Genomic DNA, 57,671 nt, shown 5'->3' with positions numbered 1-57,671 from the left:
GACTACAGCGCTGGCGTGGTGGCCGTGCACGACGGCGTGCGGCCGCTGACCCCGACGAGTGTTATCGAAACCACCTACGCGGCGGCGGCCCGGCACGGGGCGGCGGTGGCGGCCGTGGCGCCCAAAGACTCAGTGCGCGGCCTGTCGGCCACCGGTTCTTACGCCCTGGACCGCTCGCGCCTGCGCCTGGTGCAAACGCCGCAGTGCTTCGAGCTGGAGCTGCTGCGCCGCGCCTACCAGCTGCCCGAGCTGCCCACTTTTACCGACGACGCAAGCGTGGTGGAGGACCTGCACCCGATTCAGCTGGTGCCGGGCGACTACCGCAACTTGAAAATAACCACGCCGGAAGACCTGCTGCTGGCCGAAGCGCTGCTGGGGTAACGACGCACTCCGCTGTGAGGTCGAAGCCAGCGACTTGATCAGCGCACCGACTACCGCAACCGCCGTGCCCTCACTCGGTAATGCCAGCTGCGGGCGCAGCGGCCGTGGTGGGGTGGCCAAAGCAGAACTGTTTCGACGGGCGCCGCGCATGGCGGCGGGCTGAACCGATGGCAGCTACTTTTACGGCTGCTCATACTCTCACCCCCTCATCTTCCAACCATGCCCGAATACACCAGCCTGCTCTACGAGGTGCGCCCCGACGGCGTAGCCACCATCACCCTGAACCGCCCCGAGGTCTTCAACGCGTTTAACGACGCGCAGAGCTACGAGCTGCAGGATGCGCTCAAGCAAGTCGCCCTTGATGAGCAGGTGCGGGCCGTGGTGCTGACCGGCGCCGGCCGCGCGTTTTGCTCGGGCCAGGACCTGAAAGCCTCGCAGCAGGCGGCCACCGACGACGGCAGCTTCTCCTTCTATGACACGCTGCACCAGCGCTACAACCCCATCATCCGGGCCATGCGCGCGTTGCCCAAGCCCATTGTCTGCCGCCTCAACGGCGTGGCCGCCGGTGCCGGCTGCTCCCTGGCCCTGGCCTGCGACGCCATCGTGGCCTCCACCGACGCCTCGCTGATTGAGGTGTTCATCAACATCGGCCTGGTGCCGGACTCGGGCTCCTCGTATTTCCTGCCGCGGCTCGTGGGCAGCCTCAAGGCCTTTGAGCTGTGCGCGCTCGGCTCGAAGGTGCCCGCCGACGAAGCCCTGCGCCTGGGCTTGGTGAATCAGGTGGTGGCGCCCGCGCAGCTCGACGAAGCGGCCTACGGCCTGGCCGCCCGCTACGCCGCCGCGCCCACCAAAGCCATCGGCCTGATCAAGCAGATGCTAAACAAATCGGGAGCGGCCTCGCTCGACGAAATGCTCGATTACGAAGCAGACTGCCAGCAGATTGCGGGCGAAAGCGCCGATTACCGGGAAGGCGTGCAGGCCTTCAGCGAAAAACGCAAACCCGTGTTTCAGGGCAAATAACCCCGGATCAGCGACGAAGCCAAGCGGCCGGTTTTCTACCCGAAGACCGGCCGCTTGCGTTGGCCGCCCCCCCTATCGGCAGGACCGTTTCGATTAGCGCCGCCAAATACGGCGCGGATGGTAATTTGCTCCCTTAAATTGTTTCATCTCGATTTATGCGAAAACCTGTACTGTTGACAATCCAATCCGTTGTGGCCGGTGGGCTTTGCCTGCTGGCCGGCGCCGCGCAGGCCCAAACTCCCGATTGGCAAACCGCCGTGGCCCTGGCCGGCGACGTGCAGGTGCAGGCCAGCACCGCCGACGCCAACGGCAACGTGTACCTGGCCGGCGGCTTTGCCGGCATCGTCACGCTCGGCGGCACCACGCTGAGCACCACCAACGGCCAGGAAATCTTCGTGGCCAAGTGGAACCCCAACACCGGCTTTGCCTGGGCGCTGCAGGCCACCACCAGCGGCAGCGGCCGCAACCAGGCCACGGCCATTGCGGTGGCACCGGGCTACGTGTACGTGGCCGGCAACTTCGTGGGGCCGACCCTGACGCTGGGCAGCCGCCCGACCCTGACCAACGCCCAGGGCGGCACCAGCGACATCTTCCTGGCCCGCGTCACCGACTTTGGCACCAGCGGCACGGTGAGCTGGGCCAAACGCGCGGGCGGCACAGCCAACGACTACGCCACCAGCCTCAGCAACTACGCTTCTACCTACCTGTACCTGGGCGGCTCGACCGGCGGTAGCGCCACGTTCGATTCGTACACCTTGCCGGGTTCGGGCGGCTTCGTGGCCCGCTACTACGCTTCGGCCCCCAGCCTGCCCGTCAGCCCGGCGCCGGTGGTGCGGGCCGGCGACAACGTGACGGCCCTGCAGGTCTTCGGCAACTTCGTGTACGCCGCCGGCACCTTCACCAATGCGGCCAACACCATGCCCGGCGGCCCGCTGACCAGTGACGGGGGCGAAGACGTCTTCGCCCTGAAGCTGGACTATTTCGACGTGAACACGCAGTACTGGGCCCAGCGGGCCGGCGGCACCGGCGACGACTACGCCCGCAGCCTGACCACCAACGGCAGCAGCGTGTACGTGGGCGGCAGCTACCGCAGCGCCAGCGCGGCCTTCGGCGGCACCACGCTCACCAATGCCGGGGCCGCCAACCTGTTCGTGAGCAAGCTCACCGACGCGGGCAGCTCGGCCAGTTGGGCCTGGGCCCTGCAAAACGGCGGTACCAGCACCAGCCCCGCCAACAGCATCAACGGCCTTGGCGTCTACGGCTCGAGCGTGTACGCCGCCGGGGAGTTTGCCGGCACGGCCAGCTTCGGCAGCCGCTCGCTCACCAGCGCCGGCGGCACCGACGTGGTGGTGGCCAAAATCACCGACGCGGGTGCCTCGGCCAGCTTCGTGGGGGGCCAGCAGGCCGGCGGCGCCGGCGCCGACTACGCCAGTGCCTTGGGCCGCCTCGATTCGCGCACGTGGTTTGCGGCCGGGCAGGTGGCTACGCCCGCCGCGTTTGGCACCGGCTTCAGCATCGGCACCAACGCCGGCTCGCGCCCGGGCTACGTGGCCCTGCTTTCCGACCCGGCCCCGCTGCTGACCCTGGCAGCGCCCAACGCCGGCCTCGCCGGCTCGACGGTCACCCTCTACGGCCAGGGCCTGACCGGCACCACGGCCATTACCTTCGCCGGCAGCGGCAACAACGTGGTCACGTCGGGCTTCACCGTCAACGCCGCCGGCACGCAGATCAGCGGCGTGGTGGTGCCCGCCGGCGCCCAATCGGGCCAGGTAAACGTGACCACGGCCAGCGGCAGCAGCAACGGCTTGGTCAACTACACCGTGCTGACCAGCCCCAATCCGGCCCCGGAGTGGCAAAACGCCCAGGTCGTTGCCAACGCCAGCCTGATTCGCTGGGCGGCCCCGCTGCCCAACGGGGCGGTGGTGGTGGCCGGCGAGTTTAGCGGCAGCATCACGCTGGGCAGCACCACCCTCACCAGCGCGGGCGGCCTCGATGTGTTCGTGGCCAAGTTCAACCCCGCCACCGGCACCTACACCTGGGCCGTGCGCGCCGGCGCCGCGGCCAACGAAGACGTGTTTGCCGGCGTGGCCGTGAGCGGCAGCAACATCTACCTGGCCGGGCAGTTCACAACCCAGTCGATTTCGTTCGGCAATACCACGCTGACGGCCACCTCGGCGGGCCCTTACAACGGCTACGTGGCCAAGCTCACCGACGCGGGCAGCTCGGCCAGCTGGGGCTGGGCGCAACTGCTCGACGACAACAGCGGCGTGTTTGTGGAAGCGCTGACGGCCACCGGCAACAACGTGTACGTGGGCGGTGACTTCACCGGCCCCTCCCTGACGGTGGGCAACCGCACTGTCAGCGGCAACGTCAGCCAAGACGACGGCTACGTGGCCCGCCTCACCGACAACGGCAGCTCGGCCACCTGCAACTGGATCAAAACCGTGGGCAGCCCCGACGGCAGCACCGTCAACGTGTACGGCCTGAGCGCTACCGGCTCGACGGTATACCTGAGCGCGGTGCTTTACGGCTCCGTCAGCTTCGGCACCACCACGGTGACGGCGGCCGGCTCCAGCGGCAGTGCTTCCAGCACCAACGACATTGCCGTGGCGCGCCTCATCGACGGCGGCACCTCGGCCGACTTTGCGGGCGCCCTGCGGGCTGGCGGCATCGGTTCGGAGTTTCCGGTGGGCCTGACGGCAGGTCCTAGCGGCACGGTATACGTATCGGGCCGCACCAACAGCAGCAGCTGGACGGGAGCGACCTTGACGGGTACCGGTTCGGGCTTCGTGATGAAAGTGGTCGACACCAACGGCGCGCTGAGCGTGGGCTGGGTGCAGCTGCTCAACACTTTCGTAAACCAACTGGCCGTCAACGGCACCGGCATCTACGCCGCCACGACGCTGGTGGGCACCGAAACCTACGGCGGCACAACGCTGCGCAGCGCCGGCGGCTCCGACGGCCTAGTGGTGCGCCTCACCGACAACGGCAGCAGCCCGAGCATCAGCTGGGCCCGCGCAGCCGGCGGCCTGGGCGGCGACAGTTTCCGGGCCTTGGCCCTGAGCGGCAACCAGGTTGTGGTCGGGGGCACCGCCACGCCGCTGGCCGCCTTCGGCAGCTTGGTGGTGAGCAGCCCCGCGGGCGTCACGACGGCCGCCTTGGGCGTGCTCAACGACCCGCTGCTGCTGGCCACCGCGGCCCCGGGCCACAGCCGCCCGCAGCTGGCCCTGTACCCCAACCCGGCCCGCACCCAGGTAACGATGCGGCTGCCGGCCGGCGCCGCGGCTCAGCCCACGCTGCTTGATGCGCTGGGCCGGGAAGTGCGCCGTTACCCGGCCAGCGGCAAAGCCGAGGCCGTGCTGGACCTGCGCGGACTGCCCGCCGGGGTGTACGTGCTGCGTTGCGGCCCGGTCAGCCAGCGCCTGATTGTGGAATAAGCTCATCGGACCGCTTCTCCGGAAGTTACCGGCTCAACTGTACCGACCATGCCCCCGTGCTCCTCGTCAGCACGGGGGCGTGTTTTTTTTTGTGCCCCAGCCACTACGTGACGCTTGTTGCTTCGGGCCGCAAATCGGCTGATATAGGACACAAAGCAACCATCTTAAAATAAAATTAAAATTGCAGTTTATCCGTCATTAAACTTTCACTATTCCTACGCATCTTAGAATCTGTTTTGCCGGCTTTGCCCGCGTTTGACTGGCTTTCAGTCTTCTGACCGACTACCTCATTCTGCCTATGGACCGTAGAGCTTTCCTCCGCAAACCGGCTTCGGCGCTTACGGCCCCGGCGGCCGCCTTGGCTGAGTCGGCGCAGCAGACCAACCCGCCCGCTGAAACCATCAGCCCGTACGCCAACAAAACGCTGCCCACGCTCCCGCGCACCAACGCTGGCCTGACGGCCTACACCGGCGCCTGGGGCGCGGCCCAGGCGGCACACCTGCTGCGCCGCTGCCTGTTTGGGCCCACCCGGGCGCAGATTGCGGCCGCCGCCGGCTCCACGCTGACCGCGGTGCTCAACGGCCTGCTGACGGCCCCCGCGGCGCCGGCGCCGCCGCTCAACGTGTCGGCCACGGATACCAGCGTGCCCATCGGGCAGACCTGGGTGACGCAGGCCTTCGACCAGAACTTCGAGGGCGTGCGGCGCTCCTCGCTGCGGGCGTGGTGGCTGGGCCAGCTGCTGGCCGACGGCACCCTGCAGGGCAAGATGTGGCTGTTCTGGCACAACCACTTCGTCATCGAGCTGGCCGACATCAACGACGCGCGCTACGGCTACCACTACGCCGAGCTGCTGCGCGGGCAGGCCCTGGGCAACGCGAAGCAGCTGTGCAAGGACGTGACCGTGGCCCCGGCCATGCTGCGCTACCTCAACGGCAACCAGAGCACGGCCACTGCGCCTAACGAAAACTACGGCCGCGAGCTGCTGGAGCTGTTTACGGTGGGCAAGGGCCCGCTCATCAGCCCCGGCAACTACACCAACTACACGGAGGCCGACGTGCAAGCTGCCGCCCGGGTGCTCACCGGCTGGCGCGACAACGCCACCACCATTGCCGGCTACTACACCGCCTCGCGCCACGACACCACGGTCAAGCAGTTCAGCGGCGCGTTTCAGAACCAGGCCATTCCGAACGGCGGCGACCAGGAATACAAGACGCTGGTGGACATGATTTTCGGACAGGCCGAAACCGCCCGCTTCCTCGTGCGCAAGCTCTACCGCTGGTTTGTCTACTACGTCATCGACGCGACGACCGAGCAGAACATCATCCAGCCGCTGGCCACCCAGCTGCAGCAAAACGGCTTCAACGTCGGGCCGGTGCTGCGCACGCTGCTGGCCTCCGAGCACTTTTTCGACGTGGTGAACGTGGGCTGCTACATCAAAAGCCCGCTCGATTTCAGCTTGGGGCTGCTGCGCCAGCTGGAAGTGGCCCAGCCGACTTCCGCCAACGTCGCGCAGCAGTACTCGGTCTGGGACTACTTCAACTCGCTGACCAACCTGCAGCAGCAGTACTTGGGCGACCCGCCCAACGTGGCCGGCTGGCCTGCCTACTGGCAGACGCCGCAGTTCAACGAGTTGTGGATCAACGCCGTGACGCTGCCGCGCCGTAACCAGGTATCCGACGCGCTGCTGACCACCACGGGCGTCACGCGCTCGGGCTTCCTGCTCATCATCGACCCCGTGGCCTGGGTACAGAGCCTGCCCGCCGCCACCGCCCAAGACCCGAACCTGCTCATCCAGGCCTTCGTCGACGTGCTGATGCCCTTCGCGCTGACCGCCACGCAACTGGCCTTCCTCAACGACGCGCTGCTGCCCGGCCTGCCCGACTTCGAGTGGACCGACGAGTGGAATCAGTACCTGGCCGCGCCCACCAACGTGGCCAAGAAAAACGCCGTGGCCACCAAGCTGCGCGCCCTGCTCAAAACCATGCTCAGCCAGGCCGAATACCAGCTTTCTTAACCAAAGGTGAAGTGGTGAAGGGTGAAGTTGTGAATGGACAGCCAACCGTCACGCAGCCTCGCTCTTCACAAGTTCACAAATTCAAAACTTCACCCTTGCTCATGAAACGCAGAGAATTTATCCAGACCGCGGCGGCCGGGGCGGTGCTGCCGGTGCTGCTCAACGGCTTTCCGGTGGCGGCCTACGGCCAGGACAACGCCCTGCTGGCCGCGCTGGTCAACGCTACCACGCAGACCGACCGCGTGCTGGTGCTCGTGCAGCTCAACGGCGGCAACGACGGGCTGAACATGGTCATTCCGCTCGACCAGTACAGCGGGCTGATGACGGCCCGGCCCGACATTGCCATTCCGCAGGCCCAGGTGCTCACCTTGACCGCCCAAACCGGCATTCACCCGGCCATGACGGGCATCAAAAGCCTCTACGATTCGGGCAAAATCGGGGTGGTGCAGAGCGTGGGCTACCCCACGCCCAACTTCTCGCACTTCCGCGCCACCGACATCTGGACCTCGGCCTCCGACTCCAACGTGACCTGGACCACCGGCTGGGCCGGCCGCTACCTCGACGGCGAGTACCCCGGCTTCCCGACCGGCTACCCCAGCACCCAGAACCCCGATCCGCTGGCCATCACCGTTGGCTCGGTGGTGAGCAACTGCGTGCAGGGCCCCACCGTGAACATGGGCATGGCCATTGCCAGCACCAGCTCGTTTTATCAGCTGCTCACCGGCACCGTCGACACCGCCCCGAACACGCCGGCGGGCCACGAGCTGACCTTTATCCGGCAGGTGGTGCAGCAAACGCAGGTGTACACCTCGGCCATTCAGCGGGCGGCCCGGGCGGCCAGCAACCTCTCGCCCATGTGGCCCACGGCCGGCCAAAACACCCTGGCCGACCAGCTTAAAATCGTGGCCCAGCTGATTGCCGGCGGACTGCAGACGCGCATCTACTGCGTCAACCTCGGCGGCTTCGACACGCACGCGCTGCAGGTGCCGGCCACCGGCAGCACCACCACCGGCACCCACGCCACGCTGCTGGGCAAGGTGTCGCAGGCGGTGGAGGCGTTTCAGGACGATTTGCGCCGCCTCGGCGTGCAGGACCGCGTGGTGGGCATGACGTTTTCGGAGTTTGGGCGGCGCATCAAGGCCAACTCCGGCAAGGGCACCGACCACGGCGCGGCGGCCCCGCTGCTGGTGTTCGGCACCAGCGTCAACCCGCGCATCCACGGCCAAAACGTGCAGGTGCCCCTCAATGCGGGCGTCAACGACAACGTGCCCATGCAGTACGACTTCCGCTCGGTGTACGCCTCCATTTTGCAGGACTGGTTTGCGGTGCCCGCCGCCACGCTCACCACGCTCTTCGGCCGGGCCTTCCCCTACGTGCCGGTGCTGCGCGCCGGCGTGGCCACCGGCACCGCCGCCGCCGCCGACCTGAACGTGCCCAACTTCAGCGTGTACCCCAACCCCGTGCGCGAGCGGGCCACCATAGCCTTCGACGCCGAGGGCGGCCACGTGCAGGTGCTGCTGTTCGACAGCACCGGCCGCGAGGTGCGCCGCCTGGTCGACCGCGTGCTGCCCCGCGGCCCGCAGCAACTCCCGCTCGACGCCACGACGCTAGCCGCGGGTACCTACTACTGCCACGCGCAGGAAGGCCCGCGCCTGAGCGCCAGGCTGGTGGTGGTGGAGTAAGGGCTCGGCCAGTCACGTTACCGCGGCAACCTCAACCGTTACCATCAAAACTTGAAAAACTCCCCGCTCGGGCGTAGCCCTGGCGGGGAGTTTTGCGTAATGCCCAAACACGCCCGCCGGCCCTCGCCCACGGGCGTTTGTTCCGACCCCCTAACTACCTCATTCGTTCCGTCATGGACAACCAGATCCAAAAACAGCTGGAAGACATTCTCCCGGAGGACATTGCGCGCACCTTCGAAAGCGCCTACCACGTGATTAAGGGCGACAACGAGCACGTTGAAGACCTGCTCCGCCACGGCGGCGCCCTGCTGCGCAAGGCCAGCCAGCGCCTGACGCCCACCCAGCTGGTGCTCGGCATTGCCGTGTTGGCGGCCGGCGCCGTGCTCGTGCTGACCAAGTATTCTGATCAGATTCAGGACGCCATCGAAGACTTTACCGACGGCGACGACCAAGAGCCCGCCAAGCAAGCCAAACCGGCTGGGCAGGCCGGCCAATAGCTTACCCTGCATAGCCCAGCATCCAACGCAGTCTGTTTCTACCTGAGGCAGGCTGCGTTTTGCTGAGCGTTATATTTTATAACTATTACAATTATTTATTGCATAATGTATATCCATACATTACTATTGCCACGCAACTCTCACGTTCCTTTTCCACCACCACAACCACTTACTCCTATGCGTAAGCAGATTTACTATGCCCTGGCCGCGCTCATCTTTGGCAGCGCGGCCGCGCCCGAGGCCAGCTACGCCGAATCCCTGGTTCCGGCCACCTCAACCGCCACCGTGCTCCACTCAGCCGACGCCAGCCACGGCAGCGACGTGAGCAAACGCAAGAAGCGGAAGAAGCGCCGGGCCGGGCGACGCCGGCGCTAACCTCGCATCTTTTGGGCGACTCGGCGGCAAGTGCACATGGGCTAATGACTTGGTTGATACACCACTAGCCTGTACCCTCAACTGCCCGATGAGCCCGCGGCAGCAACATCCTCAAACGGGTTCACATCTTCATGTGAGGCCGTTTTTTTTGGGCGGTGCGGAAGGTGGCGTAGAATTGCATCGTCAAACGATTCTAGGATTTCTCCACTTCTTCTTGCCCCACCGCTATGAAAACGCTTTGCTTTTCCCTGCTGCTTGCCGTGCTAGCCAGCGCCCCCTTCGACGCCGCTTTCGCCGGCACGCCCGTGGCCTCCGAAACCACTTCACTCACCACGGCCGACCACGACGCGTTCGGCGGCGGGTATAAGTTCAAGCGCAAAAAGCGGAAGAAGAACCGTGGCAGCATGCGTCGCAAGCGCCACGGCCTGTTCGGCTTGGGCCGCTAACTGTCCACACTAGGCCGCGGCGGGCTGCAGCACCGCCGGGTCGTTGTGGGCCGGCGAGTTGACCAGGGTGGTTACCGCGTACTCCTTCAGCAGGCCGTCGGGCAGCGGGCGCAGCAGCGCCTGGTGTTCGGCGGCCGTTGTGCTGTTATCGAGCCAGGCCAGCTCGGCGGCGCGGTCGGGCAGGATGACGGGCATGCGGTTGTGCAGCCGGGCCATCAGGGCATTGGGCTCGGTGGTGATGATGGTGTAAGTGGGCACCACTTCGCCGGTTTCGCGGTCGGTCCACTCGTCCCAGAGGCCGGCAAAGGCAAAAGGCCGCTCGTCCGCGCGCAGAATGCGGTGCGGAATTTTGCCGCGTTGCGTCTGCTGCCACTCGTAGAAGCTGTCGGCCAAGACTAGGCAGCGGCGGCGTTGCAGGAGTTGCCGGAAAGAAGGCTTTTCGGGCAGGGTTTCGGCCCGGGCGTTGATGGGCTTGGGCGCCTGCTTCACGTCTTTCACCCAGCCCGGAATCAGCCCCCACTGCACCGCCTGGATATCGTGCGGGGCGAGGTTGGTGATGATGGGCATGCGCTGGGACGGCGCCACGTTGTAGCTCGGCCCGAAAGAAGCGTCGGTAAGCGCGGCGTCGAACTGCTGCTCAAGCGCCGGCCCGGGAGTGATGATGGTGTAACGACCGCACATGGCGTAGGAGTGGTTTGGAAGTGGGAGGAAGACGAGCCGGGCCCCAACCCGGCCGTGCTAAACTAAAACAACTAGCATCGCCGCTAAGTGCATTAGTCAGTCGTTTTTTGGCTTTGCGCGGTGGCTGCTAGCTCGCCCATAAACTGCCGCAGCCCGCTGGCCACTTCGCCGGGAGCTTCTAGGGGCAGCAGGTGCCCCGCCCCCTCGATCAGGTGAAACGTGGTGGCCTCGGGCAAGCAGGGCAGCAACTCGCGCTGGTGCACTTGCGGCGGCAACACGGGGTCGGCGGTGCCGGCTATCAGAAAGACGGGCACCCGCACGCGGGGCATCAGGGCGCAGATGTCTTCCTTGCTGCCCTGCAGCAGCCAAGCGTCCCAGGCGGCTTTGCTGGTGCGCAGGTTGTCGGCAATGACTTGCTGGCGCAGGGCGTCGGGCAGGGGGCGGGCGGTGATGTGCTCGAAGGTAGCCTCGGCCGCGGCCGGGTCGCCGTAGCTGCGCAGGCTGGCTAGCCGGTCGGCTTCGCGCATGGGCTCGGGCGTGGGCGGCGAGGGCGTGAGCAGGGCCAGGCCGCGCAGGCCGGGCGGCTGGCGGGCGGCCACGTCCAGCGCAATCTTGCCGCCCATGCTGTGCCCCACCAGCACGTACTCCGTAAGCTGCTGCTGGCCGATGAGGGCTTCGACCTCGCTGGCGTAGGCTTCTACCGAGTAGCCGCGGGCCGGGGGCGGCGCGTCGCCGAAGCCGCCCAGGTCGGGCGTGAGGCAGGGGTAATCCGCCTCCAGGGCCTCGACTACGCCCGACCACTCGCGGCCCGAACCGGCCCAATAATGCAGAAAAACCAGGGTAACAGGCGCAGCGGCAGCAGACATAAGCGAAACGGAACAGCAGGAGCTAGTTGCTTACGTGAAAGCGGGGCCGGGGTGCGGTCCCGATTCGTGGGCCTGAGCGCCCGCTTCCGCAGCGGCTTGATTTCCATTGGAAGTGCGGCGCAGAAGCCGCGCAATTCTGCCTATCATTAGCCTTGCCAACTGCCACACCGCTATGCCTACGTCGCCCGCTCTTGCCCCCTGGCCCGCCCTGCCGGCCGATTCCTGGACCGCCACGCGCCAAACCCTGCACATGTGGACGCAGATTGTGGGCAAGACGCGGCTGGCGCTGTCGCCGATGCTGAACCACTGGTGGCAGGTGCCGTTGTACGTGACGCCCCGCGGCCTCTCCACCGGCTCGATGCCCTACGCCGGCGGGGCCTGCGAAATCGTGTTCGACTTTCATCACCACGAGCTGCAGCTTTACACCAGCGACGGAGAAGTGCGGCGCATGGCCCTGGCGCCGCGCTCCGTGGCTGATTTCTACCACGAATACCGCGGCCTGCTGCGCGCGGCGGACGTGGCGGCAGCCATCTGGCCGGTGCCCGTGGAAGTGGAAGACGCCACGCCCTTTCCGCAGGACCAGCACCACCGTAGCTACGACGCCGGGGCCGTACAACGCTTCTGGCAAGTGCTGCTGCGCGCTGATCAGCTGCTGGCCGAATTTCGGGGCCACTTCACCGGCAAGGCCAGCCCCGTGCACTTCTTCTGGGGCTCCTTCGACCTGGCCGTGACGCGCTTTTCGGGTCGCCCGGCGCCCCCACACCCCGGCGGCGTGCCCAACCTGGCCGACTGGGTGACGCGCGAAGCCTACTCGGCCGAGGTGAGCAGCGCGGGCTGGTGGCCCGGCGGCAACGGGCAAGAGGCCGCATTCTATAGCTACGCCTACCCCACCCCGCCGGGCTTCGCCACTGCCCCGGTGCGGCCGGCCGCAGCCAGCTTCAACGAGCAGCTGGGCGAATTTGTGCTGCCCTACGAAGCCGTCCGCACCGCTGCCGAGCCGCAACAACTGGTGCGCGAGTTTTTGCAGAGCACCTACGAAGCGGCCGCCAACCTCGCCCATTGGGACCGGCGCACCTTGGAGCGGCACTGAGGCAACCTTACTTCCAGCGGATCTTTTGCCCCGCGCCCCGAGCGTGCAGCCGCGCGGGCGTGCGCTGCAGAATGGTGTCGCGCAGCAGCGTGAGCAAGGGCCGGCGCACGAAGCTGTGGTGCACCACCAAGCTGACCTCGCGCACCGGCTCGGGCGCTTCGAAGCGCTTGATCATCGCGTTGTGGCCCAGCTCGTCGAGCACCGCCAATTCGGGCACCAGGGTGTAGCCGTGGTTTTGGCGCACCAGCTGCTTGAGCGTTTCGATGGAGCCGCTTTCGTAGGTAAACGGGCGGGCGGCGCTGGCCGCGGCGGGCGTGCAGATGTTGAGCACTTGGTGGCGGAAGCAGTGGCCCTGCTGCAGCAGCCACATATTGTCGTGGGCCTGCAGATCCTGGGGGCGAATGGTGGCCTGCGCGTGCAGCGGATGGTCTTCGGCCACGTAGCCCAGGAAAGGCTCTTCCAGCACCGGAATTTCCTGCAGGGCGCGGTCGTCGAGCGGGGTGACGAGCAAGCCCACATCGAGCTGGTTGGTTTTCAGGCGCTGCACGATGTGCTCGGTTTGCAGCTCCTCCACCTGCACGCGCAGCTGCGGGTGCTGCTGCACCAGCTCCAGCAAAAACAGCGGCACCAGGTAAGGCGCCAGCGTCGGGATGATGCCCAGGCGCAGCTCGCCCACCAGCTCGCCTTTTTCCAGCTGCACCGTTTCGCGCAGCTGCTTCACCGAACGCAACACTTCGCGCGCGTGCTGCACCACCTTGGCACCCACGGCCGTGGGCTCGATGCCGCTTTTGGTACGGTGAAACAGCAAAATACCCAGCTCGTCCTCCAGCTTCTGCACCTGCATGCTGAGCGTGGGCTGGGTGACGAAGCACTTCTCAGCAGCCAGCACAAACTGCCGGTGCGTGTCGAGGGCCACCAAGTATTCAAGCTGTTGCAGCGTCATATAGTTTATTTTAATACTTGAATCAAAATTATCGATTTTATTGATGATACGTAAGGTGGCACCTTTGCAGCACCTCAACAACAGAATCAACTGCTGTCACAGATGTCCGAAAATCCGAATTCCAACCGCCTGACCACCGCCGCCGGCCGCCCAATCTGGGACAACCAAAACTCGCAAACCGCCGGCCCGCGCGGTCCGGTGCTGCTGCAGGATTACCTGCTGCACGAAAAGCTGGCCCATTTCAACCGGGAGCGGATTCCGGAGCGCGTGGTGCACGCCAAGGGCTCGGGCGCGTACGGCACCTTCACCGTCACGCACGACCTAACGCAGTTTAGCCGCGCTAAAGTGTTTTCGGCCGTTGGCAAGCAGACGCGGGTGTTTCTGCGTTTCAGCACGGTGGGCGGCGAGAAAGGCTCGGCCGACACGGAGCGCGACCCGCGCGGCTTCGCGGTGAAGTTCTACACCGAGGACGGCAACTGGGATTTGGTGGGCAACAACACGCCGGTGTTTTTTGTGAAGGACCCGGTGAAGTTTCCCGACTTCATCCACACCCAAAAGCGCGACCCGCAAACCAACTGCAAGTCGGCCACGGCCATGTGGGACTTCTGGAGCCTGAACCCGGAGTCCTTGCACCAGGTGCTGATTCTGATGTCGGACCGCGGCACGCCCTACGGCTACCGCCACATGCACGGGTTCGGCTCGCACACGTTCTCCTTTATCAACAAGGACAACGAGCGGTTCTACGTCAAGTTCCACTTCATCACCGAGCAGGGCATCAAGAACTTCGCGGCCGACGAAGCCACCGAAATGAAGGGCCTGGACCCGGACTTCGCCCAGCGCGACCTGTTCGAGGCCATAGCGCAGGGCGACTTCCCGCGCTGGACGCTGAAGGTGCAGATTATGCCCGAAGCCGACGCAGCGACGTACCGGCTTAACCCCTTCGACTTGACGAAGGTGTGGCCCCACGCCGATTACCCGCTGCAGGAGCTGGGCGTGCTGGAGCTAAACGAAAATCCCACGAACTACCACGCCCACGTGGAGCAGGCCGCCTTCGCCCCGGCCCACGTGGTCGACGGCATCGGCTACTCGCCCGACAAGATGCTGCAGGGCCGCCTGCTGGGCTACCCCGACGCGCAGCGCTACCGCCTGGGCACCAACTACGAGCACCTGCCCGTGAACCGCTGCCCCTTTGGCTTCGCCAACTACCAGCGCGACGGGCAAATGGCCCTGGGCGACAACGGCGGCAGCGGCCCGAACTACTTCCCGAACTCCTTCGACGGCCCGCAGGAGGACCCGACGGTGGGCGAGCCGGCCGAGGAGCTGCACGGCCTAGCCGACCGCTACGACCGCAACGCTCCCGGCGAAAACGACCATTATTCGCAGCCCGGCGCGCTGTTTCGGCTGATGACGCCCGACGCCCAGCGCAGCACCATCACCAATATTGTGGGGGCCATGAGCGGCGTGAGCGGCCCCAAGCGCAACGAAATTCTGCAGCGCCAGCTCTGCCACTGGTTCCGCGCCGACATCGGTCTGGGCATGGCCATTGCCCAAGGGCTGGGCTTAGACATCAACGTGCCCGCACACCACGCCCCGGCCGCAGCCGCTCTTTAAGGGCCTGCAGACGGCAATCCAACCGCTTTCCGCGCCAGAGCCGGCTCCGCAAGGAGCCGGCTTTTTTGGTAAGCAGGCAACGCCCCGCCCTGCCGTGCTGTCAATGGGATAAGCAGCAAGCATTCTGCGAGCAATGCAAATGGGTAACAAAACCTTGCTACCTTGGGCCTAGGTTTCCCCACTTGCTTGCTTATTCTTCCACTCCAACTTTTTCACATGCATCAACACGATTACTCCTCAGTTTCCGGGCGGTCGAAAAAAGCCTGGGCGCGGCTGAGCGCCTTGGCGGCGGCCGTGCTGCTGGCTCCGGCCGCTTGGGCCCAAGCCCCGGCCAACGACGATTGCACCGGTGCCGTGTCGCTGACCCCGGCTGCTACGTGCGTAACTACCACGGGCACCATCACCGGCGCCACCCAAAGCCAGGCGCCGATTGCCTGCGCCGGCTTTACCTCCGGTTCGGCCAAGGACGTGTGGTACAAGTTCGTTGCCACGGGCACGGCGCACGCCGTGACGTTTAACAGCACCTTCGACGGCGTGCTGGAAGGCTTCAGCGGCGCCTGCAGCTCGCTAGCCAGCATGGGCTGCGCCGACGCTACCGTGGGCGGTACCGAAACCCTGAACATGACCGGCCTGACGGTGGGCAGCACCTACTACGTGCGCTACTACCCCTACGCCGCCGCCACGACCGTGGTAACCGGCGCGCTGACGGCTTGTGTAACGTCGGTGGCCGCTGCCCCGGCCAACGACAACCCCTCGGGCGCCATCACGCTGCCCATCACGGCGACTTGCACGCCGGTGAACGGCACCAACGCCGGCGCCACCACCACCACGCCTTCGGGCTACACCAACCCGGGCACTTCCTGCGGCATTGCCGTCAACCCCAAGGACGTGTGGTACAAAGTGACCACCGCCGCCTCGGGCGCGGGCAGCACCTCGCTGCGTCTGACGGTGACGGGCAACCCTGCCGGTTACCTGCGCCTGTTCTCGGCCACCAGCGCCACCGGTCCGTTCACGGAAATCACCTGCTCGGCCGGTGCTACCAACAACACGGTTGCGGCTCCGCTGACGGCCAGCGGCCTGACGCCGAACACCACCTACTACATTTCGGTAGCCGGCTACGGCTCGGCCGACACGCAGGGGGCCTTCACCATCTGCGCCACGACCATCCCGGATAACGACGCCGAGGTACAGATCATCTACGCGCTGGGCAAGGCCCCGGCCGGCAGCGCCCAGACCGTACAGGCCGTGGTGCGCAACGTGGGCGGCCAAACCATTACGGGCCTGCCCGTAACGCTGGCCGTTTCGGGTGGCACGACCTTCAGCAACTCGCAGCTGATCGGCTCGCTGGCGCCCGGCGCCTCGAGCACGGTAACCTTCACCGGCTTCACGGTGCCCGCCACCGCTACCGGCACCAACACCCTGACGGTGTCGCTGCTGGCCGATGACAACACCGCCAACAACTCGCAGGTGTTCACGCAGAACGTGACTACCAACACGTTCAGCTACGTGAACACCGCTACGGTTATCGGCGCCAACAACAGCGTGGGCTTCGGCCCGACGGCTACGGCCGCCTTCGTAGTGCGCTACAACACGAGCGTAGCCCGCTCGATCACCTCGGTGGTGGCCAACATCGGCGACCCGGGCTCGGTCGGCAACACGGTGTACGGCGTAGTAGTTAGCTCCACCGGCACGCTGCTCGGCCGCTCGGCCAACTACGTGGTGACGGCCGCTGACGTAAACCAGCGCCACACCTTCACCCTGAACGCTCCGGTGGCCGTGGCTGCTGGCGACTTCTTGGTGGGCCTGGTGCAGACGCCGGCTGTTGACGGCTCTACGCAGTACTTCCCGATGAGCTACGTGCCCCAGACGCCCACGCGCACCGGCACCTTCTACACCATCAGCCCCTTCTCGGCTACCGCCGGCGGCACCCTCGCCGACGCTGCTTCGCAGGGCTTCGGCATCTTCGTGGTGGAAGCCAATGCTGACGTGACCACCGGCACCTCGGCCGCGCTGAACCGCGCCGTGAACCTGTACCCGAACCCGAGCACCAACGGCGAAGTAACGCTGAGCGTGCAGGGCGCCAAGGCCCAGGCTGGCCTGGAAGTACAGATCCTCAACACGCTGGGTCAGACGGTGTACACCAATGCTCAGCTGCGCGACAACTTCGAGAACAAGCTGAACCTCTCGCACCTCGCGGCCGGCGTGTACACGCTGAAAGTGAAAATGGGCAACGACTACACGATTCGTCAACTGTCGCTGACCAAGTAAGTGGCCGGGCCTCGCCCCCCACAAAAAAGCCTGCTTCCATTGCGGAAGCAGGCTTTTTTTATGCTCGTCGCGCGCCGGGGGACGGCTCACACGTCCACTTTCAGCGAAGCCGGACGGGGCGAAATTTCGAACAGTTCGCCGTGGGGCACCATGGTAATCTGCCCGAACTCGCGGATCATCATTTTGTAGCTGTCCCCGACGGGGCGGATGCGGCGGTCGAGGTCGTAGAGGCCGCAGGGGTTCACGGCGAGGCGCTTTTCGGCCAGGCTGATGTCCCAGTCGAGCTGATCGAGCAAGCTGTACCAGGTGAAGCCGACGACGGGCACGCCGTCTTGCCGGATGCGCATCACGTTCACCCACTGCTTCCAAAGCCAGCACTCGGCGTCCTTGGCGTTAAACGAATTGGTTTCGGTGTGAAACACGGGCTTGCGGTACCGCTCGTAGTACTGCTTGGTCATGGTGTACCAGCCGAGCACGTCCTCGGCCGAGCACCAGTTGCCGTCGGGCTTGATGATGCGCTCATTGCGGCCGTAGTAGTCGTTGCCCATGATCTGGTAGCCGGGCGGCTCGCCGGCCATAAACCACTCCAGCTCCGGCCGGGTCAGGCCGTTGTCGAGGCAGTAGAGCAGCACCTCCGCGTCGATGGTGTGGGCGTAGAGCAAATCCAGCGAGAGGAAGCGCAGTTTGTTGGTGAGTCGGATGTCGGCGCTCTGCACGGCGCGCATCTCGTGGATGTACTCGGCCGACTCGCTCTGCACGATAACGCAGTCGGGCCGGTATTTGGCAATCTGCTGAGTGCCCATGATGCTGGCGGCCGTCACGTGCTTGATGGCCGTGATGAAGGCGCGGTCGTCCTTGAGTTGCTCGTTCCAGATGCCGTCTTTGGCGGAAGCGCGGGCCGTCACGTAGATTTCGTTGACGGGCGTGTAGAAGCGCACCCAGGGGTAGCGCCGCGCTACTGCCCCGCAGTACTCGGCGAAGTGCACCGGCAGCTCGGGGTTCTGGAAATTGCCCACCCAATCAGGCACGCCGAAGTGCATCAGATCCAGAATCGGCGTGATGCCCAGGCGCTGGATTTCGGCCAGGGCCCGGTCGGCAAACTCCCAGTCGTAGCGGCCGGGGCCCTTGTGAATCTTGTAGTAGGGCAGGTTGTAGCGCAGCACTTTCAGGCCCAGCTCGCGCACCAGGCCCAGGTCTTCTTGGTACCGCTCGTAGTGGTCGGTTTCGGCCAGCAGGTCGCGGCGGGTCTGGCCGTGGTCGATGGTGGGGTAGGAGCACTCGATGCCGGTGGCAAACATGAAGTTGCTGGGCGAGCCAGTGGGCAGGCCGCTGCCGTCGTGGCCGGCGGCGCCGCCGTACTCGTCGCCGGCGTAGTGGCCGTCGCCGAACTTGGCTTTGATGTGGGAAAGAAAGTCCTTGGGCATGTGGTGTGGTGGTGTGGCGGCAGGGGCACGGAAGCTTGCGGCAGCAGCCCGGCCGGCCTACGAGTCGCGGCGTTGCTGTTGTTCGAGGAACCGGTCGGCGGTGCGCAGGCTCAGGGCCATGATGGTCAGGGCCGGATTGACGCTCAGCGCACTGGGAAATACGGAGTTGTCGCAGATGTAGAGGTTGGGCACGTCGAAGCAGCGGCCGTCGGCATCGACCACCGCGTCGTCGCCCGAGCGGCCCATGCGGCAGGTGCCGATGACGTGGGCCGAGCGCGGGAACGTCCAGATGTCGCGGGCGCCGGCGGCTTCCCAGATCCGGCGCATCGTGCGCTCGGCGTGGGCGTTCATGCGCTGCTCGTTTTCCTGGTTGGTGAAGTACACGCGCGGCTTGGGCAGCCCGCGCGAATCCTTTTCGTCCGACAGCTCCAGGTAGTTGTCCGCGTGGGGCAGACAGTCGCCGAGGATGTTGATGCCGGCCACGTGGTTGTACTGCTGCAGGTACTCGCGCAGCCCGGCGCCCCACAACCCGCGGCCCCGGGCCACTTGGCTGGCGAAGGTCACCGGCATCACGCCGATGCTCTGCAGCAAGTAGCCGCCGGCAAAGTCCGCGTCCCGGGGCCGGTGCGTGTCCTCTGAAATCAGCCCGCCGGGAATTCCCTTGTAGGGGCGCACCATTTCATCGAAGGTGCCCCAGAGCTGCAGGCCGGGGTGCGCCATGAGGTTGCGCCCCACGTGCCCGCTGCTCAGGGCCAGCTTGTTGAGCAAGAGCAGGCGCGGCGTCTCGACGGCGCCGGCGCAGAGAAACAGGGTGCGGCACCGCTGGCGCCGCGTCTGGCCGTGCTGCTGGTACACCACGCCCGTCACCCGGCCCTGCGCGTCGCGCTCGATTTCCGTCACGAAGCAGTCGGCGCGCACCTCGGCGCCGTGGGCCTCGGCCAGCGGGATGAAGGTGACGTCCATGCTGGCCTTGGCGCCGTTGGAGCAGCCGGCCTGGCAGAAACCGCGGTTGGTGCAAGCCTCGCGCCAGCCGATACCCTCCTGGTAGTAACGCGCCGACACGGCTGCATTAGCGGCAGGAGACGTGCGGATGCCCAGCTTCTCGCAGGCCCGCTGCATGAGCTGGGCGGCGCCGTTGAGCGGCAGCGGCGGCAAGGGGTAGCCACGCTGGCGCGCCGGTCCCCAGGGGTAGGGCGAAGGCCCCGAAATGCCCAGCAGCCACTCCAGCTCGTCGTAGTAGGGCGCCAAGTCGTCGTAGCCGAGGGGCCAGTCTTGCCCCACCCCGAATTCGGTGCGCAGGCGCAGGTCGTCGGGCTGCACGCGGGGCGTGTAGGCGGTGTAGTGCAGGGTGCTGCCGCCCACGCCGGTGCCGGAGTTGTTGTTGCCGAAGGAAAGCGGGTCCTTGCCGGCGGAGAGCCGCTCGTCGTTCCAGAACAGAAACGCCTGGGCTTGCTCGTCGGTGGCGAAGTCGCGGCGCGGCGCGTGGCGCGGGCCGGCTTCCAGGGCTACCACCTTCAGGCCGGCCATGGCCAGCCGGGCCAGCAGCGGCGCCCCGCCCGCCCCGGTGCCGATGACGACGCAGTCGACCTCGTCGCCGGGCTCGGGCAGCGGCGCGGGCTGAGGCTGCGGGGTATCGGCCGCGGCGGGCTCGTCTTTCAGGAGCTTGCGCAGCAGCGGGTCCTGTATGTCGGGCTGAACGGGGCTGACGACGCCTTCTTCCAGCAATTCTTCTTCGTCGGGCATTTTGGTGTGGTCGGTGAACTAGTGAGGTAGTGAAACGGTGAACCAGTGAGCGGCAGATGGCGAAACAGCGCGACCCTCAAAACGGCAAACGCACCATTCCACCACCTCACTAGTTCACTTCCTCCGGCTCCCGGTCTTCGCGCGTATCGAGGCCGATGCGCGTCCAAGCGGGCAGGTCGGCCATGCCGACGTAGCCGATTTCCTCTTGGGCTAGCGGATGGGAGTAGTACAGAATGGTGGCTTCGGCCAGCAGTTCCTCGAAAAAGCGCGGCGCATCGACTTTCAGCCACAGGTCGCCGGGGGCGGTGCCGGCCTGCACGGCTTGCAGCACGGCGTCCTGCTCGGCCGCGGCCAGGGCCGCAAACTCCCGCCCGAACTGCGCCTGCGCCGCCTGTTGAATGCCGCCGAGGCCGAGGCGGTAGGCTTCGCGGTCGGGCGGCAGCGCGTCGTAGCGCCAGCCGTCGGCCTTGCCGCTGTGCAGCCGCTCGTCGATGCCCGCGGGCAGGTCGATGGCGCCCGCAGGGCGGTCGGGCTGCGGCAGCAGGCGGGCGCACACGGCCCCGAGCAGCCGGTACGTGTCGGCGTCGAAGAACTGCGGCTGGTAGGGCGGCGCGTCGAGGCGCTCTTGCAGGGCGGCGCGGGTGGCCTCGCTCACGTGGGGCGACTCCAGCAGGGCCCGTACGGTGCCAGGGGGATATTTCATAAAGGTGAGATGGTGAATTTGTGAACTTGTGAATGGGCATTGCGCGGCCCCCATTGACCTTCGCAACTTCACCTTTCACAACTTCACCTATTGGTCGCTGCTCAGTTTGCCGCCGGTGACGTGCACCAGCGAGCCGGTCATGAAGGAGCCGTCCTGCGAGGCCAGCAGCACGTAAGCCGGGGCCAGTTCCTCGGGCTGGCCGGGACGCTTCAGGGCGACTTCGTGGCCGAACTTCTCGATTTCCTCCCGCGGCATGGTACCGGGAATGTTGGGCGTCCACACCGGGCCGGGCACCACGCAGTTGACGCGGATGCCCTTGTCGCCGAGGTACTGGGCCAGGCTCTTCACCAGGGCGTGAATGGCCGACTTGGTGCAGGCGTAATCCACCAGCAGCGGAATACCGGTCAGGCCCACGATACTGCCGGTGCAGATGATACTGTCGCCCTTCTTCAGGTGCGGAATGGCGGCCTGGGCCATCCAGATGTAGCCAAGGATGTTGGTGTCGAAGGTGCGGCGGATCTGCTCCTCCGGAATGTCCTCGAACTTCTCCTGCGCCATCTGGAAGGCGGCGTTGTTGACGAGCACGTTCAGCCCACCCAGTTCCTTGGTGGTGCGGCGCACGGCCTGCTTGCACTGCTCCGGGTCGCGCACGTCGAGCTTGAGCAGCAAGCAGCGACGTTTCTGCGCTTCCACCAAGCGCATGGTTTCGCGCGCGTCCACGTCGTTTTCGTTGTAGAGCACGGCCACGTCGGCGCCCTCCATGGCGAAGGCCAGCGCCACGGCCCGCCCGATGCCCGAGTCAGCGCCGGTTATCAGCGCAATCTTGCCCTTGAGCTTGCCGGCGGGCAGGTAACCGGAGAGGTTAGAGTCGGGCTGCAGCTTCATGTCGGCCTGCTTGGCCGGATAGGGCAGCTTTTGGGCGTGCTCCTTCATCTGGGCGGCCGTGGGGCGCTTTTCGCGCTTGGGCGCCGGGGCTTTGGTCGCCTTGGTTGCGGACTTGGGCGCCGGAGCCGGCTGGTCGGCGGCGGGCGGGGCCGGGCGGGCCGGGGCGGCTTTGGGAGTAGTAGATTTCTTGGCAGCCATAGGGAGGCGGGCGTCGGAATTGGTTGTGCCCTAGGCCTTACGCAAAAGCTCAGCAGAAAGCCGAGCCGTGGCGGTGACGTGCAGCATACCCACTTCCTATCCCAGCCGCCAATGCAAAATGCGCGGCCATCATAAAACTATATACTACGGCTAAAGCTAAACTGAGCTGATTGTGCCGCAGCACGGCTAATCTTGACTCCACTCATAGCCTAGCTTGAGGAAGTCATCAGGAAAGCGCTTGGTGTAATGATTCATCCGCACCCGCCCCAGGTCATGCATACGGAAAGGATCCAACATAAAATTGACTTCGAAAATGGAGCGGGTCATTACCATTTCCAGGGGCTGATTCCATGACCCGGTCCAGTAATACACAGATATGCTTGTGGGATCCATCTTGGCGATGTTGCCTCTACCTTCGCCATGCTTAAAGCCACAGTTTGTAACAGCAGGTTTGTTCCTAAAAAGCACAGGGGCCCCTTCTCGCAGCTCAGCCATGATTAGTATAGTTTTAGGGTAAACTGAAAATAGTCAATGTGTTTTAATAATTAAATTTATTATATATAAAGTCATGTAATTTTTTGAGAATATGGTTGATTCATCTCCCTACCCAGACAGTGCTAAGAAACAACTTTTAAAAACACCAAATCCCCGAGCCTACAGAAGAGGTTCGGGGATTTGGTGTTTTGTAGCTGGTAGCCCACTTTGGCACTACTAGCTCAATTGCTTTGGTACTCCGCGGCCTTTTCCGGCTGCGTCGCTTCGTGCAGCGAGGGGTAGTCGATGTAGCCCTTGTCGCCGGGCACGTAGAAGGTGGCGAAGTCGGGCTGGTTCAGGGCCGCGCTCTGCTCGAAGCGGGCCACGAGGTCGGGGTTGGCAATGAAGGGCACGCCGAAGGCAATCAGGTCAGCTTCGTTGTTGGCCAGCGCCGCTTCGGCGGTTTCCTGGGTGTAGCCCCCGTTCAGGATGAATGTGTTCTGGAAGATGCGGCGCAAGGCGGGGGCAATGGCCGGCTTGCCTTCCGCACGGGCCATGGGGTGGCCGGGCAGGGGCTCGAGCACGTGCAGGTAGGCCAGCCCGAAGCGGTTCAGCTGCTCGGCCAAGTAGCTAAACGTGGCGGTGGGGTTGGAGTCCTGAATGCTGGCGCCGCCTTGGGGCGCAATGCGCAGGCCCACCCGGTCGGCACCCAGCTCCTCGACCACGGCCTGCACCACTTCCAGCACGAAGCGGCTGCGGTTTTCCACCGAGCCGCCGTACTCGTCGGTGCGCTGGTTGGCGCCGTCCTGCAGGAACTGGTCGAGCAGGTAGCCGTTGGCGCCGTGGATTTCCACGCCGTCGAAGCCGGCGGCTTTGGCGTTGCGGGCGCCCAGGCGGAACTGCTCCACCACACCGGGAATTTCGCTCAGCTCCAGCGCGCGGGGCGTGGGCACTTCCTCAAACCCGGCGCCGGTGAAGGCCTTCACGCCCTCGGGCTTGATGGCCGACGGCGCCACGGGCAGCTCCCCGTTGTGGAAGTAGGGGTGCGACACCCGGCCCACGTGCCAGAGCTGGGCGAAGATGCGCCCGCCGGCGGCGTGCACCGCGTCGGTTACCTTGCGCCAGGCAGCCACCTGGGCGTCGGAATAAATGCCGGGCGTGTTGATGTACCCGACGCCTTGCTTCGACACCTGGGTGCCCTCGGTGATGATGAGGCCCGCCGTGGCGCGCTGCACGTAGTAGGTGACGACGGAATCAGTCGCGGCGTTTTCCGGGTTGGTGGCGCGGCTGCGCGTCATGGGCGCCATGACCAGGCGGTTGGGCAGCTCGATGGCGCCTAGCTGGTAAGACGAAAACAGGTGGGGCGTGTGATGGCTCATGGGGTAAAGCAAATGGGGGCCGGCGCATCCGGCCTGGTGGTTTTCAGATTGTCAAGCGCCCGGTTTTGGGCGCAATGGCAGTCAAACCCCGAATTACCTCCCGCGGTTATGGCCGAGCCGTTCTTCCTGCGGTATACTCCGAGAAACCACGCGCCGAATCCCGGGCTGTTTGAGCAGCCCGTCTATAGCAAGACTCCGTCATCCTTCGTCCTCGCCTGATGCGCGACCCGGGCAGGCCGACGGTTTCGAATCGGCTTACTCGCTTCCCCTTTCCCAAGCGCGCCCCCTCCTCTAACGCGCCACCAGCTCCACGCGGCGGTTGCGCGGGCGCTGCTGCGGGTCGCGGTTATCGGCCACGGGGCGGGTGCCGCCGTAGCCCACGGCCGTCAGGCGCAGCGAGTCGATGCCGCGCCGGAGCAAGTAGGCCCGCACCACGCGCGCCCGCTGCTCGGACAGCACCTGGTTTTTGTGCGGGTCGCCCACGTTGTCGGTGTGGCCCGCTATTTCAAACCGCCGGTCCGGCTGCTCGCGCAGCAGGCGCACCAAACGGCCCAACTCCGGCTCGGAGCTGGGCAGTAGCCGGGCCTGGCTCTGCACAAAGTAGATGCGTTTCAGGGCCAGGGCCTCGCCGCGGCGCAGCTTGCTCAAATCCGTCAGGGAGTCGCCGAAAATCCGGCCGGGCGGCACCAGGGTCGGGCGCGCGGGCGCCGCCGGGGTGCGCCGCGGCGCCACCACCCGGCGCACCGGCGTGGCAGCCGGGCGGGTGGCCGGTGGCCTGCTCGCCAGCAGCTGGGGCGGAGTCCGCGGCGCCGGCACTGCCGCTACTACTGGCGCGGGCGCCGGGGGCTGGGGTTTCGGGACCGGCTTGGCCGAAGTCGGCAGGGCGGCAAAAAACGCCTGCTGCCCCACGGGCACCAGCGCCGAGCTGTTGGGCAGGCGCCAGCGCAGCACGGCGCGGCTGTCCAGAATGGTTTGGAAGTAGTCGACGCGCAGGCGGTAGTAGCGGCCGGCTTCCAAGCGCAGGCGCACCGAAGCCGGTACGTGGTCATGCTCGCGCCAGGCGTCGATGATGCGCTTGCCGCCCACCCACACGCGCAGCCCGTCGTCCATCACGGTCGAAAACTCGTACTCGCCCGTCGTCGGAGCCAGCAGGTAGCCCTCCCAGCGCACCGAAAAAAATTCCGGCCCGAGGCCTTTCACCGGCGGCTGTTTTTTCCAGTCGAAGTCGATAACTGCGTCGCGGCGGCGCAGAATCAGGGTTTCGAAGTTGGTGCCGTTGTAGTAAGAAGCCTGCAGGCCGGTACCCGCGGGCAGGGCCGGGCCCGGTTGCTGAGCCTGGCCGCGCAGGACCGCCAGCAGCGCCGCGACAAATAGCGTAAGGGTGCGCATGGAGGAAAAGAAAAACAACGCGAAAAAAGCGGTTTCCGTGTTGGCCCGCGGGCCGCGCGGTCAGCCGCAGCCAACTCCCTCAGCCTGAAGCCGTATGCCTGAGGGCAAGTGCGATTCACCCAGCCACTTGCCCTTACTACCATGCCGACCAAGAAAACCACCGCTTCGCACTCGACGACCCATAAAAAAGAAGATCCGTGCTGGAAAGGCTACGAGCAAGCCGGCACCAAGAAAAAGGACGGCAAGACCGTACCGAACTGCGTCAAGAAAGACTAGCGCGCCCCGCGCCCCCGATACCCCAGCCCCGGCCCTCCGCCGGGGCTTTTTTTGGGCTCAGGCGCCGCTTTTCCAGCTGCTTTCCCCGAAGGAAGCCGGTCCGTGCGGTGGCTTAAGTTGCCGCTCGTACTTTAGCCCCGCACCTACCCACCCGCTAGTATAATTCCCTCCACCTCAACCACCTTACCCCTGATCAGATGGTTAAACATCTACTCCTGTGGCTGACACTGGCGCTGGGCAGCCTGGCCGCTGCGCCGGCCGCATCGGCCGCCCCCGGCGACACCACCCGCGTGGTGGTATTCAGCAACCGCCCGCTCACCCGCTACGGCAACTACGACACCACGGCCACGCTGCCGGCCGCCGGGCGCTACCGCAAAATTCTGCTGCACTACGTGCTCGGGCGCTACGCCTGCCCGCCCGGCGCGCAGTACTGCGGCTCCTGGGACTACACCACCCGCGTGCTGCTGATGCCGCCCGCCAACGATACGGTGGAACTGGCCCGCATCATCACACCCTACGCCACCGATTGGCTGGCCCAGAACCGCCGCCACGACTTTGTGCAGGACGTAACCGACTACGCCCCGCTGCTCAAGGGCCCGCGCGGCCTGCGCTTCCTCTACGACGGCTATTCTTGGGGCTTCACCCTCACGCTCTACCTGGAGTTTATCGAGGGCACGCCGCCGCAGGACGCCCTCGCGGTGAAGAACGTGTACGACGGCAACTTCCTCTACGGCAGCGCCACCGACCTGCTGGAAAACCACCTGTCGGCCAAGACGGTGACGCCCCCCGCGGGTAGCAGCCGCACCGTGCTCAAGAGCTTCATCACCGGCCACGGCGCCGACTCGCGCAACTGCGCCGAGTTCTGCCGCAAAAACTACACGCTCAAGCTCAACGGCACCGCCGTGGCCACCACCGACCTCTGGCGCGCCGACTGCGGCCTGAACCCGGTGTCGCCGCAAACGGGCACCTGGGTGTACAACCGCAGCAACTGGTGCCCCGGCAGCGCGGTGACGCCGCTCTACCACGACATCACCGCGGGGCTGAGCGGCGGCTCGGCCAGCGTCGACATCGACATGGCGCCCTACCTGATTTCCAACCAGGCCAACGTGAGTGCCCGCTGGATCTGGCAAACCCAGGCCATCAGCTACAGCGCCCCCAACTTCACGGCCGACGCGGCCCTGGAGCGCATCATCGCCCCCACCACCGACCCCAACTTCCGCCGCGACAACCCCATCTGCGACGCGCCCAAGGTGACGCTGCGCAACACTGGCTCGGCCTCGCTCACGGCCGCCACCATCCGCTACCGCGTGGGCAGCAGCCCTTGGCGCACCTACCAGTGGACGGGCAACCTGGCGTTTTTGGAGCAGACCGACGTGGCGCTGCCGCCCGTGCCGGCCGATTTTCCGGGCCAGTCGGTGTTTAAGGTTTACGTGATGACGCCCAACGGCCAGCCCGACCAGAACCACTACAACGACACGCTCACGGCCCGCTTCAGCGCCGTGAGCGTACTGCCGCCGAGCTTCGTGGTGAGCCTGCTGACCAACAACTCCACCGTTGCCGGCGGCCTGAGCCAGACCTCCTGGACTCTGACCGACGCCGCCGGCCAGACCGTGGCCAGCCGCACCGGCGCGCTGCCCGCCACCACCTACAACGACACCCTGCGCCTGGCCCAGGGCTGCTACACGCTCAGCATCAACGACTCCGGCTGCGACGGGCTGGCCTGGTGGGCCAATGCCGCCGGGGGAACCGGCAGCCTGCGCCTGCTGGGCTTGAACAGCGCGGTCCTGAACACCATCAACCCCGACTTTGGCTGCCAGGCCCAGCTGCGCTTTTCGGTAACGCAAGCCCTGGCCAGCGCCCCTGCCCGCGCCCTGGCCGCCCTCGAGGTGTACCCCAACCCCGCCCAGGACGGCCGCTTTACCCTCGACCTGAACCTGCCCACCCGCCAGGACGTGCACGTGCAGGTGCGCAGCGTGACGGGCCAGCTCGTGCACCACGCCACGCTTCCGCAGGTACAGGCCGTCCAGCGTCCGCTCGACCTGCACCGCCTGCCCGCCGGCGTGTACCTATTGGAATGCCGCGGCCAGAACGGCCTGCAGCTGCACCGCCGCCTGCTGATTCCGTAAGCGCGCCGTTGAGCATCAAAAAAGCCCTGGCCAGCTCTGGCCAGGGCTTTTTTGATGCCTAAACTCAACCTACTCCTGCACCACGAGCCGCAGGGGCTTGGCGCCGGCCACGCGCAGCCAGTACTGGCCGGCCGGTAGCTTTTGCGTGGGCACCGCCAGCGTTCCGTCGGCCGCGGCGACCGGGCGGGCCACGGTGCGGCCCAGCAGGTCGGTGAGCAGGGCAGCGGTGCCGGCGGGCAGCTGGGTGCGCAGCAACTCGCCGCGGCGCAGGGGGTTGGGGTAGGCGGCCAGGGTAGTTCCGCCGCTGCGCACCGCCACGACGGCCGTGGTGGCCGACTGCCCGTCGAAGTCGACCTGTCGCACGCGGTAGTACACCGTACCGGCGGGCGGTTGGGCGTCGTAGGCGGCGTAGCGGCGGGCGCTGGTGCTGTGGCCGGCGCCGGGCACCCGCTCGCCGAAGGCAGCGAAGCGCACCCCGTCGAGGCTGCGCTCCAGCTGGAAGTACGCGTTGTTTTTCTCCTGGGCCGTGGCCCAGCTGAGCTGCACCCGGCCGGCCGCCCACGCGGCGCCGAAGTGCGTCCAGCTCACCGGCAGCGGCGTGGTGTTGCCGCTGGTGCGGAAGATGAGCGTGTTCACGCCGCCGTCGGTGGCGCCGTTGGGTGGAAATTCGGCCAGGCCCGGCGAGGTGGAAATGCCGCCACGGCCGCCGCTGAGGCTGTAGCTGAAGCCGGTCAGGTCGGCCCCGCTGCTGACGCTGATGTAGCCCGCGCCACCGCCGCCGCCCGGACCGTAAGCTTTGATGACGGTGTTGACGGTATTGCCCCCGGTGCCGCCGTTGGCGCTGGTGGCCACGCTCACCGCGCCCGCCGTCAGCAAAATGGCCCCGCCGCCGCCGCCGCCGCCGGCCCCGTCGGCAAACGAGGTGCCGCCGTTGGACGCAGCGCCCGGTGCCCCGTCGGCCACGACGCTGCCGCTGCCGGTGATGGCCCCGCCAATCAGGTATACCAACCCACCGCCATTACCACCGACGCCCGCCACGGCCGTGTTGCCGTCGCCGCTGCCGCCGCCGCCGCCCAAGAACACCCGCCCGAGTTCGTACGGGAGCGGCCGACCGCCCAGGCCGCCAGTGTTGGGGCGGCTATAGGTGCCCCAGCTGCTTTGGCCGGGCCCCACCGCCAACGCGTCGAGGTCGTTGTCGGATACGCCGTAGCCCCCGCGCCCCCCGCCCGACGACCCGCTGTTGGCAAAGCCGGCGCCTTCCAGATTCCAGGCCGTGGCCCATCCGGGCGTACTCACGTTGGGCCGCCCGGTACCGGTCCACACCGCCGGGTCGCCGCCGTTGGCCCCGCCGCCGCCGCCAGCGTTAACGGAGTTGCCCCCGCCCCCACCGTTGGCCGCGGCCCCACGGCCGCGGCTGCCGCCGGCATAGCTGCTGGCGTAGCCGGCCACGCCCTCGCCTTTTTCCCCGCCGGTGTTGCCCGCGCCAAGGTAGTTGGCGTTGTTGTCCACTCCGTTGTTGACGAAGGCCCCGCCCCGGAAGCCTAGGCCCGTGGCGGTGATGCTGCCGTTGACCGTGATGGTGCCCTGGGCTTCCAGGGCCACTACCCCGCCGCTGGTGCCGTTCCAGGCCTGCCCCGTGAGGGAGCCACCGCTGCCGATGGTCACGCCGGTGTAGCGCGGAATGCGTACCACCTGCGCCCCGTCATTGGCCGTGTAGGACTGGGCAAGGGGCTGACTCAGCGCCAGGGTGCCGCCCGTCACGGCCTGCACCACGGCCAGCTCGTAGTTGCCGGCGTTGCGCAGGTTGGTTACCGCGCCGTAGGCGGCCGTGTTGGCGTTGTTGATGAGCGCGCCCTGCATCTGAATGATGAGCACCAAGTCGCCGGCGCTCAGGCCGGCGGCGCTGGCCACGGTCACGGTCGTGCTGCCGGCCGTGGCGTTGGCGGCCAGCCGCGTGTACTGGTTCACCACGGTGCCGGCGGCGTTGATGGTCAGCGCGCCGTCTTTGCCGGCCTGCGCGCGGGCTCCGAGCGCAGCCAGGCTTAAAATTCCTACTACAATTGGTTTACAGGTGTGTCGCAGTAGCCTCATAAACAGTGACGTTAGCCTATCGAAAATGTCAGCATCCCGGAATGGTCCATGCTTTCCCAAAATCGCACAAATGTAGTGGCAGCTAGCTGGTAAGCTGTTTATAGATATATGATTTTTTTCATGGTTTATTGTTCTGATTTGTTAATGCGTACCCGCTGATTTATCTTCGCTGTAGCTTATCCAGAAAGACCGAGGGACTGGGCCCTGTGACGTCTTAGCAACCGGCCATTGCGGCAGAGGTGCTAACTCCCATCCGAGGCGGCGTGCCCGCGTTCGGAAAAGATGAGCGGAACCGGCACTTTCCGAAGTAGCTGGGGCTTTCTGGATAGCGCCTTGCGCACCTTAATTCCGAAAGCCACATGCCGACTCTGCCCGCCTCTCCCCTCGCCGACCTGCTCCGCCGCCGCGTCCTCGTGCTCGACGGCGCCATGGGCACCATGATTCAGCGCCACCAGCTCACCGAGGAGGATTTCCGCGGGGAGCGGTTCAAAGACCACGCGAAGCCCCTGCGCGGCAACAACGACTTGCTGTGTCTGACGCGCCCCGACGTGGTGCGCGGCATTCACGCCGAGTACTTCGCCGCGGGCGCCGACATCGTCGAAACCAACACATTCAGCGGCACCACCGTGGCCCAGGCCGACTACGCCTTGGAGCACATCGTGTACGAGCTGAACTACGAGGCTGCCCGCCTGGCCCGCTCGGCCGCCGACGAGTACAGCACGCCCGAGCGGCCGCGTTTCGTGGCCGGCGCCATCGGGCCGACGAACCGCACGGCCTCGCTCTCGCCCGACGTGAACCGGCCCGGCTTCCGCGCCATTACCTTCGACGAGCTGGCCGAAGCCTACCACGAGCAGGTGCGCGGCCTCATCGACGGCGGCTCCGACGCGCTGCTGATCGAAACCATCTTCGACACGCTCAACGCCAAAGCGGCCCTGTTTGCCGCCCAGCGCTTTTTCGACGAGGGCGGCCGGGTGGTGCCCATCATGATTTCGGGCACCATCACTGACGCCTCGGGCCGCACGCTGAGCGGGCAGACGGTGGAGGCGTTCTGGAACTCCATGCGCCATTTGCCCATCCTGAGCATCGGCCTGAACTGCGCCCTCGGGGCCAAGCAACTGAAAGTGTACCTGCAGGAGCTCAGCCGCCTCGCCGACTGCTACATCTCGGCCTACCCCAACGCGGGCCTGCCCAACGCCTTCGGCGGCTACGACGAATCGGCCCAGGAATTTGCGGCGGTGCTGGAAGAGTACCTGCAGGAAGGCCTGGTGAACATCGTGGGCGGCTGCTGCGGCACCACCCCGCTGCACATTGCCGAGGCTGCCAAGGTATCGGAGCGCTACCAGCCGCGCCAGCTGCCGGTGCGCCCCCGGGCCACCCGGCTGAGCGGGCTGGAGCCGCTGAATATCTACCCCGAAAGCTTGTTCGTGAACGTGGGCGAGCGGTGCAACGTGACTGGCTCCCGCGCCTTTGCCCGCCTCATCCGGGCCGGGCAGTTCGACGAAGCCGTGGCCGTGGCTCGGGCCCAGGTGGAAGGCGGCGCCCAGGTGCTCGACGTGAACATGGACGAGGGCCTCTTGGACTCGGTGGCGGCCATGACCAACTTCCTCAATCTGCTGGCCTCGGAGCCCGACGTGGCCCGACTGCCCATCATGATTGACTCCTCGAAGTGGGAGGTGCTCGAAGCCGGCCTGAAGTGCACCCAGGGCAAGAGCATCGTCAACTCCATTTCGCTGAAAGAGGGCGAGGAGGTGTTCCGGCACCACGCCCGGCTGGTGCGCGCCTACGGGGCCTCGGTTATCGTCATGGCCTTCGACGAGCAGGGCCAGGCCGACTCCTACCAGCGCCGCATCGACATCTGCCAGCGCGCCTACCGCATCCTCACCGAGGAAGTAGGCCTGCCAGCCGAGGACATCATCTTCGACCCGAACATCCTCACCGTGGGCACCGGCATCGAGGAGCACCGCCGCTACGCCATCGACTTCATCGAGGCCGTGCGCTGGATCAAGCAGCACCTGCCCGGCGCCCTCACCAGCGGCGGCGTGTCGAACATCAGCTTCGCCTTCCGGGGCCAGGACGTGGTGCGCGAGGCCATGCACGCGGCTTTCCTCTACCACGCCATCCAGGCCGGGCTGGACATGGGCATCGTCAACCCCAGCCAGCTGGCCGTGTACGACGAGGTGCCCAAGCCCCTGCTCGAAGCCGTGGAAGACGTGCTCTTCGACCGCCGCGACGACGCCACCGAGCGGCTGGTGCAGCTGGGCGAGCTGCTGAGTTTGACCAAAGGCACGGCTGCCGCCAAAGCGGTGGAAACCGACACCTGGCGCAGCTGGCCGGTGGAAAAGCGCCTGGAGCACGCCCTGGTGAAGGGTATTACCGACTACATCGACGCCGATACCGAAGAAACTTTGAAGCTGCTCGGCCGCCCGCTGGCCGTCATCGAAGGCCCGCTGATGGCCGGCATGACGGTAGTCGGTGACCTGTTCGGGGCGGGCAAGATGTTTTTGCCGCAGGTGGTGAAGTCGGCCCGCGTGATGAAGCGCGCCGTGGCCTGGCTGGAGCCCTACATGCAGGCCGAGCGCGACGCGGCGGCCGCCGCTGGCGGCACCCAGGCCCGGCAGACGGCCGGTAAGGTGCTGCTGGCCACCGTGAAGGGCGACGTGCACGACATCGGCAAGAACATCGTGGGCGTGGTGCTGGCCTGCAACAACTACGAGGTCATCGACCTGGGCGTAATGGTGCCGCTGGAAAAGATTGTGGACGAGGCCGAGCGGCAGCAGGCCGACATCGTGGGGCTGAGCGGGCTGATTACGCCCTCGCTCGATGAAATGGTGTACGTGGCCCAGGCCCTGGAAAAGCGCCAGCTGCGCGTGCCCCTGCTCATCGGCGGGGCCACCACCTCGCGCCTGCACACGGCCGTGCGCATCGCGCCGGCTTACAAGGGCCCGGTGATTCACGTCAACGATGCCTCGCGGGCCGTGCCGGTGGCCTCGCAGCTGCTGGGCTTGGGCCGCGACGCCTTCGCCAACGACGTGGCCCAGGAGTACCTGCAGCTGCGCGACGACCACGCCGGCCGCCAGCGCAACAAGGACTACGTGCCCATCGCGGAAGCCCGCCGCCAAAAATTCCAGGCCGACTGGGCCGCCGCCGACATCGTGAAGCCCTCGTTCCTCGGCGCCAGGGTGTTCGAGGACTACCCGCTCACCGAGCTACTGCCCTACATCGACTGGACGCCCTTCTTCCACGCCTGGGAGCTGAAAGGCCGCTACCCGCGCATCCTGGATGATGCCACGTACGGCGAGGCGGCCCGCAAGCTGTTCGAGGACGGGCAGGCCCTGCTCCAGCGCATCATCGACGAGAAGCTGCTGACAGCCCGCGCCACGGTGGGCTTCTGGCCGGCCAACACGGTGGATTCGGACACCATCGAAATCTACGCTGACGACTCGCGCCAGCAGGTGCAGGCCGAAACCTTCACCCTGCGCCAGCAGAGCCTGAAAGCCGCCGGCCTGCCCTACCTGGCCTTCTCCGACTTCCTCGCGCCCAAAGAATCCGGCCGCGCCGACTACCTCGGCGGTTTCGCCGTGACGGCCGGCATCGGGCTGGACGAGCTGGTGGCCGAGTTCGACGCCCAGCACGACGACTACTCCGGCATTCTGGCCAAGGCCCTGGCCGACCGCCTCGCCGAAGCCCTGGCCGAGCGCCTGCACGAGCGGGTGCGCCGGGAGCTGTGGGGCTACGCGCCGCAGGAGCACCTGACCAACGAGGACCTGATTAAGGAGGAATACCGCGGCATCCGCCCGGCGCCCGGCTACCCCGGCTGCCCCGACCACACCGAGAAAATCGTGCTGTTCGAGCTGCTCGGCGGCAGCGAGCAAACCGGCATCACCCTCACCGAAAACCTGGCCATGTACCCCACGGCGGCCGTCAGCGGCTTCTACTACTCGCACCCCGAGGCGCGCTACTTCGGCCTGGGCCGCATCGCCCAGGACCAGGTGCAGGACTTGGCCCGCCGCAAAGGAATGCCGGTTGCCGAGCTGGAGCGGTGGTTGTCGCCGAACCTGAACTACGAGCCGTCCGCCGAACCGGCGACGGTAACGGCCGGGTAACCAGAACCGTCGATTGAGCCCGTCATGTCGAGCGCAGCCGAGACATTTCGCTGGATAATAATTCAATCATCAGGTTACTATCAGGCGTCAGCACGCGAGATGTCTCGGCTGCGCTCGACATGACGTTCTACTGGTTGCCTGATACGCACTTGTTGTACTAGCTCCTTCTGAGCCACCACACGCTGCCTGATCGGCATGCGCACCCCATGAAAGTTACCGAGCACCTGGCCCAAGCCAACGGCAAAACGCTGTTTTCCTTTGAAGTGCTGCCGCCCAAGAAGGGCGAGAACATCCAGACGCTGTTTTCGAACATCGAGCCGCTGATGGAGTTCAAGCCGCCCTTCATCGACGTGACCTACCACCGCGAGGAGTACGTGTACCGGCAGCACCCCAACGGCCTGCTGGAAAAGAAAACCGTGCGCCGCCGCCCCGGCACCGTCGGCATCTGCGCCGCCATCAAAAACCGCTTCGACGTGGACACCGTGCCCCACCTGATCTGCGGCGGCTTCACCAAAGAGGAGACGGAAAACGCCCTCATCGACCTGCACTTCCTCGGCATCGACAACGTGCTGGCGTTGCGCGGCGACCCGATCAAGTCGGAAGGCCGCTTCGTGCCCGAGCCCGACGGCCACGCCTACGCCTGCGACCTGATCGGGCAGGTGGCCGACCTGAACAAGGGCGCCTACCTCGACGAGGAGCAGGACGACACCTGGGCCACCAACTTCTGCATCGGTACGGCCGGCTACCCCGAAAAGCACTTCGAAGCCCCCAGCCACGCCGCCGACCTGCGCTACCTCAAGCACAAGGTGGACCGCGGCGCCGACTACATCGTCACGCAGATGTTTTTCGACAACGAGCAGTTTTTCAACTTCGAGCGCCGCTGCCGCGAGGCGGGCATCACCGTGCCCATCATCCCCGGCCTAAAGCCCATCACCACCAAGGCCCAGCTCACGGCCCTGCCCCGCTCGTTCTTCTTGAACCTGCCCGACGAGCTGGTCGACGCCATTCACCTGGCCCCGGACAACGCGGCGGCCCGCGAAATCGGCATCGAGTGGTGCATCAACCAGAGCCGCGAGCTGATGGCCCACGGCGTGCCCGTGCTCCACTACTACAGCATGGGCAAGGCCGACAGCGTGCGGCGCGTGGCGGCGGCCCTGTTTTAGGCCACCGGGCGCCCCAGCGTAACGGCAGCCGTCGGCCTCTTGGGGTCGGCGGCTGCCGTTTTTATTGGCGTACCTTGTCCGTTGCCTGCTGCGGTTCGTTTAATTAGGCGTTGCCATCCCCGCGTTTCCATGCCCGACCGTCCTCAACAGCTCGACGAGCTCTTTCAGCGCTTGCGCACCGCCACGGCGCCGCTTGAAATTGAGGCCTTGCAGCAGGGCATCTGGCAGCTCTGGCTGGAAACCGACGACGTGGCGCTGAACAAGCACCTGGAAAGCGGCATGCGCGCCCTCTCGGCCGAAGACTACACCCGCGCCATTGCCGATTTCGGCTGGATCGTGGAGCAGCACCCGACCTACGCCGAGGGCTGGAACAAGCGCGCCACCGCCCGCTACCTGCGCGGCGAGTACCGCGCCTCCCTGCTCGACATTGCCCGCACCCTGCGCCTGGAGCCGCGCCACTTCGGGGCCTTGTCGGGCAAGGCCACCATCCTGCGCATGGTGGGCGACGACCGCGGCGCCCTGCGCGCCCTGCGCCGCCTCAGTCAGCTCTGCCCCAATCTGCCGGGCCTGCAAACCCAGCTGCACGACCTGAAGCGCCGCCTCGACGACTCCGACGCGGCGTAGTACATCGGCAAGCCGGACAGGAATTTTCGGGGAAAGACGTAACGAACTTCGCAAGATATTTTCGTAAGTTTATGCATACGATTGGATTATCCTGGTAATCCGCTCGTTTCCGTCCTCTCCCGATTTTCCACCAATCCCCCCGGAATGGCGCCCCCACGCCCCTCCGGCTGCATTCCCTACATGCGACTACCTCTACTGCTCCTCCTCGGCGCCTGCTGTTGGGCGCCCGTCAGCCTGCGTGCCCAGGGCAAGGTGCGCCAAACCGACCTCGACAGCGGCCGCGTGGAAAAAGGCCGCAAACTCGGCCCCTGGTCGTATTACGCCATGACGCCCAGCGGCCGCAAGGTGCTGGTGCAGCGCTACGACTACGACCAGAAAAAGCTGCTCTACTACCGCAAGCCCGACGAGCACCCCTACCGCCACCAGCTCGGCGCCGACTGGCAGATGGGTTACCTCGACCGGCCGCCGCTGTACGTGGGCGGCGAAACCATGCTCTCCAGCTACATGCGGCAGTTGAACTATCCCGAGCAAGCCCGGCAGAAGAACGTGCAGGGCCGCGTGATAGTCAGTTTTGTAGTGGATACACTGGGCGTGGCCCAGGACTACAAAGTGCTGACCGGCATCGGGGCGGGCTGCGACGAGGAAGCCCTGCGGGTGGCGCGCACCATTCCGCCGGAGTGGATTCCGGGCCGCAAGAACGGCCGCGCCGTGCCGGTAGAGTACGAATTGCCGTTTACCTTCCGCATTGCCAAGCAGTAGCGGCCCGCGCCGGGCGGGAGCATCTTGTGTGCTCCCGCTTGCGTAAACTGCGGCCATGAAACCTACTGCCGCTTTCCGCCGCCGTCTGGCAACCACCCTGCTGGCTGCCCCCGCCCTGAGCCTGCTCCTGACCGCCTGCGACTCCACGCCGCGCGAACGGCAGGAGGCCGTGAAGGACAGCGCCCACAAACTCGACACCCTGGCCGACAAAGCCGGCAACGCCATTGAGCGTATCGGCCACCGCGCCGCCCGCTTCGACTCCGTTTCGCGGGCCCGCAGCCGCCAGCCACTCGACACGGTGGCCACGGCCGCCTTTGCGCAGGAGCTGCTGGGCTCGTACGCCAACCTCGGCGCGTTGACGGTCGACCAGCTCGACCCGGCCTACACCCAGCTGCTGCGCCAAACGCGGGCCAAGCGCCGGGAGTGGACGCAGCGCGACTGGGACTACGCCACCAGCGTTTTTGACCGCCTGAACGCCCGCTACCGCGCCCTGCGCCTGGACCTGCCCGCCCGCCAGGAAATCCACATCAAAGCCCTGCAGGCCGAGTTTGAGACCCTGGAAACCACGCGCGACCTGAAGGACCTGCGCGAGGCCGTGCGCGACAAGCCTGCCACCGCCCGGTAAGTACAGCCGCGCGTTCATACAACGTTTGCCAGCCGGCAACGCTCCTCTTCGACGGGCGTTGCCGGCTTTTTTTACGCGGCCTGCGGCCTATTGCTCCCTACTCCGTTTTGCCGCTGCTATGCGTCCTTATTCCCTCCTGGCCGGTCTTCTGCTAACCGCTACCATGCCCGCCCTGGCCCAGCAAACACCCGGTTGGCAACTCGGCCTGCGCCTGGCCCACACCACCACGCCCTGGCAGCAGCGCGGGGCCGCCGCGTTGCCCGGCGTGAGCTACCGCGGGCCCAGCACCGGCCGCCTCGTGCCCGCACTGGTGGTGCAGCGCACCTTCGCCGGCGGCTGGCTGGCCCGCGCCTCGCTCAACCGCCTGGCGCTGTCGACCTCCGTGGTCTTCCGCGCCCACCGCGCCGACACCACCTGGAGCTACCGGTCGGGCCCGCGGGCCTATACCACCGTGCTGCGCCTGGAGGCCGGCCGCAGCTGGCCGCTCAGTGCCGACGGCCGCACCCGCCTGCTGGGGGCGGCGGGCTTGGGCGTGCTGCTGGCCCGCTCATCCAACCGGCAGTACACCGGCCCGACCGATTCGCTAAATCTGCCACCGGACCGCCATACCTGGGGCACCACGACCCAGTCGCTCACCCGCCTGCACAAGGTCAACGGGCTGCTGAGTCTGCGCCTGGGCCTGACGCGGGAGCTGCGCCGCCACAACGTACTCAGCCTGGAAGTGGCCCACCACGTCGGCCTGGGGCGGGTGTACCGCACCACCAACGAGGTAGAGCTTTTCGTCCCCGGCGGCCCGCTACGCCCCAGCGCCACCTACGACACCCGCGCCAGCTTCACGGAGGTAAGCCTGGGCTACCACTGGCAGCTGCAGAAAAAGAAACTCGGCCTGACGGCCTACGAACCCACGCCCGGCCGGGAGCCGTGGCAGCCGCTGCCCGTCCGCGGCCTGTACCTCGCGGCGGGCTCGCGCATGGGCGTGGGCCTGGCCCGGCAACAGCGCGTGGGCTCGGCCCCGCTGAGCACCGTGGCCAACGTGGCCCTGCCGGTCTTTTCGGCCCGCCTGGGCTACCAGTGGGCCAGCGGCTGGCTGGCCGAAGCCGGCCCCCAAACTGCCTGGGTACCGTTTTTCTTCGACTTCGACCCCACCGCGGCGGCGCCGGCCACCCGGGGCCCGCGAGACGTGTCGCGCTTCACCGTGGCGCCGCAGCACACCACCGAGCTGTCGGGCTTTCCGGCCAATACGGCCTGGGCCCTGCTGGGCGGCCACCGCTGGGCCCTGGTGCCCGACCGCCTGTATGCCGCGGCCAAAGCCGGTGCCGTGCTGCACCACTACACCGGCCCCGAATCCTACGGCGAACGAATAACGCTGATGGCCTCCACCCCCGCCGACGACTACTCCGAGTTTTCGGTGAGCTACTACGTGCCCCGGCGCTGGCGGCTGCTGGTGCAGGCCGAAGGCGAAATTGAGGCCCGCATCAGCCGCCGTACCTTGCTGGGCCTGCAGCTGGCCTACGCGGCCCGACCCGTGGGGCTCTCCGGTGCCGACCAGCTGACGGTGAGCTGGTACCACAACGGCGCGGAGCAGGTGCCCGTGCGGGCATACTCGCGCATGGCCAGCGTGACGGCGGGCGTGCAGCTGCGCCGCGTGCTGCATTTGTAATCCGCGGCGCATCCCGGCGCGGCCGGGGCCGTTTCTTTGCAGCATGAACGCTCCCTGGTTTTGCCGGTGCTGGTTTGCCGGCCCGCTGCTGCTTGCTTTGCTGCTCTCCACCCGCCCCGCCGCGGCGCAGCGCCTCCTCGAATCGGGGGAGACGGTGCCGGCCCGCGACCAGTGGCTGCAGCCCGGCGACCGGCTGCAGCTGCGCGTGAAGGCCCAGCCTGGCGCCCGCGTGGCCGTGCTGCAAACCGCCGTGCCCGGCCTGCCCGGCCCCGACGGCAAGCCCGCCCAGGTGCTGCGCGACGTGCCCCTGACCGAGCTACCGGCCGCCGGTGGCCGGGGCGGCAGCGGCATCTACCAGCTCAGCTACGTGGTGCAGCCCACCGACACCGCCCTGGGCACCGCCGCCGGCCGGCCGCTAAAAATCCGCCTGCGCCTGCCCGACGGCCGCCGCGACTCGCTGCTGACCAGCACTACCGTGCGCCTGCTCAACCCCGCCTTGCCCCAGCTGGCGCGCACCAATACCTCGCTGGCGTACCTGAACTACGGCTTGGGCGAAGACCGGCTCGGCGGGGCCAAAATCGGCTACCTCGATTCCTTGGTGCTGCTGCACGTGACGGGCCGCGTGGGCGAGTACTACCGCGTGCGCCTGGCCGAAAACCAGACCGCCTGGGTGCCCGACGAAACCGTGCGCCTGCTGCCGCCGGGCGGTTTTGCGCCCGCGTCGCTGACGGGCTCGTGGAGCGTGAGCGGCGACGCGCAGTACGACTACGTGCGCGTGCCGCTGCAGGAGCGGCTGCCCTACCGCTCGCAGCTGCAGCTAGAGCCCACGCGGCTGGTCGTGGACGTGTTCGGGGCTACCTCGAACACCAACTGGATAACCCAGCGCGCCGGCCTGCAGGAAATTACCACCCTCAGCTACGAGCAGCCCCAGCCCGACGTGTTTCGCCTCGTCATCAACCTGAAGCACCGCCAGAACTGGGGCTACAGCATCGGCTACCAGAACAACGTGCTCACCATCCGGGTGCGACGCCCGCCGGCGCGGCTGGAGCTGAAAGGCCTCACCGTGGCCGTAGACGCGGGCCACGGCGGCGACAACCAGGGCGCGGTGGGCAGCGCCGGCGTGATGGAAAAGACCCTGACCTTGAGCATTGCCCAGAAGCTGCGCGCCGAGCTGGAGCGGGCCGGCGCCACCGTCATCATGACCCGCGACGCCGACGTGAGCGTGGGCAACGAGCTGCGCATCCGGCGCCTGCGCAAGCTCATGCCCCAGTTGCTGGTGAGCGTGCACGTCAACTCCACCGGCGCGGCCGACACCAAGGGCACGGCCGCGTTTTACCGCTACGTGGCTTTCCAGCCGCTGTCGAAGGCCATTTACGAGGAGATGCAGCAGACCGGGCTGGCCCCCTGGGGCAACGTGGGTTCGTTCAACTTCGGCCTGAACGGCCCCACCGAGTACCCCAACGCCCTGGTGGAAACCGCCTTCATTTCCAATCCCGACGACGAAAAACGCCTGCTCGACCCGGCCTTTCAGCAGCAGATGGCGGAGCGCATCACGGCCGGCGTGCGCAATTTCGTGGAAGGCACCCGCGCCAAACGCTTCCTCGGCCGCAGCAAAACCGAGGCGGAAGAACAGTAGGTCCCGCCTCACCGTCACATCATTATGTGGGGCCTAAACGTACGAACGCATTCGTAGTTATTACGAAGCCATTCGTAGTATTGCAGCAGTTCTCACCACACTGTCTGCGCCATGCTGAATTCTCTCGTTTTGCTTCGCCGCCTGCTGTTCCTCGTGCTGCTGGGCGCCCTGCCCGCGGCGGCCAACGCCGCCCGGCCCGATTCCGTCGATGCCTTTATGCAGCGCGCCATGCGGCGGCACCACATCCCCGGGGCGGCGGTGGCCGTGGTGCGGGGCGGGCAGGTGCTCAAGCTGCAGGCCTACGGCTCGGGCAGCCTTACCTGGCAGGCCCCGGCCACCCCGCACACGGCTTTTCAGCTGGCCTCGGCCACCAAGCCCATGACGGGCACCCTGCTGGCGGTGCTGGCGCAAGCCGGACGGCTTCGGCTCGACGCGCCCATCGGCACCTACCTCGACTCGGTGCCGGCGGCTTGGCAGAGCATCACGGTGCGCGAGCTGGCGGCTCACCAATCGGGCATCGGGCTGGTGCCGCTGGAAACTACCCGCGACACCCGCCACGCCCTGCGCACCGCTGCGGCGCGGCCCCTGGAATACGCCCCCGGCACCAAGGATTTCTACGTCAGCACCGATTACGCCCTGCTGCAGGCCATTGTGGAGCGCGTGACTGGGCAGCCATTTGCCGAGGCCCTGCGCCACTGGGTGCTGGAGCCGCTGCGCATGACCAACACCGGCTTCAACCACGCCCAGGACGGCGGCCTGATTCGCACGGCCCGCGTGCTGCCGCAGGCCAGCGAGGTGTACAGCTGGGACGCGGCGGCCGGCGCCTACCGCCTCAGCGACATGCGCTTCCCGGATTGGTTTGCGGCGGCCGGTGGCATCTACGCCTCGGTGCAGGATTTGGCCAACTGGCTGGTCGGGCTGGACCGGCACACCCTGCTCAAGCCCGAATACGAAGCGCTGCTGTGGGCGCCCGCCCGGCTGCGCAACCAGCAGCCCACGCACTTCGGCCTGGGCATGGTGCACGAAACCTACCAAGGGCATCAACTGGTGGGCCACAGCGGCGGCCCGGCCCTGGCCGACATCGTGCGCTTCGCCGACCCGAACCAAGCGCCGCTCAGCGTGGTGGTGCTCACCAACACCCGCGGCGGATTTCCGCCCTACTTAGCCAAAGCCGTGGCACACTACTTCGTGCCCGGCCTGCAGCAGGACCGCCCGGAAAACTACCACTAAGCCCACCGGCCGGGGCGCGGCGCGCGAAAAGCAGGCTCGGGTGCTCAAGCTTCGCGGGCGGGCCGCGCGGATTTAGAAGGGGTAACCGATGGCCAGGTTCAGGCGGGGCGACTGACTGAGCGGGGTGCCGTAGGGGGCGCGCAGGGGGTAGGCCGCGTCGAGGCGGATGACGAGGAACTGCACATCGATGCGCAGGCCGGCGCCGGCCCCCACGCCCAGTTGCTGCAGAAAGGATTTGGCCTCGAACTTACTGCCCGGCCGGTCGGGGTCTTCCTTCACCAGCCACACGTTGCCGGCATCGATGAAGAGGGCGCCCTTCACGTAGGGAATCAAATCCTGGCGGTATTCCGCGTTGGCCTCGAAGCGCAAGTCGCCCACCTGGTCGTAGAAATTGGCGGCCGTCTGGGTTTGGTCGACTGGCTTGTAGGTGCCGGGGCCCAGCTCGCGGGCGGCAAAAGCCCGCACGCTGTTGGGGCCGCCCGAGCCGTACTGTTTCAGGTAGGGCATGATGGACGAATTGCCGTAGGGCATGCCCAGGCCCACCAGCACGCGGGTGGCAATCTTGTTGCCGCTGCGCGGGTCCTGGCTCACCCGGAAGTAGTTGCGAAACTCCAGGTCTACTTTGGTGTACTGCGAAAAAGCCTGCCCGAAGATTTCATCCGGCTTCCCCGTGCCGCCGCTTTGGCCGAATAGGCTGGCCAGATTGCCGGCCAACTCGATGCCGCCCGTAAAGTACACTTGGTTGCGCCGCTGCTCGTACATCTGCGTGTTGTAAGTGTAGAGGTACGACGTAGCCGGGATGAACTGCTGCAGGAAGGAGGTCCGCAGGAAAGGCTTGTCGTCCAGCAGGCGGTCAAAGGCATCGGTGCGGCTGCCCAGGCGCACGAACTGCAGGTCGATGGGCTTGAAGGTGTGCTCGTTGGTAATCTTGGTTTTCCAGCTGTAGCCGTAGTTCAGGTTGAAGAAATCCTCCTGAAACAGCCCGCGTCGCCCTACGTAGCGGTAGCCCGCCCCGAAGGTGGTGCGCGGCTGAAAGTCCGACTCGCGCAGCTTGATGTCGAAGGGCGCGATGAAGCGCGGGACCAGCAGCTGCGCGTTGATGCCTAGCTCGTACGAGGTGACGCCCAGCGCGGTGCCGCTGGCGGCGTCGGTTTGCCCCCGGCCCACCTGCCGCGTCTCAAAGGCCCCGTTCAGGTTCACCAGCAGCTGCTCGGCCCCGCGCAGGGCCGAGCGGTTGCGAAACTGCACCGTGAAGCCTGGTCCGGAGAAGCCGTTGGTTTTGGTGACCCACTGCAACTCGCTGCGCCACGACTTTCGCTTGAGCTGGGTCATGCGCACCTGCGCGTTCAGGAAGCCGTAACCAGCCGAGTCGGGCTTCTGCCGGGCCGGCCGAAACTGAATGTCGACGAACTTGAACGTGCCCAGGCTCATCAGGCGGCTCAGCGTCTGGTCTTGGCGCCGGCGGCGGTAAAGGGAGTCGGGGTAGAGAAAGGTGGCGCGGGTAATGGCCCTGGCTTTGAACACCTTCTCGTCGGGGACGTAGCGGTACTTCTGGTAGAGGATGGGCTTGATGGACTCGGTGGTGTCGGTCAGGCCGAAGCGCGTGTTCAGGGTCACGCGGTTGAGCACGTAGGGCTTGGCGGCGCGCTTGGGAATGCTGCCCTTCACGCGCAGGTACACGTCCACGGTGTTGTGCTCGGTGCTGTCGACTTCGTAGAGCAGGTAATCGGGGGCAAAGTAGTAGTAGCCCGTCTGCTTCAGCGCGTTGTCGATGCGGGTGCGCTCGGCAATGAGGACGTTGAGGTTGTACGGGTCGCCGACTTTGAGCAGCGAGCCGGCCTGGGCCTTGCGGATGTCGTTGTCGATGAGCGTGTCGCGGTCCGGAAAGTGGATTTCCTTGATGGTGTAGGCCTTTTGCACCTTGGCCGTGTAGTCGACGGTGGCCGCCCGGCCCTTGGCCGTCACCTTGCTTTGCACCACCGGCCCGGCAAAGAAGCCGTTGTTGTAGAGGCGGTTGAGCATCAGGTTTTTCACCTTCTGGGTGTCGACCTGGCTGAGCAGCACCGGGGCCTCGCCGTATTTGTCGGCTATCCATTTGCCCAGGCCCTTGGTTTTGCCCTCGCCCATGTGCCAGAAGTAGAGCTTGGGCCGCAGCCCGAGAATGGAGGCGTTGGGCTTGGGCGTAATCACCGATTCCAGCTCCGTGGTCAGCGCCGTTTCGTTCGGAACCTTGTAGGGCGAGGTCACTTTCACCGCCGAGCCGGTGTACAGCTTGTCGTTTTCGGGCACGAAGCGCGTGCCGCTGCAGCCGGCCAGCAGGAGGATGCAGGGTAAGAGGGTATGGGGGTAAGCGTTTAGGAGTTTATAGGGGCTGAGGAGCTGGAAGGACGACTTGTCAGCCTTCTTCCCTTGCCAACTCACTTCCTCGCGCCCTCCTACCCTCCTGCCCTTGGAGGTTGTCCGCATCAGCGTCATCAGTTTAGTCATCACTGCCATCTGCGGTCTTAGTTCAGTGCGTTGTTCTTAAGCGTATCCTGCGCGGCGGCTTTCTCGGCCTTGCGGGCTTTGCGGTCGGCTTTCACCGACTCCTTTACCTCGGGTGCTACTTTCTGGAACAGCTCCTGCAGGTTGTTGTAGTCGCGCTGGAAGATGATGGAGGCGCCGGTGCGGATGAATTGGCCGTCGATGTCCTCGTAGGCGTTGTTGCGGAACGCGCGCAGGCGCAGGCGGCCGTCGGGCAGCAGGTTGTACTCAATGCTCACGTCGCCGGCAAACTGGCTGGCCGAGCCCGCGCCCTGCGTGGCCTGCGAACCGCCGCCGCTGCCGCCGGCCAGGGGCACGTCGGTACCCAGGCGCACCGAGAGCCGGTCGTTGAGCAGCTGCCGGCGCACGGCCACGTTCAGGTCGGTGCGGTTTTGCTGGGCGCCGGTGCCCGTCACGGCGGTGTAGGAGTCCACGCCCAGCTCCAGGCCCAGGCCCGCGAGGTACTCGCCGGTGAGGTTGTTGAGCTGGTCGGTGAGCACCTGGCTGGCCGAGCCGCGCAGCTGGTTGCCCACGAAGGAGCCGGGGCCGGCGGTGCTCTGGAAAGGATTTTCGGCGATAAAGCGGTTCAGGGCCAGCAGGGCGAATACTTGCTTGTTCAGCTCGTTCACGTTGCTGGGCTGGCGCAGCTGCTCCAGCTTGGCGCGCACCGGCTCGGCCACCGGGCTGGTGGTGCCCTCCGGCACCCGGATGTCGAAGCCGATGGTGGGCTTGAGCAGCTGGTCGGTCACGTTCAAGTACACCTCGAAGGGCAAGCGGTTGCGGGCCAAATTGCTCAGCTCCGAGCCCGCGTCGAGCTGGTTGGCAATGAGGTCGGCGGCCACGGCGCGCACCCGGTAAATGGCCGACACGTTGAGCTGGGCGTTGTACGGGTCGCCGCTCCACACCAAGTAAGAGCCCGGAGCAATGTCGAATTTGCGCTCGGCCAGGTCGTAGAGGCTCAGCTCGTACTGCCCGGACGTCACGTCCAGCCGGCCGGTCAGCGTCTGGGCGCCGCGCTCGTCGAGCACCGCGTTCAGGGTGCCGGCGGCCCGCACCTGCAGGTTGTCGCCGGCCGCCTCGTCGATAACGATTTTGAAGGGCGTTTTATCGGTCACGGTGACGTTGGCGCGCACGTCGTAGCCGGTGGCCACGGCGGCGCTGTCGATGTCGTCGGCCGTCAGGGCCAGCAGGGAGTCGGTGTTGGGCTTGGGCGCGTCCTTGTCGACGAACACCACGATGCCCTCGCGCTCCACGGCCACGGCCTCGTCGGTGGGCACCACGATGGTCAGGTTCGAGCCCTCGGCCACGGTGGCACGGGTGCGCACGTTGGGCCGCTGCAGGTTGCCGCGCACCTGCGTTTCGGAGTCCACGAACAGCTTGCCGTAGTACAGCGGGTTGTCGCGGCGGGTGCTCTGCACGGCCAGGAAGTGGTCGGTGGTGGCGGTGAGCTGCAGGCGGTACTGGCCCACCTGCGCCAGCTGCCGCGCCGGCACGATGTAGCCATCCACGATGGCGCGGCTGCCCAAGGAGTCGATGATGGCAAACTGGTCGAAGTGCAGGCCGCGGTCGGTCAGGGTCAGCTCCTGGTCCGAGAGGCGGAACGGGGCCCCGAGCTGGGAGAGCGTAAAGCCCCCGTCGCGGAAGCGGGCGGCGCCGCGCAGCTGCGGGGCGGCGGTGGTGCCCGTCACGGTGAAGCGCCCGGTCAGCGCGCCCGTCGACTCCCGGATCTGCCCGGCGGAGAAGGGCTCGATGGCTTTCAGGTTGAACTGCGCGATGTTGGCCACCACGTCGATGGCGCCGCTGGTAGCGTAGTAGCCGGTCAGGCGCACGTCGGTGCCGTCGTCCTTGGTCAGCTGGGCGTTCAGGTCGTAGCGGTCGGCGGTGGTGTTTTGCACCTGGGCGCGCAAGTCGCCGAGCACGTATTTGTTGTAGGCAAAGCCGCCCAGCGTCAGATCAGCCGTGAAAGCCTGGCCGGTGCGGCCCAGGTTGTAGGCCACGGCCTGCCCGTTGAGCGTGCCGCCCACCAAGGAGTCTTGCAGGCCGGCGGCCCGGCCCAGACCGTTCAGGTCGAGGTTGCCGAGCTGTACCTGCAAGGGGTTGCGCGCGCCCGGCAAGGTCTGCAGGGCCAGAAACCGGTCGGCCGCGCCCTGGCTGCGCGAGATGCGCACGTTCTGGGCGTCGATGTTGCCGCTCGACAAGGTGTAGCGCACCACCCCGCCGGGGGCGGCCGTCCACTGCTTGTTGTCGAGCACGATGTCGGGCGCGAAGCTGAACTGGTAGGTCTGGGCGTTATTCAGCACCTGCAGGGTGCCGCCCAGGCTCAGCCGCTGCACCGAGTCCGACTCGGCAATGCGCAGGCGCGTGCCGATCTGGTTGTTGGCAATGCTGCCCGTGAGCGAGGGATTCGGAATTTTGAGCGTGGTGTCCTGGTACACCTGGTCGAGGCCGAGGCTGTAGTCCAGCTTCTGCGGATCGGAGCCCACGCGCAGCTTCAGCGAGTCGAAGGTGGTGCCGGAGTAGCGCATGCGGGCAACGTCGGTGCGCACCGTCAGGTTGGCGGCGCGGCTGTCGTAGGCGCCCGTCAGCCGGAAGGGCGAAATGCGCGTGAGGCCCGTCACGAAGCGCGGCAGCAGCCGGGCGCCGGTGCGCGGCACGTTCACCTCGAAGGTAAACTGCCGCGCCACGCCGGAAGCCCGGTACTGCACGCCCGGCAAATCGAAGTACCGGTCGATGTGCTGCTGCAGTTCGGTGCCAATGTCGCCGAGGCGGGTGTTGCCGCGCAGCGTGGCCTGCAGGATGCTGGAGGCAAAATCGACCTCCACCCGCCCGGTTTCTTGCAGGATGCGGGCGTTAAGCGAGTCGAGCGGAATGGCTTGCCCGTTGAGGTTGATGACCACGCCGGTGCCCTTCACCGTCCCGTTGAGCGAGTTCAGGTCCGCGCCGCGCAGGTTGGCGTCCAGGTCGCCCTTGAGGCTGAGGTTGCCGCCGGAGTAGAAGCCCAGGGCCGTCAGGTTCAGGCTCTGCACCGAGCCGCCGAAGGAGTACTGCGGGGCGTTGGGGTTGCTCAAATCCACGAAGCCCTTGATGTTGAAGGCCGCGTTCTGGTCGCCCGCGCTGCGCGCCGTGATGTCGTAGCGCTGCCCGGTGATGCCCACGTTGGCGTTGATGTTCTGGTAGGTGTAGTTGCCGTAGCGGGCCTGCTGCAGGTTGGCCGTGAGCTGCCCGCGCATGGTCTCGGGGTCGAAGCCCACGCCCTTGTAGGTGCCCGAGCCCGTCACCGCCCCGATGTCGGGCTGCTTCAGCAAGCGGCCCAGATTGAAGCCGCGCAGGTTGAAGCGGGCGTCAATGGGCTCCTTGCCCGCCGGGCCCGGCCGCAGGGTGGCCGCAATGGTAGCTCCGCCAAACGAGGTGTTGGCGTTTAGGTTGATAGCCAAGTCGTTGGCCGTCGGCCGCCCCTTCACGGTGCCGCTGAGCGTGGCCCGCTCCGGCAGCTCGATGACGTCCTGCGGAATGGTGCCCGCGGGCAGAATGTCGAGCAGGTCGCGCTTAGTGGTGGTCAGCTGCCGGATGTTCAGGTCGGTGTAGAGGCGCCGGTCAGTGTTGGGCAGGCCTTGAATGCGGCCCGAGGCCTTCACCACCGTGCCGCGCAGGCCCACGATTTCCACGTTGTTCAGGGCCAGGTTGTCGAGGCGGCCGTTTACCTGCCCGCTCAGCAGCACCGACTGATTTGGGCCGCTGGTGAAGGGCTTTTCGGTAATCAAGTCGGGCGCCAGGTACAGAATGTCGCGGAAGCCCAGACGGGTGTTCTGCAGGTTGGCCTCGATGCGCGTGCGGCCCAGCGTCCGGGTGTCGGCCAGCGCGCCCAAGGAATCAAACCCGATGGCCAGGGTGCGGCGGATGCGGGTGTGGGGCGTAACCAGGTCGAGGTTGTCGAGGCGGATCTGCACCGAGTCGTACACCACGTCGGCCTGGGCCTTGTCGACGCGGAAGCCGCTCTGCTCCCGGCCGCGCAAGAGGTCGATGCGGCCGGTGGTGCGGTTTTCGGTGTACACCAGGTTGCGGGTGCGCAGGGCCAGGGAGTCGAACAGCAGGTGGTTGTAGTCCATGGCCGGCAGGCGGGTGCGCTGCTTGGCCTCGTCCAGGTTGTCGAAGGCAAAGCGCACCCCGCTGATGTCGGAATTCTTCAGCGCCACCCGCCACGAAGTCGGCGCGCCGGTGGTCTGGGCCACCGCCGAATCAACTTTCTGCACGGTTTCGGCCGGGTTCACCACGCGCTGCTCCACCGGCACCGAGGAGTTCTGGGCATAGCTGATTTCCGAGTTGCGCAGCACCAGGCTGTTGAGCCCGATGCGCTGCCGAATCAGGTCGATGTTGTCGGCCGTCACCAGCGCCTGCCCGATGCGGGTCTTAATGTACTGCTTCGAGGGGTCGTTCTGGTAGTTGAAGGCCACGTTGTCGAGCGAGGCGCGGTCCAGCCCGAAGGTCAGCGTCAGCGGCTCGGCGGGCGTATCGGGCGGCACTTTGGTTTGCACCACGCTGAGGCCCGTGTTCTTGAGGCTGGCCGTTTCCACGCGGTAGATGCTGTGGTCCACGTCCACTTCCTTCATGCGCACGGCCAAGTCGCCCACGCGGCCGCGCACGTTCATGCCGTCCACCTCGTCGTTGTAGGTCAGGTACACCCGCGCCAGGTGGGCGTCGCCGATGTCGTACTTAAAGCCGCCGGTGGAGTCTGCCGCCGTAGTCGTGGTGGTGTCGCCGGTGGCGAAGGCAGCCAGGATGTAGTCGAAGTTGTACGTCGAGTCGGGCAGCGTGCGCGCAATGTGCACGGTCCCGTCGAGCAGCTCCACGTTGCTCACGTTGATCTGCGACTTGGTCAGGGCCCAGAGGTCCACGCCCACCGCCAGCTTGCCCACGGCCAGCAGCGTGTCGCCCTTCTGGTCTTCCAAATACACGCCCTCCAGGGCCACGCCGTGGCGCCAGTCGGTCCGAAACTTATTGATGCGTACTTCGGTGCCGATTTTGCCTTGCAGGTAGCCGGCGGCTTTCTGCGCGGCCCAGTCCTGTACGGAAGGCACCTGCAGGGCGAAGTAAAGGCCGACGGCCACGAGGATGATCAGGCCCACGAGGCCCAGCAAGCCCCAGAGCAGCCACCGCAGGGGGCCGGGCAGTCGGTGGCGCGGCGCGGGCTGGGGAGCCGGCGCCGACGGCGGCGTAGACGAGGTAGAGTTTGCCAATGGTGAGAGCGTGGCTAGGCACCGCCGGCCCACGAGCCGACGGCCACTGAGCCCTTTCGGACGAACATCGGCGGCAGAATGTTACATCGGCCCTCTTTTTGTGGGCCCGGGCTCGACGGTTTGGCCCACCCGGCGCGGCGGCTGGCTGGCCGCCCGCGAGCGGGTCGTTGACAGCCGCGCGTTACCCGCGGCAGCGCGCGGCCTGTTTGGCCTTGCGCCGTCCCAGGCCGCTTTCCAACCCTGCGGCGCGGCGTAGAGTAAACACTTACTCGCCGCGGCAAAGCTTCCGTTCAGAAACTGCGGTAGAATCGGCTAAATATCCGACTTTTGCCCACCGATTTCTTGCTTCGTTTTTTTATGCGCCTCCGTTTCCGCATTCCCTATTTTACGACCTGGGGCCAGCGCCTAGAAGTGCGCGGTTCCGGCCCTGCCCTGGGCGACTGGCACCCCGACCAAGCCCTGCGTCTCACTTATCATCCCGGCACCAATACCTGGGAAGGCGAAACGGAGCTGCCCGCCGAGGCAGCGGAGCTGCGCTATAAGTACGTGCTGGTAGACGACAGCACCGGCACCGTGACCTGGGAAGGCGGGCCCGACCGCACCGTCAGCCTGGCCGGCGAAACCTACGCGACGGTGGTGCTCGACGAGTTCTGGCACCAGCCCGAGCTGCCCGAGTACGAACTGCAAACCAATGCCTTCACCCAGGCCATCTTCCGGCGCCCCGCCGACTCGGCCTGCCACCAGCCCAAAAAGCTGCGTGCCCGCGCCGGCGACGCCACCACGCGCTTTTCGCTGAGCGCCCCGCGCATCGCGCCGGGCCAGTGCCTGTGCGTGCTCGGCTCCGACGCGGCCCTGGGCGCCTGGGACAACAAAAAGCCCCTGCTGCTCTCCGACGCCACGTTCCCGCTCTGGACGGCCGACGTGGTGCTGGCCGACGCCGACAAGCCCGTTATTTACAAATACGGCCTCTACGACCCGGCCAAGCAGCAGTGCATCGATCTGGAAACCGGCCCCGACCGCGTGCTGCCGCCCTTCGAGGGCCGCGATACCCTGCGCTGGCGCCACGACGAGCTGTACCGCCACCCCGAAGGCCCCTGGCGCGGTGCCGGCGTGGCCCTGCCGGTGTTTGCCCTGCGCAGCAAGCAGGGCCTGGGCGTGGGCGAATTCCCTGACCTGAAGCTGCTGGTGGATTGGGCCGTCGAAACCGGGCTGCAGTTGGTGCAGGTGCTCCCCATCAACGACACCACCGCCACCCACACCTGGGTCGATTCTTATCCCTACGCGGCCATTTCGGTGTTTGCCCTGCACCCGCAGTACGTCAACCTCGACCGCATTGCGCGGCTCAAAGACGCCGAGCTGCAGCGGGAGCTGGAGGAAACCCGCGAGTTGCTGAACACGCGCGACTTCGTGGACTACCAGCCCATGACGGAGGCCAAGTGGAAGTTTCTGCGCGCCCTCTACAAGCAGGAGAAAAAAGCCTTCCTGGCCGACAAGGAGTACCAGCAGTTCTACCAGGAGCAAAAGGCCTGGCTGGCGCCCTACGCCGTGTTCAGCGGCCTGCGCGACCGGTTCCGCACCGTCGACTTCCGCCAGTGGCCCCAGGAGTTTCAGCAGCCCGGCGCGTGGCTGGAGCCGCTGCTCGACCCCAAGCACACCGAGTTCGACGAGTTCGGCCTGCACCTCTTCATCCAATACCACCTCGACAAGCAGCTGCGCGAGGCCGTGGAATACGCCCGCCGGCGCGGTGTAGTGCTCAAGGGCGACCTGCCCATCGGCATCTACCGCCACTCCGTTGAGGCCTGGACCCAGCCCGAGCTCTACCACCTCGACCAGCAGGCCGGCGCCCCGCCGGACGACTTCTCGGTGACGGGCCAGAACTGGCGCTTCCCGACCTACAACTGGGAGAAAATGGCCGAAGACGGCTACCAGTGGTGGCAGCAGCGCATGGGCCACCTCAGCCGTTACTTCGACGCGCTGCGCATCGACCACATCCTGGGCTTCTTCCGCATCTGGGAAATTCCCAACCACGCCGTCGAGGGTCTGCTCGGCCACTTCTCCCCCGCCCTGCCCCTGCACCGCGACGAAATCCGCGCCCGCTTGGGCTGGTGGGACTGGCAGCGCCTGACGCAGCCCTACGTGCGCTGGCACATCCTGGAGGAGCTGTTCGGGGCCGATGCCAACGTCGTGCGCGAGGAATTTCTCGACGACGCCGGCCACGGCGCGTTCCGCCTAAAGGAATTCGTGAACACCCAGCGCAAGGTGGAGGCCCTGTTTGCCGCCAAGCTGGAGTTTGCCACCGGCGACGAGGAGCAGCGCCTGCTGCGCCAGCGCACCGGCCTCTACCGCCTGCTCACCGAGGTGCTGTTCGTGGAAGCCGAGGGCTCGAACGGGGAGTTCTGGCACCCGCGCATCACCGTCGACAAGTCGCGCAGCTTCCGCGAACTGGACGACCAGACGCGCCACCGGATGCAGGAGCTGTACATCGACTTCTTCTTCCGCCGCCACGAAAACTTCTGGCGCGAGCAAGGTCTGGTGAAGCTGCCCGCCGTGCGCTACGCCACCGACATGCTCATCTGCGGCGAGGATCTGGGCATGGTGCCCGCCTCGGTGCCCGGCGTGATGCGTCAGCTCGGCATGCTCGGCCTGAACATCCAGCGCATGCCCGGCGCCACCGGTATCGAATTCTCCCACCCCAACGACGCGGCCTACCTCTCGGTGGTGTCACCCTCCTGCCACGACATGAGCACCATTCGCGGCTGGTGGGAGGAGGACCCCGCGCGCACCCAGCGCTTCTTCGAGCAGCTGCTGGGCCACCGCGGCGAGGCTGCGCCCTTCTTCGCCGAGCCCTGGGTGGCCCGCGAAATGACGGTGCAGCACCTCTACTCGCCCGCCATGTGGGCCATCTTCCCCCTGCAGGACCTGGTGGCCCTCGACCCGGCCCTGCGCCGCCAGAACCCGCTGGACGAGCAGATCAACGTACCCGCCAACCCCGAGCACTTCTGGAAGTACCGCTTCCACATTCCGCTCGAAGACCTCAAACAAGAATCCACCTTCAACCAGCAGATCAAAGAGCTGGTGGAGCAAAGCGGCCGCGGCCCGGTGCACTAACCGACGCAGCCCGCAAAAGCCAAAAGCGCGGCGTCCCTTGCGGGGCGCCGCGCTTTTTACATCTAAACGTATTTTCGGCTGATGCCTGGTTTCTCCCGAAGAATGCTTGATGCGCCTTTTTCGGAGAGGGGGCCGGGGGTGAGGCGACTACCGCAGCACCACGCGCTGGCTGCTGCTTTCCCGCCCGTTGCTGAGGCGCAGCAGGTACACGCCCGCCGCCTGCCCGCGCAGGTCCACCGTCTGGTTGACGTCAGCTCCGGCGGGCAGCGCCTGCTGCCGCACCGGGCGCCCCAGCGCATCCAGCACTTCCAGCGTCAGCGGGCCTTGGGCACCCTTCACGGCCACCGTCAGCAAGCCGCTGGAGGGGTTGGGGTACACGCTGGTCTGCCAGCTGGCTTTGGCCTGGGCCACTGCCGTCACGCAGATGTTAGCCTCGTCGGCTCCGATGACGGGCACCGTGGTGCTGCGCACGTCCCCGTCGATGTCCGTCGGCACGTTGGGCAGCGCGGTACCCACGCCGGCAATGCCGCAGTTCAGCTGGTTCAGGTGCAGGTCAGTAGCCGATACAAAGCCGACCCCCGCGGACACGCTGCGCGCATCTTGACCGGTAGCGGCGCGCAGGCCGGTGACGGTCGTGGCATCCACGCCGTTCACGCTGCCCAGGGCCGCCTGCGTGCCCGTCACGTAGTAATCGTTGCTGTTGCTCGTCAGCAGCGTGCTAGCCGCCGTGCCGGCCACCAGCAGCGCGTAGGAGCGGCCGCCGGCCGGAGTGCTGGTGATGTTGTTCACCAGGATGTTGTTGACCGCGGCCACGCCCGTTACGCCGGTGTTCAGCAGCAGAGCTGCCGACTGCGGCGTCGCGCCGCCGCCCATGGCGCCGCTCAGGGCTACCGTGTTGTACACAATGGCGTACCCCCCGCCGCCGCTGGCCAGAATGCCGTGCGGGGCATAGGTGAAGCCGTCGTCGCCGTAGCTGAGCACGTCGCGCACCATGTTGTTGTCGACGCGAATGGCCGAGGCCGCGTCCGTCGAGGCCAATCGGATGCCCACCGCGCCGTAGGACGTAGCCGTAGTGGTGCCGGTGTGGGTGATGTCGCTGATGAGGTTGCCGCGCACAAGACCTTCGCGCGAGGTGCCGCTCACTTGTACGCCCGTTACGGCCGGGCTGGCCGCCCGCGTCACGCCTGCCACCGTGTTGCCGCGCACGTCGAAGTGCTGGCTGCTGAGCACCACCACGCCCGTCGTCCCGATTTTATCGGCCGCCACCGTGGCGCCGATGGTGTTGCCGAACACTTGCACCGAGTCGCAGTTGTTTTGCAGCTGCACGCCCACGTTGGCGCGCTGCACCAGGCAGTTGGCCAGTCGGCCCGCCGTCACGCCATCAAAAGCCACGCCGTAGCCCGTCGTGCTGCTGCCCGCAATCAACTCGGCGTTGCTGATGGCCACGTTGCGCCCCGAGGCGAAGATGACGCCGCTGGCCGAGCCCGTGCCGTCGTTGCGCAGCCGCAGGCGCCGGTTTTGCGCCGTTCCCCCGTCGATGCCTACGTAGCTGGCGTTGACGATGAGCAGCGGCGTGGTAGCCGTGCCGCGCATCACCACGCTGCCCGTGCCCGTCGCGGGCTGAATCAGCACCGCCCGCGGCGAAGTCGTCGGGGTGGGCCGGGTGCCGGGGTTGGCGTTAATGGTAATCGGAAACACCTCGTTGGCGTAATTGGCGTCGATCAGGCGCAGGGTTAGGGCCCCGTTGAGCTCCGAGCGGTTCAGGTCGGCCACGGCGGCGGTCAAAGTCGGGTAGTCGGCTGCGGCCGAGGTGCCCACCGTCTTCACCCCGCTGATAAAGCCCAGCACCCGGTACACGTAGGGCCGCGTCGGCGCGCTGCTGATAGCCGCCACCGAAGTACCCACGAAGCCTACGCCCGGGCTGGCCGCCACGTTGGGCGTTGCGGCCAGGTCCTGCGCCACCACGAAATACTGCACCGAGTCGCCGGCCACTGGGGCGCTGCGCAGCTTGGCCACGTCGAGCGTGAAGGAAAAGGGCGAGGCGGCGTTGCTGGCTTCGGTCCACTTCCAGCCGTTACCGGTGGCGTCGTTGGCGGCCGTAAAGACGTTGGCGTCGGTGGTCTTTTTGTAGTACAGCCGCGGCTTGGAGCCGGCGGCCACGTTCACCCCGCTGGCGTCGGTAATGGCCACCCCGCTCAGCGTGCGGCTCGTCAGGCTGCTGGTGTTGCCCAGCGCCGTCAGCACAATGGCCGGACCGGCCAGGTCCACCCGCTGGAAAGTGCCCTCGTCGGCGCCCAGGTCGGGCGTGGTCACGTTGCGGGCGTCCCCGTCGATGTCAGTCGACACGCCGGTGCCGCCCACCAAACTCTGCCCGCCGCTTTCCACCTGCGTGGGCGTGGTCGTGCTGATGTGCAGGTCGGTGCTGCTCACGAAGGGCGGATTTTCCGTCACCGAAGCCTGCTCGGCCGGGGCAGCCAGCTGCTTGAAATCCGTCAGCGTGGTAGCCAGCGCCGGCGCCGTGGTGCTGGCCCCGTAAAAAATCGGGTGCTCGGCCGAAGGCGTGCCGGCGTAGTACAGGTTGTTGCCCGAGCCCGCCGATAAGGTCGTCAGGGTATTCGTCGCCTTAAAAAACGCCGCGCCGATGCCGCCCGCGCCCGGCGTCAGGCCTGTCACGCGGTTCACGAAGATGTTGTTGACCACGTAGCCCGGCGTGCTGGCTCCCGACATAAAGAAGGCGCCGCTCTTGTTGCTGGCCACCGTGGCGGCGTACTCCACCAGCACCGTGTTGTGGAATACGTTGTTGGTGGTGCCGCCGCGCAAGCTCAGCGCCCGCACGGCCGTGCCCGCCGTGCTGGCCGGGGCCGCCACGTTCAGCACGAAGTTATTCACCACGTTGTTGGTAGTGCCGCCCGTCACGTCGATGCCCACGGCAAACGCCGTCGAGCCGCCCGCCCGCACGCCGTCGAGCCGGTTGCGGAAGATGTTCGAGGTGGTGCCCCCGTCGATGTAAATGGCTTCCACGATGCCCGTGCCCGTGGCGTTGCTCTGCACATTGCGCAGCACGTTGTCGGTCAGGTCCGCCGAGTTGTTGGTGCCCGTCGAGTACAGCCCGTACACGCTGCCTGGGCCCTGCACGTCCGTCAGCTCCAGCCCAAACACCTTCACCCGCGTCTGCGACTTCAGGTACACCGCGTACACAATGGTCGTGACCGGCGGGCCGCCCGAAGCCGGCACCCCGATCTGCGAAACCTGGCTTCGCCCGCCCGTTAGCGTCCCGATTTCATTATCAGTATCGTAAGTAGCCGTCGTCCCCGCGAAGTAATAGGCGCTGGTGCAGTTGCTCACCGCGTCGTTGTAGAACCGGTTGCTGTTGTTGCCCCCGTCCAGCACGTGCACGCCGTAGGATTTATTGGCGTTGTTGCGGCTCAGCTCGATGCTGCACCCTTGCACGGTATTGTTAGTAGCTCCGCCCTTCAGCCACAGGCCGTACTCGGTCATCTGCGCCGCGGTCGTGTTGGCCGGGTTTTCCCGCAACGCCAGGCTGTCGAGCCGCACGTAATCCGCGCCGTCCAACGTCAGCACGGCGTCGGTAGCGCCCGTGCCCACGGTTTGCAGCACCGGGTTTGCCCCGGCACCACTCTTGGTGAAACGAATGGGATTAGCGCTGCTGCCGGAAACCGTAATAGCCGGTACCGCTTCGGTAAACGTTGCGCCGGCCTTCACTTGGAAGGTCACGCCTCCCGTCCCTACACCGCCGGCATTGAGGGCCTGCACGGCGGCCGTAAACGTTGCGTAATTGTTGGAGCCGGTGCCAGCTGGGTCAATGGTCTTGGTACCGGTCAGCTGGGCCATAGCCCCGGTGCTGAGGCCGCAGGCCGTCAGCAGAAGTAAAAGGTGTCGCATAGGCAATGTGGGAACAATCAGAAGATATGCTGGCCCAAATACCAGAAATTCTCCCACTACTTCAACTTCATTCCCGACTTAACCATAACCCTAAGTCGTCAGCCTCGGTATTTCTCAGCTGCCATTGCTCATTTACCGATGCCTCTCTCCAAACGCCGCCCCTTCAAACGTCCTCGCCACGTTCCCGCCACCGATTACGAAGTAGTCATCGTCGGCGCCGGCGCCGCTGGTCTAAGCGCCGCCCTCACACTGGGTCGCTGCCGGCGCCGCGTCCTGCTCTGCGACGGAGGCCGCACGCGCAACTTTCCCTCGCCCGCCGTCCACAACTTCCTCTCGCGCGACGGCATCAAGCCCCAGGAATTGCTGCGCATAAGCCACGAACAGCTCGATGCCTACCCAACTGTCGAGCAGCGCCAGAACTGCGTCTCCGAAGCCCGAAAAGACGATGAAACCGGCACTTTCCACCTCACCCTCGATTCGGGCCGTCAGCTCACCACGCGCAAAATCATTTTAGCCACCGGCGTAATGGACATCCTTCCCACTATCGAAGGCATGCACGAGCTCTGGGGCCGCGGCGTACTGCATTGCCCCTACTGCCACGGCTACGAGGTATGCGACCAGCCCGTAGCCGTATATGGCAATGATAAGTCCGTGGCCGGCTTCGCCCTACTCATTAGCCGCTGGTCCAAAGACGTAGCCGTTTGCACCGATGGCTGGACCAAAATGTCTGACCACGCCCGTCACCGTCTCAAACGCCACGGCATCAGCATTCACGAACAGCCCATCCAACAGCTAGTTGGTCGTCAGAACAAGCAGCTGCGCTGCATAGAATTTGCGGACGGCAGCAAGCTTTCACGCTACGCCCTGTTCATCCACCCCACCCAAAAGCAGCGCAGCGACCTTGCCGACCAACTCGGTTGCAGACGGCTCCAACGCAGTGGCGCCGTCTGGGTCGACAAGCGCGTTCAAACGTCCGTCGTTGGCGTGTACGCGGCGGGCGACACCACCCCCGCGGCGCAGCAGGCGCTGGTGGCGGCGGCGGAGGGGGCGCAGGCGGGCATCAGCTGCAACGAGCAGCTCACGCGCGAGGAGTGCGCCTGAGCC

37 protein-coding genes and 1 riboswitch (1 of these 38 running past the window's edge) are annotated in these 57,671 nt (G+C 66.3%); of the genes, 23 read left to right on the top strand and 14 right to left on the bottom strand.

The features are described 5' to 3' along the window. The 8 genes from LJ737_RS03495 to LJ737_RS03460 form a co-directional block, all read left to right on the top strand. Positions 1–381, top strand: the 3' portion of a protein-coding gene (locus LJ737_RS03495; RefSeq protein ID WP_227763005.1) for a 2-C-methyl-D-erythritol 4-phosphate cytidylyltransferase. The gene continues 324 nt to the left of window position 1, outside the view; 381 of the gene's 705 nt are visible here — the last part of the coding sequence; the start codon falls outside the window, past its left edge; its stop codon occupies positions 379–381. Between the two features lie 219 nt (positions 382–600). Next, positions 601–1,401 (top strand): enoyl-CoA hydratase-related protein, encoded by an 801-nt coding sequence (locus LJ737_RS03490; RefSeq protein ID WP_227763004.1) that lies wholly within the window; start codon positions 601–603, stop codon positions 1,399–1,401. A gap of 155 nt (positions 1,402–1,556) precedes the next feature. Continuing rightward, positions 1,557–4,838: a T9SS type A sorting domain-containing protein gene (locus tag LJ737_RS03485; protein ID WP_227763003.1), complete on the top strand. Its 3,282-nt coding sequence runs from the start codon at positions 1,557–1,559 to the stop codon at positions 4,836–4,838. A 298-nt stretch (positions 4,839–5,136) separates the two neighbouring features. Beyond that, the gene (locus tag LJ737_RS03480; RefSeq protein WP_227763002.1) at positions 5,137–6,852 is read left to right on the top strand and encodes a DUF1800 domain-containing protein; all 1,716 of its coding nucleotides are present in this window, start codon (positions 5,137–5,139) and stop codon (positions 6,850–6,852) included. A gap of 101 nt (positions 6,853–6,953) precedes the next feature. Further along, the gene (locus LJ737_RS03475; protein ID WP_227763001.1) at positions 6,954–8,534 is read left to right on the top strand and encodes a DUF1501 domain-containing protein; all 1,581 of its coding nucleotides are present in this window, start codon (positions 6,954–6,956) and stop codon (positions 8,532–8,534) included. A 173-nt stretch (positions 8,535–8,707) separates the two neighbouring features. Beyond that, positions 8,708–9,031 (top strand): hypothetical protein, encoded by a 324-nt coding sequence (locus LJ737_RS03470; RefSeq protein ID WP_227763000.1) that lies wholly within the window; start codon positions 8,708–8,710, stop codon positions 9,029–9,031. A gap of 177 nt (positions 9,032–9,208) precedes the next feature. Beyond that, on the top strand, positions 9,209–9,406 hold the full coding sequence (locus LJ737_RS03465; RefSeq protein WP_227762999.1) for a hypothetical protein: 198 nt from the start codon (positions 9,209–9,211) through the stop codon (positions 9,404–9,406). 227 nt (positions 9,407–9,633) lie between these two features. Beyond that, positions 9,634–9,852 carry a hypothetical protein gene (locus LJ737_RS03460; protein ID WP_227762997.1) on the top strand — a complete coding sequence of 73 codons (219 nt, stop codon included), beginning with the start codon at positions 9,634–9,636 and terminating at the stop codon, positions 9,850–9,852. A gap of 9 nt (positions 9,853–9,861) precedes the next feature. Here LJ737_RS03460 and LJ737_RS03455 read toward each other — a convergent pair whose 3' ends face one another. Then, the gene (locus tag LJ737_RS03455) at positions 9,862–10,533 is read right to left on the bottom strand and encodes an SOS response-associated peptidase (protein ID WP_227762996.1); all 672 of its coding nucleotides are present in this window, start codon (positions 10,531–10,533) and stop codon (positions 9,862–9,864) included. A gap of 92 nt (positions 10,534–10,625) precedes the next feature. After that, on the bottom strand, positions 10,626–11,399 hold the full coding sequence (locus tag LJ737_RS03450) for an alpha/beta fold hydrolase (RefSeq protein WP_227762995.1): 774 nt from the start codon (positions 11,397–11,399) through the stop codon (positions 10,626–10,628). A 172-nt stretch (positions 11,400–11,571) separates the two neighbouring features. On the opposite strand from LJ737_RS03450, the gene LJ737_RS03445 reads away from it, so the two are divergent. After that, positions 11,572–12,489 carry a DUF5996 family protein gene (locus LJ737_RS03445; protein WP_227762994.1) on the top strand — a complete coding sequence of 306 codons (918 nt, stop codon included), beginning with the start codon at positions 11,572–11,574 and terminating at the stop codon, positions 12,487–12,489. Between the two features lie 7 nt (positions 12,490–12,496). On the opposite strand, the gene LJ737_RS03440 is transcribed toward LJ737_RS03445, so the two are convergent. Beyond that, complete coding sequence (locus LJ737_RS03440; protein WP_227762993.1) at positions 12,497–13,432, bottom strand: hydrogen peroxide-inducible genes activator; 936 nt, start codon at positions 13,430–13,432, stop codon at positions 12,497–12,499. A 102-nt stretch (positions 13,433–13,534) separates the two neighbouring features. On the opposite strand from LJ737_RS03440, the gene LJ737_RS03435 reads away from it, so the two are divergent. Continuing rightward, complete coding sequence (locus LJ737_RS03435) at positions 13,535–15,043, top strand: catalase (protein ID WP_227762992.1); 1,509 nt, start codon at positions 13,535–13,537, stop codon at positions 15,041–15,043. Between the two features lie 216 nt (positions 15,044–15,259). After that, a complete protein-coding gene (locus LJ737_RS03430; protein WP_227762991.1) occupies positions 15,260–17,311 on the top strand; it encodes a T9SS type A sorting domain-containing protein in 2,052 nt (683 codons plus the stop codon). An 86-nt stretch (positions 17,312–17,397) separates the two neighbouring features. Here LJ737_RS03430 and LJ737_RS03425 read toward each other — a convergent pair whose 3' ends face one another. The 7 genes from LJ737_RS03425 to LJ737_RS03395 form a co-directional block, all read right to left on the bottom strand. Continuing rightward, a complete protein-coding gene (locus LJ737_RS03425) occupies positions 17,398–18,735 on the bottom strand; it encodes a family 1 glycosylhydrolase (protein WP_227762989.1) in 1,338 nt (445 codons plus the stop codon). Between the two features lie 57 nt (positions 18,736–18,792). Further along, a complete protein-coding gene (locus LJ737_RS03420; RefSeq protein WP_227762987.1) occupies positions 18,793–20,478 on the bottom strand; it encodes a GMC family oxidoreductase in 1,686 nt (561 codons plus the stop codon). 109 nt (positions 20,479–20,587) lie between these two features. Then, the gene (locus LJ737_RS03415; RefSeq protein WP_227762985.1) at positions 20,588–21,181 is read right to left on the bottom strand and encodes a gluconate 2-dehydrogenase subunit 3 family protein; all 594 of its coding nucleotides are present in this window, start codon (positions 21,179–21,181) and stop codon (positions 20,588–20,590) included. Between the two features lie 87 nt (positions 21,182–21,268). Continuing rightward, positions 21,269–22,264: an SDR family oxidoreductase gene (locus LJ737_RS03410; protein WP_410779942.1), complete on the bottom strand. Its 996-nt coding sequence runs from the start codon at positions 22,262–22,264 to the stop codon at positions 21,269–21,271. Between the two features lie 186 nt (positions 22,265–22,450). Then, entirely contained in the window at positions 22,451–22,759 is a 309-nt protein-coding gene (locus tag LJ737_RS03405) for a hypothetical protein (protein ID WP_227762983.1), read from the bottom strand. A gap of 221 nt (positions 22,760–22,980) precedes the next feature. After that, the gene (locus LJ737_RS03400; RefSeq protein ID WP_227762981.1) at positions 22,981–24,117 is read right to left on the bottom strand and encodes an alkene reductase; all 1,137 of its coding nucleotides are present in this window, start codon (positions 24,115–24,117) and stop codon (positions 22,981–22,983) included. Positions 24,118–24,408: 291 nt separating this feature from the next. After that, a complete protein-coding gene (locus LJ737_RS03395; RefSeq protein WP_227762980.1) occupies positions 24,409–25,506 on the bottom strand; it encodes a PA14 domain-containing protein in 1,098 nt (365 codons plus the stop codon). 141 nt (positions 25,507–25,647) lie between these two features. On the opposite strand from LJ737_RS03395, the gene LJ737_RS26860 reads away from it, so the two are divergent. Together LJ737_RS26860 and LJ737_RS03390 are read left to right on the top strand one after the other, a co-directional pair. Further along, a complete protein-coding gene (locus LJ737_RS26860; RefSeq protein WP_262907824.1) occupies positions 25,648–25,782 on the top strand; it encodes a hypothetical protein in 135 nt (44 codons plus the stop codon). A 197-nt stretch (positions 25,783–25,979) separates the two neighbouring features. Further along, the gene (locus tag LJ737_RS03390; RefSeq protein WP_227762979.1) at positions 25,980–27,908 is read left to right on the top strand and encodes a peptide-N-glycosidase F-related protein; all 1,929 of its coding nucleotides are present in this window, start codon (positions 25,980–25,982) and stop codon (positions 27,906–27,908) included. Positions 27,909–27,977: 69 nt separating this feature from the next. Here the strand turns inward: LJ737_RS03390 and LJ737_RS03385 are convergent, their stop codons facing one another. After that, positions 27,978–29,999, bottom strand: coding sequence for a flagellin family protein (locus LJ737_RS03385; protein ID WP_227762978.1), 2,022 nt, complete (start codon positions 29,997–29,999; stop codon positions 27,978–27,980). 173 nt (positions 30,000–30,172) lie between these two features. Beyond that, positions 30,173–30,288, top strand: a riboswitch (SAM riboswitch). 70 nt (positions 30,289–30,358) lie between these two features. On the opposite strand from LJ737_RS03385, the gene metH reads away from it, so the two are divergent. The 8 genes from metH to LJ737_RS03345 all read left to right on the top strand — a co-directional run bounded on the left by metH (position 30,359) and on the right by LJ737_RS03345 (position 41,799). Beyond that, positions 30,359–34,102, top strand: a complete 3,744-nt coding sequence (gene metH / locus LJ737_RS03380) for a methionine synthase (RefSeq protein WP_227762977.1) — start codon at positions 30,359–30,361, stop codon at positions 34,100–34,102. A 206-nt stretch (positions 34,103–34,308) separates the two neighbouring features. Then, a complete protein-coding gene (gene metF, locus LJ737_RS03375; RefSeq protein WP_227762976.1) occupies positions 34,309–35,265 on the top strand; it encodes a methylenetetrahydrofolate reductase [NAD(P)H] in 957 nt (318 codons plus the stop codon). Between the two features lie 129 nt (positions 35,266–35,394). After that, the gene (locus tag LJ737_RS03370) at positions 35,395–35,889 is read left to right on the top strand and encodes a tetratricopeptide repeat protein (RefSeq protein ID WP_227762974.1); all 495 of its coding nucleotides are present in this window, start codon (positions 35,395–35,397) and stop codon (positions 35,887–35,889) included. A gap of 180 nt (positions 35,890–36,069) precedes the next feature. Then, positions 36,070–36,648 carry an energy transducer TonB gene (locus LJ737_RS03365; protein WP_227762973.1) on the top strand — a complete coding sequence of 193 codons (579 nt, stop codon included), beginning with the start codon at positions 36,070–36,072 and terminating at the stop codon, positions 36,646–36,648. A gap of 55 nt (positions 36,649–36,703) precedes the next feature. After that, entirely contained in the window at positions 36,704–37,273 is a 570-nt protein-coding gene (locus LJ737_RS03360; RefSeq protein WP_227762972.1) for a hypothetical protein, read from the top strand. 118 nt (positions 37,274–37,391) lie between these two features. Beyond that, positions 37,392–38,933, top strand: a complete 1,542-nt coding sequence (locus LJ737_RS03355; protein ID WP_227762971.1) for a hypothetical protein — start codon at positions 37,392–37,394, stop codon at positions 38,931–38,933. Positions 38,934–38,976: 43 nt separating this feature from the next. Beyond that, positions 38,977–40,569 (top strand): N-acetylmuramoyl-L-alanine amidase, encoded by a 1,593-nt coding sequence (locus tag LJ737_RS03350; protein ID WP_227762970.1) that lies wholly within the window; start codon positions 38,977–38,979, stop codon positions 40,567–40,569. A 111-nt stretch (positions 40,570–40,680) separates the two neighbouring features. Continuing rightward, the gene (locus LJ737_RS03345; protein ID WP_227762969.1) at positions 40,681–41,799 is read left to right on the top strand and encodes a serine hydrolase domain-containing protein; all 1,119 of its coding nucleotides are present in this window, start codon (positions 40,681–40,683) and stop codon (positions 41,797–41,799) included. 72 nt (positions 41,800–41,871) lie between these two features. On the opposite strand, the gene tamL is transcribed toward LJ737_RS03345, so the two are convergent. Both tamL and LJ737_RS03335 read right to left on the bottom strand, forming a co-directional pair. Next, positions 41,872–44,265 (bottom strand): translocation and assembly module lipoprotein TamL, encoded by a 2,394-nt coding sequence (gene tamL / locus LJ737_RS03340; protein ID WP_227762968.1) that lies wholly within the window; start codon positions 44,263–44,265, stop codon positions 41,872–41,874. A gap of 38 nt (positions 44,266–44,303) precedes the next feature. Beyond that, positions 44,304–49,556: a translocation/assembly module TamB domain-containing protein gene (locus LJ737_RS03335; RefSeq protein WP_227762965.1), complete on the bottom strand. Its 5,253-nt coding sequence runs from the start codon at positions 49,554–49,556 to the stop codon at positions 44,304–44,306. A gap of 357 nt (positions 49,557–49,913) precedes the next feature. Here LJ737_RS03335 and LJ737_RS03330 point away from each other — a divergent pair, with 357 nt between their 5' ends. Next, positions 49,914–52,664, top strand: coding sequence for a 4-alpha-glucanotransferase (locus LJ737_RS03330; protein WP_227762964.1), 2,751 nt, complete (start codon positions 49,914–49,916; stop codon positions 52,662–52,664). A gap of 147 nt (positions 52,665–52,811) precedes the next feature. Here LJ737_RS03330 and LJ737_RS03325 read toward each other — a convergent pair whose 3' ends face one another. Then, entirely contained in the window at positions 52,812–56,567 is a 3,756-nt protein-coding gene (locus LJ737_RS03325) for a T9SS type A sorting domain-containing protein (protein ID WP_227762962.1), read from the bottom strand. 138 nt (positions 56,568–56,705) lie between these two features. Between LJ737_RS03325 and LJ737_RS03320 the strand changes: the two genes are divergently transcribed. Then, positions 56,706–57,668, top strand: coding sequence for an NAD(P)/FAD-dependent oxidoreductase (locus LJ737_RS03320; RefSeq protein WP_227762960.1), 963 nt, complete (start codon positions 56,706–56,708; stop codon positions 57,666–57,668). The last annotated feature ends 3 nt before the right edge of the window (positions 57,669–57,671 follow it).

The organism is Hymenobacter sp. 15J16-1T3B (assembly GCF_020711235.1).
Classification (GTDB): Bacteria; Bacteroidota; Bacteroidia; order Cytophagales; family Hymenobacteraceae; genus Solirubrum.
This window is presented reverse-complemented; position numbering and strand designations above follow the sequence as displayed.

Bases quoted from the DNA above. Each gene is read 5' to 3' on its own strand.
- LJ737_RS03480 (WP_227763002.1), top strand. From the start codon at position 5,137: ATGGACCGTAGAGCTTTCCTCCGCAAACCGGCTTCGGCGCTTACGGCC.
- LJ737_RS03470 (WP_227763000.1), top strand. From the start codon at position 8,708: ATGGACAACCAGATCCAAAAACAGCTGGAAGACATTCTCCCGGAGGAC.
- LJ737_RS03330 (WP_227762964.1), top strand. From the start codon at position 49,914: ATGCGCCTCCGTTTCCGCATTCCCTATTTTACGACCTGGGGCCAGCGC.
- metH (WP_227762977.1), top strand. From the start codon at position 30,359: ATGCCGACTCTGCCCGCCTCTCCCCTCGCCGACCTGCTCCGCCGCCGC.
- LJ737_RS03435 (WP_227762992.1), top strand. From the start codon at position 13,535: ATGTCCGAAAATCCGAATTCCAACCGCCTGACCACCGCCGCCGGCCGC.
- LJ737_RS03355 (WP_227762971.1), top strand. From the start codon at position 37,392: ATGCGTCCTTATTCCCTCCTGGCCGGTCTTCTGCTAACCGCTACCATG.
- LJ737_RS03445 (WP_227762994.1), top strand. From the start codon at position 11,572: ATGCCTACGTCGCCCGCTCTTGCCCCCTGGCCCGCCCTGCCGGCCGAT.
- LJ737_RS03490 (WP_227763004.1), top strand. From the start codon at position 601: ATGCCCGAATACACCAGCCTGCTCTACGAGGTGCGCCCCGACGGCGTA.
- tamL (WP_227762968.1), bottom strand. From the start codon at position 44,265: ATGCGGACAACCTCCAAGGGCAGGAGGGTAGGAGGGCGCGAGGAAGTG.
- LJ737_RS03465 (WP_227762999.1), top strand. From the start codon at position 9,209: ATGCGTAAGCAGATTTACTATGCCCTGGCCGCGCTCATCTTTGGCAGC.
- LJ737_RS03400 (WP_227762981.1), bottom strand. From the start codon at position 24,117: ATGAGCCATCACACGCCCCACCTGTTTTCGTCTTACCAGCTAGGCGCC.
- LJ737_RS03405 (WP_227762983.1), bottom strand. From the start codon at position 22,759: ATGGCTGAGCTGCGAGAAGGGGCCCCTGTGCTTTTTAGGAACAAACCT.
- LJ737_RS26860 (WP_262907824.1), top strand. From the start codon at position 25,648: ATGCCGACCAAGAAAACCACCGCTTCGCACTCGACGACCCATAAAAAA.
- metF (WP_227762976.1), top strand. From the start codon at position 34,309: ATGAAAGTTACCGAGCACCTGGCCCAAGCCAACGGCAAAACGCTGTTT.
- LJ737_RS03390 (WP_227762979.1), top strand. From the start codon at position 25,980: ATGGTTAAACATCTACTCCTGTGGCTGACACTGGCGCTGGGCAGCCTG.
- LJ737_RS03365 (WP_227762973.1), top strand. From the start codon at position 36,070: ATGCGACTACCTCTACTGCTCCTCCTCGGCGCCTGCTGTTGGGCGCCC.
- LJ737_RS03425 (WP_227762989.1), bottom strand. From the start codon at position 18,735: ATGCCCAAGGACTTTCTTTCCCACATCAAAGCCAAGTTCGGCGACGGC.
- LJ737_RS03395 (WP_227762980.1), bottom strand. From the start codon at position 25,506: ATGCGCACCCTTACGCTATTTGTCGCGGCGCTGCTGGCGGTCCTGCGC.
- LJ737_RS03440 (WP_227762993.1), bottom strand. From the start codon at position 13,432: ATGACGCTGCAACAGCTTGAATACTTGGTGGCCCTCGACACGCACCGG.
- LJ737_RS03460 (WP_227762997.1), top strand. From the start codon at position 9,634: ATGAAAACGCTTTGCTTTTCCCTGCTGCTTGCCGTGCTAGCCAGCGCC.
- LJ737_RS03450 (WP_227762995.1), bottom strand. From the start codon at position 11,399: ATGTCTGCTGCCGCTGCGCCTGTTACCCTGGTTTTTCTGCATTATTGG.
- LJ737_RS03485 (WP_227763003.1), top strand. From the start codon at position 1,557: ATGCGAAAACCTGTACTGTTGACAATCCAATCCGTTGTGGCCGGTGGG.
- LJ737_RS03350 (WP_227762970.1), top strand. From the start codon at position 38,977: ATGAACGCTCCCTGGTTTTGCCGGTGCTGGTTTGCCGGCCCGCTGCTG.
- LJ737_RS03475 (WP_227763001.1), top strand. From the start codon at position 6,954: ATGAAACGCAGAGAATTTATCCAGACCGCGGCGGCCGGGGCGGTGCTG.
- LJ737_RS03415 (WP_227762985.1), bottom strand. From the start codon at position 21,181: ATGAAATATCCCCCTGGCACCGTACGGGCCCTGCTGGAGTCGCCCCAC.
- LJ737_RS03385 (WP_227762978.1), bottom strand. From the start codon at position 29,999: ATGAGGCTACTGCGACACACCTGTAAACCAATTGTAGTAGGAATTTTA.
- LJ737_RS03455 (WP_227762996.1), bottom strand. From the start codon at position 10,533: ATGTGCGGTCGTTACACCATCATCACTCCCGGGCCGGCGCTTGAGCAG.
- LJ737_RS03430 (WP_227762991.1), top strand. From the start codon at position 15,260: ATGCATCAACACGATTACTCCTCAGTTTCCGGGCGGTCGAAAAAAGCC.
- LJ737_RS03325 (WP_227762962.1), bottom strand. From the start codon at position 56,567: ATGCGACACCTTTTACTTCTGCTGACGGCCTGCGGCCTCAGCACCGGG.
- LJ737_RS03370 (WP_227762974.1), top strand. From the start codon at position 35,395: ATGCCCGACCGTCCTCAACAGCTCGACGAGCTCTTTCAGCGCTTGCGC.
- LJ737_RS03320 (WP_227762960.1), top strand. From the start codon at position 56,706: ATGCCTCTCTCCAAACGCCGCCCCTTCAAACGTCCTCGCCACGTTCCC.
- LJ737_RS03360 (WP_227762972.1), top strand. From the start codon at position 36,704: ATGAAACCTACTGCCGCTTTCCGCCGCCGTCTGGCAACCACCCTGCTG.
- LJ737_RS03345 (WP_227762969.1), top strand. From the start codon at position 40,681: ATGCTGAATTCTCTCGTTTTGCTTCGCCGCCTGCTGTTCCTCGTGCTG.
- LJ737_RS03410 (WP_410779942.1), bottom strand. From the start codon at position 22,264: ATGGCTGCCAAGAAATCTACTACTCCCAAAGCCGCCCCGGCCCGCCCG.
- LJ737_RS03420 (WP_227762987.1), bottom strand. From the start codon at position 20,478: ATGCCCGACGAAGAAGAATTGCTGGAAGAAGGCGTCGTCAGCCCCGTT.